The organism is Actinophytocola sp. KF-1, assembly GCF_054661535.1.
This window is the reverse complement of the sequence record NZ_BAAFVK010000001.1, coordinates 1,126,937-1,182,446: the sequence shown is the minus strand read 5'-3', so window position 1 is coordinate 1,182,446 and position 55,510 is coordinate 1,126,937. Positions and strand designations below refer to the sequence as shown.

Sequence of the window (55,510 nt, the reverse complement as noted above, 5' to 3'; positions counted from 1 at the left end):
ACCCTGCTGTCGGTCGACGCCGACCGGCAGTTCAGGTCCGCGTCGCTGGTCAAGCTGATGATCGCGATCGACATGCTGGACCGCGGCGCGACCGAGTCGGAGCGCCGGCAGATCAGCCGGATGCTGTCGGTGAGCGACGACGACATCGCGAGCGAGCTGTGGGTGCGGGGCGGACCGGACCTCGTCCCGAGGGTGGTGACGCTGGCAGGGCTGCGGAACACGGAGGCACCGGAGCTCGCCGGCAAGTGGGGCGAGGTCAAGGTGACCCCGGCCGACGTGGTGCGCGTGTACCGGTACGTCATGGACCGCATGCCGCCGGAGGACCGGGCGCTCGTCGTGGACGCGCTCGCCGAGGCACCGGAGTACGCGGCCGACGACTTCGACCAGTACTTCGGCATCCCCGACGGGCTGGCGGCGCAGTGGGCCGTCAAGCAGGGCTGGGGCAACAACGACCACGCGATGGTGCTGCACAGCACCGGCCTCGTCGGCGAGGGCTGGCGGTACGTCGTGGTCTTGCTGACCGAGCACCCGCTGGGGTCCGGCTGGCGGACGAGCGCGGACTCGGTCACGGCCGCGGCACGCGAACTCGACGGCAGGCTGCCCGCCGCGTGAGGGGCTACCGGTCGCCGAGGCTGCGCAGGTGGGGCAGCAGCAGCGACAGCGCGCGGCCGCGGTGGGAGATGGCGTCCTTCTCCTCGGTCAGCAGCTCCGCCGACGTCCGCGTCTCGCCCTCCGGGACGAAGATCGGGTCGTAGCCGAAGCCGTTGGTGCCGCGCGGTTTGCGCACGAGCGTGCCCGGCCAGACGCCACGGACGACGATCTCCGTGCCGTCGGTGAGCACCAGCGCCGCCGCGCACACGAACTGCGCGCCGAGGCGCTCGTCCGGCACGTCCGCGATCTGCTCCAGCACCAGCTCGAGGTTGGCCTGGTCGGAGCGGGCGCTGCCGGCCCACCGCGCGGACAGGACGCCCGGCATGCCGTTGAGCGCGTCGACGGCGATGCCCGAGTCGTCGGCCACCGAGGGCAGGCCGGTCGCGGCCACCGCGTCGCGGGCCTTGACGACGGCGTTGTCCTCGAAGGTCGCGCCGGTCTCCGGTGTCTCCTCGAACGGGGGCACCTCGTCGAGGCCGACGACGGTCACGCCCTCGATGCCTGCGCGTTCGATGATGCGCCGCATCTCCTGGAGCTTCTTCGCGTTGCGGGAGGCGACCAGCAGTTGGGTGCTCATGCCGCCCCCTCGCAGGCTCCGGCGAGCCGCTCGCGGTCGCCCTGTGTTCGATTCGCTCCGCTCATGACTTGACCGCCTTCGGCGTCGGCAGCTCACCGGGGTAGGGCTCGGCGAGCGCGGCGGTCTGCAGCGCGTTGATGCGCTCGCAGCCGGCGAGCGCCATGTCGAGCATCCGGTCGAGCGTGGATCGGGTGAACGTGGCGCCCTCGCCGGTGCCCTGCACCTCGATGATCGTGCCGGCGTCGGTGGCGACGACGTTCATGTCGACCTCCGCGCGGGCGTCCTCCTCGTAGGGCAGATCGAGTCGCACGCGGCCGTCGACCACGCCGACGCTCACCGCCTGCACCGCGCACGACAACGGTTGCGGGTCGGCGAGGCGGCCCGCGGCGCCGAGCCAGGTGACGGCGTCGGCCAGCGCGACGTAGCCGCCGGTGATGGCCGCGGTGCGGGTGCCGCCGTCGGCCTGGATGACGTCGCAGTCGATCACGATCGTGTTCTCACCGAGCGCGGCGAGGTCGATGCACGCCCGCAGCGAGCGCCCGATGAGACGGCTGATCTCGTGGGTGCGACCGCCGACACGGCCCTTGACCGACTCGCGGTCACCGCGCGTGTTGGTCGCGGACGGCAGCATCGCGTACTCCGCGGTGACCCACCCGAGGCCGGAGCCCTTGCGCCAGCGCGGCACGCCCTCCGTCACGCTCGCCGCGCACAGCACCCTGGTCTTGCCGAACTCGACCAGCACCGAGCCGGCCGGCCAGATCTGAAAACCGCGGGTGAGCTTGATGTCCCTGAGCTGGTCGTCGTTCCTGCCATCGCTTCGTGCCACGGTGGAAACAATATGCACTGTGGCCGACGTTACCCCGTTCGGCCTCCTCTTTCGGATTGACCACGGAGCCCGCCGGGAGGACCATTCAACATGAGTTGAAATTGGAGGCGGCCATGTCCGAGGGGGATCAACGGGCCACGCGGAGGCATCCGGTGCTGGTCGGCGCGCTGAAGGCGGCCGCGGCGGTGCTGCTGCTGGTCGTGGCCACGTTCTCCCTGCAGGGCAAGCTGCCGAGCCTCACGGCGGTCGGGGACGCGATCGCGGGCGCCGACACCGGCTGGCTCGCTGTCGCGGTGGTCGCCGAGTTCGTCTCCATGGTCATGTTCGCCCGCCAGCAGCGGCGCCTGCTCGCCGCGTTCGGCGTGCGGATGCCGCGTCACCGCGCACTCGCCCTGTCCTACAGCCGGTCGGCCATCGCGATCAGCCTGCCCGCCGGGTCGGCCATCTCGGCGGCGTACGCGTTCCGCCAGTTCCGCACGGACGGCGCCAGCAAGCGCACGGCCGCCACGGTCATGGTGCTGTCCGGCCTGCTGTCGTTCGCCGCGCTGGCGCTGCTGTACACGACGGGCGCGCTCGCCGCCGGCGCCGTGCACCTCGGCGTGGTGTGGCGGCGGGAACCGGGCCTCGCGTCGGTCAGCGTGGCCATCTCGATCGTGATGATCGCGTTCGTCGGGCTGTTCGCGTGGCAGTCGAGCTGGCACATCCACCCCGCCCACCCGCGCGCTCATCGGCCGGTCGCGACGCGCTGGCCGCGGCTCGCGGTGCTGCTGCGGCCGGTGACCGACGCGATCACCAGCTCCCGCGACGTCGACGGGCGGCACTGGACGCTCGCGCTCGGCGCCGCGCTGACGAACTGGCTGACCGACCTGCTGTGCCTGTACGCGGCGGCCCGCGCGTTCGGCCTGCCGGTGAGCATGTGGGAGATCGGCGCGGTGTACCTGACCGTGCAGATCGTCCGGCAGGTGCCGTTGACGCCGGGTGGGATCGGCGTGATCGAGGTGAGCCTGCTCGCCGGGCTGGTGTCCGCGGGCGCGGACAACGCGGCAGCGGCGGCGACCGTGCTGGTCTACCGGCTGCTGTCGTGCTGGCTGATCATCCCGGTGGGGTTGCTGTGCTGGCTGGTGCTGCGCAGGCCGTCACACCAGCACCCGGTCGAGGACGTGCCCGAGGTGGCCGGGCAGGTCGGCGACGGCGTCGTCGTGGCCGGCGATGTGCCGCAGCAGCGCGTGCTGGAACACGCCGTCCACCAGCGCGTACGCCAGCCGGGCCGACATCGCGAGGCGTAGGCCCGACAGCTGCGCGTAGTGCTCGACGATCCGGCCGATCATCCGCTCGAGGCTCAGCTCGATGGCGCGGACGTCGTCGCGGAACGAGTCGACGAACATGCTCTGGTTGCGCAGGTCGTACCAGAGCCGGTGCATGGGCGCGTCCTGGCGCAGGGTGGCGACCATCGCGTCGATCCACTGGCCGCGCAGCTCGTCCGCCGTGGTGGAGGTGGCGACGACCTGGTCGTACCGCGCGACGGCGGCCGCCTTGTACTGGCGCACGCAGTAGGTGATCAGGTCGACCTTGTCGCGGAAGTAGTAGTGCAGGACGCCGTGGGAGAACTCGGAGTTCTGCGCGATGTCGCGGAGGCTGGTGCCCGCGTAGCCGAGTTTCGAGAGCGTGTGGAGTGCCGAGTCGGCGAGCTGAGCCCTCCGGACGGCGAACTTGTCGACATGACGGCGGACCGATTTCCGCTCGGCGACCTGGGACACGGCGTTCCTTCGCGTCGTCCCTCCCCCGGCCCGCGCCCTGCGGACCGAGGGGAAGTCTACCCGGCAATTGCCGGGGCCAAGATCATGATGGTGGTGGTCCAGCCAGATGGCGGAGAGGCGACGACAGTGAGTGACGGGCGGCGCCGGGGTTCAGCCGGGGTGCTGTGAAAGGCGCTTTCGGAGCGTTGAGCGTCCTGAAGGCGCTTTCAGGACATTGGCGTGGTGATCGCTGACCAGGCACACACGTGTGCCGGTCAACCAATTCCTTGCGCGAACCCGAACGAACGGTCCATTCGCCCGCCCCGGGGCCCCCCGATTTCCACGTTACCGGCGAGCACCGACAGAAACGCGCCTCGAGCGAAGGCTGTGGACAACTCGGCCCGACAAGCCCGAACGAACGGTCCGTTCGTACGGCCCTGGGGGTCCCCCGATATCCACGCTACCAGCGGGCACCGACAGAAATACCCCTCCCGGCATGCCTGTGGACAACACGATGCGGCGAATGCCGGACGAACGGTCCATCCACACGCCCCGGGGGTCCCCGATATCTACGCTACCGACGGGGACCGACAGAAACATCGCGCCCGGCGCGCCTGTGGACAACACAATCCGGCGAATGCCGGACGAGCGGTCCATTCGCATGCCCCGGGGACCCCCGATTTCCACGTTACCCGTGGGCACCGACAGCAACTTCCCTTTCTGCACGCCTGTGGACGGATTCGGCGTGCGAGTCCGGGCGAACGGTCCATTCGTGCGCCCGGGGCCCCCGGTTTTCACGTTATGAGCGGGCACCGACAGGGGACGGGGCTCGGCGTCGGGGGTTGTGGACAACCTCAGATTTCGTACCGCGCGCCTTTGGTCACCAGTTCCACCGGGCCCGCGTACGTCGTGCGCGCCTCCGCCAGCACCGCCTGCGGGTCCGTCCACGGCGCGACGTGGGTGATCAGCAGCCGTTGGACGCCCGCCCGTGTCGCCAGCTCCCCGAGTTCCACGCCGGACATGTGCACGCCCGGCGGATGGTGGTCGCCGTGGGTCCAGGATGCCTCGCCCAGTAGCACGTCCACGCCCGCGACTAGGCCATCCAGGGTGTCGCACACACCGGTGTCACCCGTGTAGGCGAGTGAGACGCCACTGTGCGTGAACCTGAAGCCGTACGCGTCGCAGGGGTGGGCCACCTCCGCCACCGTCACCGTGAACGGGCCGATCTCGCGGACGCCCGGGGCCAGCGGGTGGAAGTCGTAGACATCCGTGAGGAGCTCGTCCTCCATCTCCGCGCGGTCCGGGGCGTACGCGGCGGCGAACCGGGTCGGTGCCTCCTTCGGCGCGTACACCGGCAGCCGGTTCGTGCTCGGGTCGGCCGGCGGTGCCGGGTGCCAGCGCCGCATGACGGTCAGCGCCGAGAAGTCGGCACAGTGGTCGGGGTGCAGGTGTGAGAACACGAGCCCGTCCAGCGTGAACGGGTCCCGCACCGCCTGCAGCTCGGCGAGCGTGCCGTTGCCCAGCTCGACACCTAGCGCGAACCCGTCAACCTCCAGCAGATAACCGGACGACGGCGAGCGGGGACCTGGAGTACTGCCGGAGCAGCCGAGCACGGTCAACAGCACAACTCACACCCTTACACACGGGTGGCCGCGAAGGCACCGAGATCCGGACCGAGAAACCGCCGCGCCAGCCGGGCGAACGAATCGGGGTCACCGGTCGCCACCAGCTCGTGCCGGGGCTCGGTGCCGGGTTCGGCGAGCAGGTCGAGTTCCGTCAGCACGCGGACGACGTCCTTCGCGGTTTCCTCCGCGCTGGACACGAGTGTCACGTCCGGGCCCATGACGATCTGCAGGACGCCCGTGAGCAGCGGATAGTGCGTGCAGCCGAGAACCACCGTGTCGACGTCCGCCTGTTGCAGCGGCTCCAGGTACGCCTGCGCGAGCCCCAGCACTTGCCTGCCGGACGTGATGCCGCGCTCCACGAAGTCCACGAACCGCGGGCACGCCGCGCTGGTGACCGTCAGGTCCGGCACCGCGCCGAACGCGTCCTCGTACGCACGCGACCGCACCGTCCCCGCCGTGCCGATCACGCCGACGCGGCGGTTGCGCGTGGTCGCCACCGCACGCCGCACGGCGGGCACGACGACCTCCACGACCGGGATGCCGTACCGCTCCCGCGCGTCGTGCAGGCACGCCGCCGACGCCGTGTTGCACGCGATGACCAGCAGCTTCACGCCGCTCTCGACCAGGTCGTCGGCCACCGCCAGCGCGTGGCGCCGGACGTCGGCTACCGACAGCGGGCCGTACGGGCTGTGCGCGGTGTCGCCGACGTACCGCAGCCGCTCGGCGGGCAGCTGGTCCGCGATGGCGCGGGCGACGGTCAGGCCGCCGACGCCGGAGTCGAAGATCCCGATCGGGTCGTCTTGTTTGCGATCGATACCAGCCACGCCGCGAGTATGCCGCCGATCGCGCCGAACAGGTGGCCCTGCCACGACACCCCCGGGTTGCCCGGCAGCACCCCGAGCAGCGTGCTGCCCCAGTACAGGAACAGGACCACCGCCACCACGACCTGCCCGAACGCACGGTTGAACAGGCCCCTGACCAGCAGGAACGCGAGCCAGCCGAACGCGAGACCGGACGCGCCGACGGTCGTTCCGTCGCCGCCGGTCAGCCACACGCCGACGCCGCTGAACAGCCAGATGGTGAGCGTCACAGCGACCCACTGACCGACCCCGTTGGACATCGCGAGGAAGCCGAACAGCAGCACCGGCAGCGTGTTGGAGAACAGGTGCTCCCAGCCGTGGTGCAGCAGCGGCGCCCACAGGATGCCGTCGAGGCCGCCCACGGTGCGCGGCTGGATGCCGAACTGGTCGAGCCTGCCGGACATGGCGGCGTCGACGATCTCGATCAGGTACAGCAGCACGGTGAACGAGCCGATGACGATCAACGCCTGCAGCGGCCTGGGCGGCAGGATGCGGTTGACCGGGTTCTTCGGCTTCGCCGCCGGGGCGGGCAGAGTGCTCACGTGATCGAGGTTACGTGGCGGACGCGGTTCCCGCGTCCGGTTCAACCCTGAGAAGACCCTGGTATCGGCGCCAGGCCCAGTGCGTGGTCGGCGGCCAGCTCGGCGTGCAGGCGGGTGGTCGGGAAGACCGGGACCGGGCTGTCGTCCTGACCGACGAGCAGTTCGATCTCGGTGCAGCCCAGGATCACGCCCTCGGCGCCGCGGTCGACGAGGCGCTGGATCACCTTGCGGTAGGCGTCGCGGGAGTCGTCCTTCACCACGCCGACGACCAGTTCCTCGTAGATGATCCGGTGCACCTCGGCGCGGTCGTCCTCGTCCGGGACCAGCACGTCCAGGCCGTGGGCGGCGAGGCGGTCGCGGTAGAAGTCCTGCTCCATGGTGAAGGCCGTGCCGAGGAGGCCGACGCGGGTGACGCCGGCCTTCGTGACGGCGTCGGCGGTCGCGTCGCCGAGGTGCAGGAGCGGCAGGACGGTGATCTCGCCGGCCACCTTGTGCATGGTGTTGGTGCACAACACGATGAAGTCGGCGCCCGCCATGGCGAGCGCGGCGGCGGCCTCGGCCAGGCGGTTGCCCGCCTCCTCCCAGTCGCCGCTGACCTGCAGCCGTTCGATCTCGGCGAAGTCGACGGAGTACAGGACGCAGTGCGCGGAGTGCAGGCCGCCCGCGCGTTCGCGGACGCGTTCGTTGACGATCCGGTAGTACTCGATCGACGATTCCCAGCTCATGCCGCCGAGCAGGCCGATGACCTTCATGACAGCAGTCCGGTGAGCCGCTCGAGGGATCGGTCCATGTTGCGTTCGATGTCCTTCGTGCCGATGCGGCGCATCAGCCAGCCCTTGAGCGGGCCGGCGGGCACCTGGATGGAGCGCAGCCGGACCGTGGTGGCGTCGCCGGCGCCGCTCAGTTCGATGCGGAACTCGGTCCGGACGGCGAACTTCGGCGCGGGTTTGCCGTCGATGCGTTCGGCGACGTGCCGCCAGGCGAGGACCTTGCCGGGCTCGAACTCGGTGATCTCCTGGTCGACCTCGGAGCGGCGGTGACCCCAGTGCCCGTACTGCGTGCGGCGCTGGCCCTTGCCCTCACCCTCGACGACCTCGGTGCGGTCGGCGAAGTCGAACCAGTCCCCTGCTCGGGCCGGGTCCGAGACGATGGCCCACACCTGCTGCGCGCCGGCCGGGACCTCGGCCTCGCGCGTGACCTCGATGGCGCTCACGCCGCGGGATGCTAGTCCTCGGGCGGCCTCCGGCCCCCTCGAACCACGTTACGGCACGGCACCGACATTCACGGTCGGCGCGGGGCGAGTTGTCCACAGCCCGGGTGGTTGTCCACAGATTCGCGCTCGGCCCCGGAATTGTCGGTGGGTACCGGTAGACTGGCATGGCGGGTGGCCCCCGGGATCGGGTGGGGGTTCAGGTACGTACTGGGGGCGGCGTTTTCGCAGGTCAGCGGCTTGCTGCGGCTCGGATAGGCGGTGCGGCGGTGTCCGGGAAGACGCCTTTCGGACCTGGGGTTCTGGACGGGACGTGTGCGGGGCTTACGCGCAGACGTTTCCGGCCGCCGCTGGGGGTTCGGGTACGTACCAGGGCACCGTTTCGAAGATCAGCGGCCGGTCAGGGGCTCGACTCGGCGGCGCGGCAGTGACAGACGCTTTCGGGACGTTGAGTGTCCTGAACGGCGCGTTCGGGACGTCGCGGTCCTGAACGAGGACGTGTGCGGGGCTTACGCCCAGACGTTCCCCGCCGCCGCTGGGGTTCCTTGTACCTACCCGGGACGCGTTTCACAGGTCAGCGGCCGGTCAGGGTTCGGCTCAGCGGTGCTCTCAAAGGCGCTATCGGGACGTTGCGGTTACGGGCGGGGACGTGTGCGTCACGCCCAGAGGTGGCCGTCCAAGCGGGCCGCTGCCTCGTCGACCGAGCCGCTGTACGCGCCCGTCGACAGGTACTTCCAGCCGCCGTCCGCGACGACGAACACCACGTCCGCCTGCTTGCCCGCCCGCACCGCCTTGTCGGCGGCGGCCAGGGCGGCGTGCAGGATGGCGCCCGTCGAGATGCCCGCGAAGATGCCTTCCGTCTCCAGGAGTTCCCTGGTGCGCCGCAGCGCGTCGTACGAGCCGACCGAGTACCGGCCCGTCAGGACCTCCGGGTCGTACAGCTCCGGCACGAAACCCTCGTCGAGGTTGCGCAGACCGTAAACGAGCTCGCCGTACCTGGGCTCGGCGGCGATGATCTGCACGTCCGGCTTGTGTTCGCGCAGGTACCGGCCCGCGCCGACGAGGGTGCCCGTCGTGCCGAGGCCGGCCACGAAGTGTGTCACCGACGGCAGGTCGCGCAGGATCTCCGGGCCGGTGCCGTGGTAGTGCGCGCCCGCGTTGTTCGGGTTCCCGTACTGGTACAGCATGATCCAGTCCGGGTTCTGCTTCGCCAGTTCCTTCGCCCGCCGGACGGCCTCGTTCGAGCCGCCCGCGGCGGGCGAGTTCACGATCCGCGCCCCGTACGCCTGCAGCAGCTGCCTGCGCTCCTCGGACGTGTTCTCCGGCATCACGCACACCAGGCCGTAGCCCTTGAGCTTCGCGGCCATGGCCAGCGAGATACCGGTGTTGCCCGACGTCGGCTCGAGGATCGTGCAGCCGGGCCGCAGGAGCCCCTCCTCCTCCGCCTTCTCGATCATCCGCAGCGCGACGCGGTCCTTCACCGAACCGGTCGGGTTGCGGTCCTCGAGCTTCGCCCACAGCCGCACGTCCGCGGACGGGGACAGCCTCGGCAAACCCACCAGCGGCGTGTCGCCGAGCGCGTCGAGCAGGGAGTCGTAGCGGGCCAACGTCAGCCGCCGGCGACCGCGGGCAGGATGGTCACGTTGTCGCCGTCGGACACGGCCGCCTCGAGGCCACCCGAGAACCGCACGTCCTCGTCGTTGACGTAGATGTTCACGAAACGGTGCAGCGTGCCCTCCTTGACCAGGCGGCCCTTGATGCCGCCGTGGTTCGACTCGAGGTTGTCGATCACCTCGGCCAGGGTGCTGCCGCTCGCCTCGACCGTCTTCTCGCCACCCGTGTGGGTGCGCAGGATGGTCGGGATGGAGACGGTGACCGCCATGTGGAACCTCCGCTTGAGGAAAGGGACTTACTCCGAAAACGCCTGTGCGGACGAGCTGTATTCCGTGACGACCTCGACCTGCTCCTCGCTGATCTCGCCCTCGACGATCCGGAAGGACCGGAACTCGTCGGTCTCGTCACGGGTGGAGACCAGCACGTAGTGGGCGTCCGGCTCGGACGCGTAGGACACGTCGGTCCGCGACGGGTACGCCTCGGTCGCGGTGTGCGAGTGGTAGATCACCACCGGCACCTCGTCGTTCGCGTCCATCTCCCGGTACAGCTTGAGCAGGTCGGCCGAGTCGAACTCGTAGAACGTCGGCGAGCGCGCCGCGTTCAGCATCGGGATGAACCGCTCCGGCCGGTCCGACCCCTCGGGTCCGGCGATGACGCCGCACGCCTCGTCCGGGTGGTCCCGACGAGCGTGCGCGATGATCGCGTCGACCAGGTCACGGCGTATCCGAAGCACACCCCGATCTTACTGGCCGGACGCCGTGCTCCCATCTGATGAGACAGAATCCTCTGGGGAGCGATCCCCCAGACCCCCGACAGGCCACACGTCCCGGTACGCGGGCAGGCCGGGCACCGCGGTGGCGGCCAGCACGCCGTGCACCATGGCGCGCGCGAACACCTCCGCCGCTGCCGTGCACAGGCGGTCGAGCGCGGCCGCGCGTGCGACCGGGCCGAACGGCCCGTCCGCGATGCCCAGCGACCGGGCCCTGGTGGCGACCGCGAACACGGTGTCCCCGTCGAACAGGGTGTGCGCCGGCCGGACGGCACGCGCCAGGCCGTCCTGCGCGGCGACCGCGAGGCGGCGGCACTCGGTCTTGGTGAGGTCGGCGTCCACGGCGACCACGCCGATCGTGGTGTTCAGGTCGGTCGGGGCCACGTCCGGCAGCACGCCCGGCGCGTTCGGCCACACCACGCCGAACTCGCCCCCGACCTCGTGGTCCGCCGCGTACGGCACGCCGGTCGCCACGTCCACCGCGCTGCCCGCCGCGTTCACCGCCGCGAGCGCGCCGACCGTGAACCCGTCGACCGCCACGGAAGCGGTGCCGATCCCGCCCTTGAGCTGCCCGACCTTCGCGCCGGTGCCCGCGCCGACGGTGCCCACCGCGAACTCGGCGGCCGCGTTCTCGCAGGCCGCGTAGCCGAACGACGCGTCGGGCCGGTTGCCCCACGCGCTGCGCGGCAGGTCGTAGAGCACGGCGCCGGGCACGATCGGCACGACCTCGTGCTCGGCCTGCCCCACCCGCAGGCCGCGGTTGCGCTCGGACAGCCAGAGCATCACGCCGTCCGCCGCGGCGAGCCCGTACGCCGACCCGCCGGACAGGCAGACGGCGTCGACCTGCTGCACCAGGTTCTCCGGCACCAGCAGGTCCGTCTCGCGGGTGCCGGGTGCGCCGCCGCGGCCGTCGACCGCGCCGGTCGTCCCCGGCGGCAGCAGCACGACCGTCGTGCCGGTCGCCCAGCCGTCACCGAGCCGCTGGTGGTGCCCGACGAGCACACCGTCGACGTCGGTGATCGCGTTAGGCATCGTCGCCGCCGGTGAGCGCCGTGACCAGGCTCTCCTGCATCCAGGTCAGCCAGTGGTAGACGCCGAGGTGCGGGGCGCGCGGGTCGTCGTCGGGCAGCTGGTCGGGCATGTCCTCGGTCACACCGAGGGTGGTGCCGAGGGCGAGCCGCACGTCGTTGAGCGCCGACAGCCACGCGTCGGCCTGCTCGAGCGACAGCTTCACCACGCCACCGCCGGGCGGGCACGTGTCGAGCAGCACACCGGCGACACCGGTCTTCATGTCCAGCAGCTCCGGCTCGTGCAGCGAGCGCAGCGCGGCGGCCGAGTCACGGTCCTGCTGCTTCGCGTCCTCGGTGTCGAGCCGGTGGAAGTCCGGCAGCAACCGGGACAGGATCGGGTCGTCCGGCGCGCTGGTCGGGCCCGTGCGGATGCCGGTGAGCTCGGCCAGCTCGTCCTGCGGCGCCTCCGACTGCCGCGACCTGAGCATCTCGTCCAGCTGGCCGACGAGGCCGCGCAACACGGCCGCTTCCTGCCGGTCGACCTTGGTGGTGACGGTGTCGCCCGCCCGCTCCCAGGGGATCACGACTCGTGCTGCATGGTCGCCCAGAGCCCGGCCGCGTGCAGTTTCGCGACGTCGCCCTCCACCTTCTCCTTGGAGCCGGACGACACGATCGCCCGCCCCTTGTGGTGCACGTCAAGCATGAGCTTCGTCGCCTGCTCACGGGAGTAGCCGAACAGCTTCTGGAACACGTACGTCACGTACGACATGAGGTTCACGGGGTCGTTCCACACGATGGTCTGCCACGGCTTGTCCTCGGCCGTGAACTCCGCCGTTACCGGTTCGACCCGCTCGACGGGTGTCGACATGGAAACCGACATAAATCCATGGTGGCATGTCTACGCTGACTGCTCATGACCGGTACCAGCACCGCGTTGCTCACGGACCACTACGAGCTGACCATGCTCGCCGCGGCCCTCGCCGACGGCACCGCCGAGCGGGAGTGCGTGTTCGAGACGTTCGCCCGCAGGCTGCCCAACGGACGGCGCTACGGCGTGGTCGGCGGCACCGCACGCGTGGTGGACGCCATCAGCAGGTTCACGTTCGGCGAGGCCGAACTGGCGCAGCTCGACGGCGTCCTCGACCAGACCACACTGGACTGGCTCGCGAACTACCGCTTCGCAGGCGACGTCGACGGCTACCCCGAGGGCGAGCTGTACTTCCCCGGGTCGCCCCTGTTCACCGTGCGTGGCACGTTCGCCGAGGCGGTCGTGCTGGAGACGCTGGTGCTGTCGATCCTCAACCACGACAGCGCGATCGTGTCCGCGGGCGCACGCATGGTGAGCGCCGCGAACGGGCGGCCCATCATCGAGATGGGCGGGCGGCGCACGCACGAGGAAGCGGCCGTCGCGTCGGCGCGGGCCGCCTACCTGGCCGGCTTCGCGACCACGTCCAACCTGGAGGCGAAGCGCCGCTACGGCATCCCCACCGCGGGCACGTGCGCGCACGCGTTCACGCTGCTGCACGACAGCGAGCACGCCGCGTTCACCGCGCAGGTCCAGGCACTGGGCACGGACACGACGCTGCTGGTCGACACCTACGACATCACGCAGGGCATCGAGACGGCCATCGAGGTGGCGGGCCCCGAGCTGGGCGCGATCCGCATCGACTCCGGTGACGTCGGGGTGCTGGCGCGGCAGGCCCGCCAGCAGCTGGACGCGCTGGGCGCCAAGAACACCCGGATCGTCGTGTCCGGCGACCTCGACGAGTACGCCATCGCCGCGCTGCGCGCCGAGCCCGTGGACGCGTACGGCGTCGGCACGTCGCTCGTCACCGGCTCCGGCTCGCCGACCGCCGGGATGGTGTACAAGCTGGTCGAGGTGGAGGGCCGGCCGGTCGCGAAACGCAGCTCCCACAAGGAGTCCAAGGCCGGGCGGAAGGCGGCGCTGCGGCGGCACAAGCCGACCGGGACGGCCCTGGAGGAGGTCGTGTACGTCGTCGGCGCGGCCGTCGAGGAGGGCCCGCACGACCGGCAGCTGCAGGTGCCGATGCTGCGGGGTGGACAACCGGTGGGTGATCCGCCCAGTCTTGAGTCGAGCAGGCAACGCGTGCGGGACGGGTTGGTGAGCCTCCCATGGGAGGGTCTCAAGCTGTCCCATGGCGAGCCCGCGATCCCGACCGTGTACGTGGAGAAGTGATGACAGCGCTCATCGTCGTGGACGTGCAGAACGACTTCTGCGAGGGCGGCTCGCTGGCCGTGGCGGGCGGCGCGGCCGTCGCGGCGGCCATCCCGGCGCTGTACGGGTCCTACTCGCACGTGGTCGCGACCAGGGACTACCACATCGACCCCGGTGCGCACTTCTCCGACCAGCCGGACTTCGTCGACACGTGGCCGGTGCACTGCCGTGCGGGCACGCCGGGCGCGTCGTTCCACCCGGCGCTGGACGTGGCCGGGATCCAGGCGGTGTTCTCCAAGGGCGCGCACGCGGCGGCGTACTCCGGGTTCGAGGGCAGCGCGCCGGACGGCACGTCGCTCGCCGACTGGCTGCGCGCTCATGACGTGTCCGAAGTGGACGTGGTCGGGATCGCGACGGACCACTGCGTGCGGGCGACCGCCCTCGACGCCGCGGCGAACGGGTTCCGGACGCGGGTGCTGCTCGACCTGACGGCCGGGGTGGCCGCCGCGACCGTGGAGAGCGCGCTCGCCCAGCTCGGTGCGGCGGGTGTGGCGTTGACGGGCACGCCCCGCGTCGGCTGACGCGGGGCGGTGGCCGGGTGGCCGCTTCGCTGCCCGGGCCGGGTCACACCGCCGGGACGAGGACCTCGGTCGCCGGGGTCGCCGCCAGCAGGTCCGCGATCGCCGTGCACACCCGGGTAGCCGCGTTGCCGTCGCCGAACGGGTTGTTGTGCAAGGGGACGCGCAGCCGCGTCTGCAGCATCTCGTCCGCCTCCAGCAGGATTCGCGCGCGGTCCGTGCCCACCAGCCACGCGCAACCGGCGTGCACGGCCTCCATGCGTTCCGTCACCTCGCGCAGCACCAGCACCGGCACGCCGAAGCTCGGCGCCTCCTCCTGGATGCCGCCCGAATCCGTCAGCACCAGCGCGGCCCTGCGCAGGACGCGGACCAGGTCGGGGTAGGCCAACGGTTCGGTGAGCGTCACCCGGGGGTGCGTGCCCAGTGCCGCCACCACCTGGGCGCGGACCGCCGGGTTCGGGTGCATCGGCAGCAGCACCCGCACGTCCGGGTGCCGTTCCGCGAGCGCGGCCACCGCGGCCAGCACCTCGTCCAGCGGCTCGCCCCACGACTCGCGGCGGTGGGCGGTCACCAGGACCAGCCTGCCGCCGTGGGCCTCCAGCTCCTGTTCCACCGCGACCAGGTCCGGGTTCTCGGCGGGCGCGGCCAGCGCGGCGATCCGCAGCGCCGCGTCCACGACCGTGTTGCCGGTGACCACGACCGGACCGCCGGACAGGGACTCGGCCGCCAGTGCCGCCGCCGCGGCGGGGGTCGGGGCCAGGTGCAGTGCGGCGATCCGCGCCACCAGCTGGCGGTTCGCCTCCTCCGGGAACGGCGCGGTCAGGTCGCCGGTGCGCAGGCCCGCTTCCAGGTGCACGACCGGGATCCGGCACCAGAACGCGGCCAGCGCGCCGGTCAGCGCGGTCGTCGTGTCGCCCTGCACCAGCACCGCGGCGGGGCGGCGTCTGGTCAGCACGGCGTCGAGCGCGGGCAGCAGCCGCGCGAACAGCTCGGCCTGGCCGCCGTTCTCGCGCGGGTAGCGCAGGGACTCGTCCGGACGCAGGCCGAACGGCGCGAGCGCCTGCTCGACCATGTCCGCGTGCTGTCCGCTGTGGACGATCGCGGGCCGCAGGTGTTGGTGCTCGGCGAGGCACAGCGCCACCGGGGCGGCCTTGACCGCCTCCGGGCGGGTGCCGACGAGCAGCAGGACTTCTTCCATCACTCCCCTGGGACGGGTGGGTCGGGCGGCGGCCCCGGCAACGGGGCCGCCGCCACGGTTGTGCGAATCAGTCGGCGCTTCGCCTGCGCCGCGCGGAGTGCGTCGCCAGCAGGCCGGAGATCACCAGGACGATGCCCAGTGCGATCCACCAGCCGACGTCACTGCCGGTCATCGCGAGCCCACCGGCGCCGCCGATGGCACCTCCGGTCGGTGCTCGGTACACGGTGCGACTCCCCGCCTCAGACGGCCGCGGCGCGACGCTTGCGGACCACCATGCCGCCGACCGGGATCGCGGCGAGGCCGAGCAGCCCGAGGCCGAGCCACAGGCCCGCGCCGGACGCGAGCGGCACCGGCGGCGCGGCCGGGCCGCACGTGGCCGAGGCCAGGACGATGTCGCCCGTGCCGACCAGCGCGTTCAGCTTGATGTGCACCGCGTTGACGGTCAGGCTGCCGTCGGGGTTCTCGATCTGCTCGTTGAAGACGATCGACACCAGCGGCAGGTTGACCGTGGTGTTCGGCGCCGGGTTCACCGGCACGGACACCCCGGGCAGCTGCACGTTGACCAGGTTCGCCGAGCCGCTCGTGCCGGCCTGGGTGGCGTCGCAGGTCGCGTTGACGGCGCCGATCGAGCCCGTCAACGCCGAGAGGCCGATGTTGACGTTCGCGATGTCGGCCTGGGCGTGTACCTCGCCGGTCTCCTCGTTCAGGGTGGCCTCGCTGGTCACCAAACCGGTCGTGACGATCCCCGGCACGTTGACGCTCGCGAGGCTCGCCGACGTCGGGCCGTTGGTGTTGGACGGCGCGAGCGGGCCGACGTTCACCGCGGGCTGGCCGAGCAGCGTCACGGCCACCTTCACCGCGTACGCCGAGCCGTCGCCCGGCGCTGCCGACGCGGGCATCGCGCCGAGCACCAGCGACGCCGCGACGGCCACCCCGATGGCACCGCCACGGCCTGCAAATCGCATGCGCATGTGTGTTTCCTCCGATTTTCTCGCCGGCACGGCAGCGCCGTGCGATTAGTTATCGCGGCAACGGGTTCGGAGGGATACAAAGTTTTCCGACTATGACCGGAAAGAGGTCGATCTTCACGATCGAGCGTGACGCCCGCCGAAATTGATCACCTCTGAGCAACCTGACCAGCGCCGATATCACCCGATCAAGCGATGTACCGAACCCGGTGCTTGGCCGGAAGATCGTGAGCTGTCCCCTGTCGGATTCACGATTCGAGGCACCCGTGACCGTGGCCAACGCGTTCCCCAGGCCCATTCCCTGGCACCGGGCACTCGCCGTGGTGCTCCTGCTCGTCGCCGTTTCGCTGGTCGTGTGGCAGCGCGCGTACCGGACCGTCGAGATGACGCTCGCGGGCGGGCTGATCCGGCTGTTCACCTCCGACGGCGTGTACGTCGCGGAGCAGCGCCAGTCGGTCTACTTCGGACTCGGCGGGGACACGCCGTTCGGGCTGCGGATGTCGCCGGAGTGCACGTCGGCGTTCCTGCTGCTGCCGCTGTTCCTGGTGGGCGCGGTGATGATCGTGCTGCGGCCGCGGATCACCCGCCAGGTGATCGGGGCGCTCGGCATCGCCGTGGTCGCGCTGATCCTGGTCAACCAGCTGCGGCTGCTGATGCTGGTCGGGCTGGTCAACTGGATGGGCACCGACCGCGGCTACTACCTGGGGCACACCATGTTCGGGTCGCTCATCAGCGTCATCGGCGGCGCCGCCGCGCTCGTGCTCTTCGTGTGGCTGGCCACGCGCGCCCCGGAGAAGGAGACCGGGAAGAAGGCCGCCGCGTGAGCCTGCCCGTCATCCTCGGCGTGACGCAGGCGCTTGCGCTCACCATGAGCGTCGCCTTCCTGACCTACGTCTGCCTCATCGTGATCCCGTACCTGCGGCACAAGCCGGCCACGCCCGGCGACCCGGACGCCTTCGACTGGCACTTCTTCGTGCCCTGCCGGGACGAGGAGGCGGTCATCGGCGACACCGTCTCCTACCTGCTGACGACGTTCCCGCGGGCGCGGGTGTGGGTGATCGACGACGCGTCCGACGACGACACCGCCGCGGTGGTGGCCGGGTTCGACGACCCGCGCGTGCACCTCGTGTGCCGGGTGCGCCCGCACGCCCGCACCGGAAAGGGGGACGCGCTCAACGCCGCCTACCGGGAGTTGCTGGCGTTCCTGCCGGAGGCCGACCGGGAGTCCACTGTGGTCGTCGTGGTGGACGCCGACGGGCGGCCCGCGCCCGACTGCCTCGCGGTGTGCGCCGCGGACCACCTGTTCGGCGACCCCGAGGTCGGCGCCGTGCAGGTCGACGTGTGGATGAGCAACCGGGGCGTGCTGCCGTCGCGGGGTTCGTGGCTGGGCAAGCGGTTCGGCGCCGGGCTCGTGCGCATGCAGGACCTCGAGTTCCGCACGGCCATCGCCGCCATCCAGACCTCGCGCGGCGTGACCGGCACGATCTCGATGGGCGGCAACGGGCAGTTCACCCGCCTGACCGCGCTCGCGTCGATCGCCGACGAGTCGGGGCCGTGGCGGGGCGCGCTGCTGGAGGACTTCGAGCTGGGCGTGCACCTGCTGACCGTCGGCTGGCGCACCGGCTTCACCCGCGACACGCACGTGGCGCAGGAGGGGCTGTACAGCCTGCGCCGGTTCCTGTGGCAGCGGACGAGGTGGGGCCAGGGCACGATGCAGTGCGCCCGTTACGTGCGGCGGATCTGGGACTCCCGGCACCTGTCCACATTGGGCGCCGCGGAGATGCTCTACTACCTCGCCCAGCCGTGGCTGCAGTTGCTCGGCACGCTCGTGTACCCGATCCCGTTCCTGCTGCTGGGCATCCGCGCGTCGGCGGACCCCACGGCGGTGTGGGAGTGGTTCGCGGGCGGGGCGTGGCTGCTGTTCGCCGTGTACGGCTCGTTCGGGCTGCTGCCGTTCCTCGTGTGGGGGCCGGTCTACCGGTCGCGGTGCGAACCGTCGGTGGGCGTGGCGCGGGGCGTGTTCTACGGGTTCGCCTACGCGGTCTACATCTACACGTTCTACATCACCTCGTGGCGGGCGCTGTACCGGTTGGTGCGCGGCCGCAACGGCTGGGTGAAGACGCGGCGCAACACCGAGGAGCACACGGGCGTGGTGGCGCTCGATCACTGAGCGCGCTCGCGGACAATGCCCGCATGTCCCACTTCGCCGACGGCACGCCCTTCGCGCGCGCCGGTGACGGCAGGCGGTTCGCCGCCTGGCTGATCGACTTCGTGGTGTTCGTGCTGCTGTACGCCGTCGCGTTCGTGGCGCTGGCGCTGGTCGACCGGGCCCGGCCGCTCGACGACGACGTCGTCACGGTCATCGCGCTCGCGCTGCTGTTCGTGGTGCCGCTGCTGTACGGGCTGTTCTTCGCCGGCGGCCGCGCGCTCGGTGGCGTGCTCACCGGCACGCGGCTGGTCAGGGCGCGCGACGGGCGGCGGCCCGGCTGGCAGGGCCCGTGGGTCATGCTGGTGCGGACGATCCTGCTCCCCCTGCTGATCGTCGCGGTCGTGGTGAGCAACGCCTCGCCCGCGGGCGAGCTGAAGCGGATCTGCGTGGTGGCCTGATGGCCATGGTGGGTGTGGGCGTATCGAGTCCGCGGAGTGGATCGCGGCGATTGCGGACGACGGGCCCTGCCCACGTGGTTCCAGTTCGGTAACTCCGCGACCTGGCACTCCGGGCCTCCGGCAGGCTGCACCGGCGATCCGGGGGCTGGTGGTGTTCGCCGCGGCGACGTGGTGGGCCCCGTCGTGGCCGGTCGAGCAGGCGATGCACAGCTCCCTCACGGCGGTCGCGGTCGGCGTCCTGTTGTGGGTGCACAGGCGGGTCGGGCTGCCGGTCCGCGTGTGGGTGTGGGCGCTGGTCTTCCTGACCCTGCACACGATCGCCGCGCGCTGGCTGTACTCGTACGTCCCGTACGACGACTGGACCTCCGCGTTGTTCGGGTTCCGGATGTCGGCCGTGTTCGGCGGCAGCGCAACCACTTCGATCGGCTCGTGCTCGCGACCAGTGCGCTGTACGAGCTGTTCGAGTGGAGCATCGCGGTGACGCTCGCGCCCGACATGGCCGAGGCCTACAACTGGTTCGCCACACGCCACTGCACGCCGCGATACTCACGCGGTGGCGCGAGCGGACTGGCTGAACGAACGCGTGCGGGAGTTCACCGCACTGCGTGGCCGGACGGTGCGCACGTGGACCGGTGTGGAGATGGCGTTCTTCGAGGACCCGCCGCGGTTCACGGACCCGCGCGCGCCGTTCCTCCAGTTGCTCAGCCTCGACGCGACACTGGACGGCGAGGTGCTCTCCATCGTCACCTACCAGGACGACGACGCGTGGGGCCTGTGGACCCAGCCGCCCGGCCCCTCGTTCAACGGCGGGATCTACCGGGAGCGGCACCTGGCCGAGCTGCCGACCGGCCGGATCGACGACGTGACCGTGCGCATCGAGGACGGCGTGCCGGCGGCGGTGCACCTCGTCATCGGGACGCGGCCGCTGCTGCTCCTCGCGGGCGAGGCGTACGAGGACCGCGGCGACGACCTGTACTTCTGCCGCCTCGACGAGTCCGTGCTCGCGTTCACCGATCCCGCCGCGGCGGCGACCGTCCCGTGGCGCAATTGAGTGGCCCGCACCCGCCACCGGGTGGGAGCCTGCCCGGGTGAGCTGGGACGAGGCGCTCGCGGACCGGTACGCGGACTGGTCGGCACACATGACCGAGGACATCCCCGCGCATGCCCAGGACCCCGACAGCCGCGAGTACGTCTTCGTCGCGCGCAAGGAGAACGCATGACCGAGGAACACACCTACCGCGTGCTGGTGCGCGGCCGGTTCGCCGACCTGGACGACGCGGGCCGGACACGGCTGAAGGCCGTCGCCGCGCAGCACGACATGCTCACAGCGGGGTTCACCGAGGCCGGGTCCCTCGCCTACGACCACGCGCTCGACTTCTTCTCCTTCCGCGTGCAGCTCAAGGAGAAGGACGAGCGGGCCGTGTGCGACCGGGGCAAGGCGCTCGCCGCCCGCGCGGTGGAGGACCTCGGCGTTGACTTCCGCGACCTCAAGGCGGCCGCGACCGACATGGACACCATCAAGGTGAAGCGGCGCCGGTAGCACCGGCGCCGCCGGACCTCACGACACGGGCGAGCAGTGCACCGTGCCCACGTACGCGTCCCCGGACGTCGGTCCGCCCTGCGGGAACATCCGGATGTGCATCAGGTGCACGGTCATGCTGCCGTCCGGCGGGCTGGGGAGCACCAGCTCGTTGAACGTCACCGTGGCCTTCGGCTTGCCGTTCGGCCCGCCCGGGATGGTGACGACGTGGTTCGTCGGCAGCTGCGACGGCACGCTCACCCCGGACAGCCCGGAGAACTGGATCGACGAGCTGCTGCCCGTCAACGTGGTCGCGCACTTCGCGGTGTAGCTGGACAGGCGGATCCGGGGGCCGCCGTACTGCCGCAGCCCGTCGAAGCGGAACCGGCCGCCGGTCACGGTGGTCTTGGCGATCTCGCCCGCGTCGTCGACGGTGCACGTGCTGGTGCCGGACGAGTAGGTCACCACGTTCGGCACGGACACCTCACCCGACTGGCCCGTGAGCGCCCCCTCCGTGCTGCACGGGGCGATCGGCTCGACGGTCACGTCACCGATGGTGACCGCGCCCGCCCAGCCCTCCGCGACCGCGTCGCCGGGGGACGCCTGCGCCGGGACCACCGCGAGCGCCAGGCCCGCCGCGGTCAGGACCGCCACGCTGAGTGTTCTTCGCAGTGTCATGGCACGAGGAAATCTCGCACCCGCGCCGCAGGCCAGGGCTGCCACTCGGTCGTGCACACAGACAACCCGGTCGAGCTACCCGGGTGGCTGCGCGGGACTGTCGGGGGTCGGAGGTACGGTCTGCTCGTGCCGTCTTCTGCCGACCTCCCCGGGGTGAACGAGCTGCTCTCGATCGCGGTCGAGGCGGTCGGCGGCAAGGAACGCCCTGGCCAGGTCGCCATGGCCGAGGCGGTGGGCCGCGCGATCCGCACCGGCGACCACCTGGCCGTCCAGGCGGGCACCGGCACCGGCAAGTCGCTCGCGTACCTGGTCCCGGCCCTGCGGCACGCGGTGGCCACCGAGTCGACGGTCGTCGTCTCGACCTCGACGATCGCGCTGCAGCGCCAGCTCGTCGACCGCGACCTGCCGCGGCTGGAGAAGGCGCTGTCCAAGCCGCTGGGCCGCAAGCCGACGTTCGCGATCCTCAAGGGCCGCCGCAACTACCTGTGCCTGAACAAGCTGGACAGCGGCGTGGAGGACGACGCGGACGACGCCGCGCTGTTCGACCCGTTCGAGGTGTCGCGGATCGGCCGCGAGGTGAAGCGGCTGCACGAGTGGGTGTCCGACACCGAGACCGGCGACCGCGACGAGCTGGTGCCCGGCGTGTCCGAGCAGGCGTGGCGGTCGGTGTCGGTGTCGGCGCGGGAGTGCCTCGGCAAGGCCCGCTGCCCGATGGGCGCCGACTGCTTCGCCGAGAAGGCCCGCGAGGAGGCCGGCCGCTCGGACCTGATCGTCACCAACCACGCCCTGCTGGCCATCGACGCGCTGCAGGGCTACCAGGTGCTGCCCGAGCACGACCTGGTGATCGTCGACGAGGCCCACGACCTGGTCGACCGCGTCACCTCGGTCGCGACCGCGGAGCTGACCTCCGGTGTCGTGCACGCGGCCGCCCGCCGCGCGAGCCGGGTCGTCGACCAGGAGATCGCCGACCGGTTGATGGAGGCGGGCGACGGACTCGCGCTGATCATGGAGGACCTGCCGGTCGGGCGGCTGGACGAGATGCCCAAGCCGCTGTCCGGCACGCTGGTCGCGCTGCGGGACGCCGCGCACGCGTGCATCACCGGGCTGGGCAACGAGAAGTCCGGCGACGTGGACGTGCAGACCATGCGCAAGCTCGCCCTGTCGCAGCTGGAAGAGGTGCACGACACCGCGGTCCGGCTGCTCGACGCGTGGGACGGCGACGTGTCGCAGCGGCGGGACGTCGTGTGGCGGACCGGTGACAGCGGCAACGGCCCGCCCCGGCCGCCGACCATCAGGGTGGCGCCGCTGGCGGTGTCCGGGCTGCTGCGGGAGCGGCTGTTCGGTGTGAACACGACCGTGCTGACCTCGGCGACCCTCACCCTGGGCGGCAATTTCGACTCCATGGCGCGGTCGTGGGGCCTGCCGCCGGAGAGCGGTCCGAGCGAGCAGCTGCCGGGCGCCGCGACGGAGAAGTCCATCGAGGGTCCGAAGTGGACGTCGCTGGACGTGGGGTCGCCGTTCGACCACGCCCGCAAGGGCATCCTCTACCTGGCGAAACACCTGCCGCCGCCGGGCCGGGACGGGCTGCCGCCCGCGTACCTGGACGAGATCCGGGAGCTGATGGAGGCGGCGGGCGGCCGCACCCTCGGCCTGTTCTCGTCCATGCGCGCGGCGAAGCAGGCCACCGAGGAGCTGCGCAAGCGCAGCGGCCTGGAGATCCTGTGCCAGGGCGAGGACTCGACGGCGCTGCTGGTGCGCAAGTTCGCCGAGGACGAGGCCACCTGCCTGTTCGGCACGCTGTCGCTGTGGCAGGGCGTGGACGTGCCCGGTCCGTCGCTGCAGCTGGTGATCGTCGACCGCATCCCGTTCCCCCGCCCCGACGATCCGCTGGCGTCGGCACGGCAGCGGGCCGTGGAAGCACGCGGTGGCAACGGTTTCCTGTCGGTCGCGGCCACCCACGCCGCGCTGCTGCTGGCGCAGGGCACGGGCCGCCTGCTGCGCAGCACGGACGATCGCGGTGTCATCGCGATCCTCGACCCCCGCCTGGCCACCGCGCGCTACGGCGGCTTCCTGCGCTCGTCACTGCCGAGCTACTGGACGACGAGCGACCCCGGGGTGGTCAGGGCGGCGCTCGGCCGTCTGAACACCGCGGCGAACTGAGAAGGAGAATGCGTGTCCACTGCTGACACCGGCATCACGGTCGACGACGACGGCGTCCGGCGGCAACTGGCCGACGGCTCCGAGGAGTCGGTGACCTGGGCGAAGCTGTCGGAGGTCGCGATCAGGACCACCCCGGAAGGCCCCTGGAAGGAAGACGTGTTCTTCCTGCTGGTCGCGGAAGGCGGCGGCGGTTGCGCGGTCCCGGCGGGCCACCCGTCGGCCGACGACCTGATGAGCCGTCTGCAATCGCTGCCAGATTTCGACAACGACGCCTTCATCGAGGCCATGACGACCGTCGAAGACGGCCTTTTCGTGGTGTGGCAACGGAAGAAGTAGCCCGATCGGGTGGTGAGATCCCGCATGCGCACGTGCGCGGGGAGCCTTGTCATGTGGCAACACACATCAGCCCGGTCGTGCTGCGCCAGGAGGTCGGCCGCCGCATCCGCATGGCCAGGCAGCACGCGGGCCTGACCGTGGTCGAGGCGGCGGCGCGCCTGGAGATCACCCGGAGCGCGCTGAGCCGTTTCGAGAACGGGGCGGGCGGCGTGAACGTCCACCTCCTGCGATCCATGATGGACGTCTACGACGAACGCATGGACGACGTGCTCGACATGATCCGCGAGGCCCGCGCGCCCGGCTGGTGGAAGCAGTACGGCATCTCCGACAAGGACTTCGTCGCACTGGAAACCGCCGCCAGCCGGATCAGCAGCTACGAGATCGCGGTGGTTCCCGGCCTCCTGCAGACAGCCGACTACGCACGATCGATGTTCCAGTCCGGCCGCGAACCACGCCGCGAGGACTGGATCGCGAACCAGCTCGCGGTGCGGCTGACCCGCCAGGAACGGCTCACCGACGAGGACCACCCGCTCGCGATGGACGCCGTGGTCCACGAGTTCGCGCTGCGGAACCCCGTCGGCCCACCGGCCGTGATGCGAGCGCAGCTACGCCACCTCGCCCTGATCAACGAGTTGCCGACGGTCGTCCTGCGGGTGCTGCCCGCCTCGAGGTTCACGTGGGAAGCCGCCTACGGCGGGTTCAACATCCTGGACTTCCCGCCCGGTGTCCACCCCAGCATCGCGCAGGTCTTCCACACCCTCGGCGACGAGCGCCAAGACAAATCCGAGCACGTCGAACCGGCTAGACTGAGGTTCACCCATCTTCGATCGCTCGCACTGGCTCCCGACGAGTCCGTCGCGCTGATCGAGCAGGTGGCCGACGAGATGTGGTCTAGCTGAGATGAGGCGGACACTGTGAACCTGAACGGCGCGCGGTGGCGGAAGAGCAGCCTCAGTGGCGGAAGCGGTGACGGCAACGACAGCTGCGTCGAGGTCGCCCTCCTCGGGAACGCGACCGCTCTCCGGGACTCGAAGAACGCGGAGGGCCCGGTCCTGCGCCTCCCCAACTCCGCGTGGCAAGCACTGCTCGACACCACGAGGTGAGAGACATGAAGTGGCGCAAGAGCAGCTTCAGCGGCGGCACAGGCGGCGGGAACGACAACTGCGTCGAGGTGGCGCTGCTCGACGGCGCGACCGCCATGCGGGACTCCAAGAACACCGAGGGCCCCGTCCTCAACGTCCCGGCCGCCGCGTGGAAGGCCCTCCTGACCGCGGTGAAATGACCAGGACGGCCGTGCTCGTCGCCGTGCTCGCGATCTGCGCGGCGACGGTCCTGGCCGCCAGGGAGCACCCGGTCACCGGTCATCCGACGCCCGTCGCGCGGTCCACGCAGGTCTCCTTCGACCCCGTCGCCAGGGTCCCCCGCTGCGCGGACTACGTCGGCACCGGGCTGCTGCCCGCCGAGGGGCACGCCGCCCTGTTCATCCAGCCGCCCGACGCGACCACCATGTACTTCGCCGCCGAGCTGCGCTTCGACGACACGGGCTGGGTCGCCGAGGACGTCGTCGTCGGCGAGGAGAACGACGTCCGGCACTTCACGCTGCACATCTACGCCGTCACGGCGCCGTTCCTGCGGTGGCTGCGGCTGCTGCCGCCGCACTACCTGATCAACCGGCTCCCCACCCGCTACCTCGACTCCCTGATCGCGATCCGCACGAACGGACCCGACACCTGCTGACGAACCGGTCAGGAATCGAGAAGCGCTGGTCAGCGGCCTGCCATAGCGTTGTCCACATGAGCGAGACATACGACGGGTTCACCGCCGAAGAGCGGGCCGCCATGAAGGAACACGCCGCCGACATGAAGAAGGCGGCCCGCCGCGGGTCGAAGGTGGACAAGGCCGAGGCGGCCAAGCAGGACCTCCTCGACAAGATCGCCGAGATGAACGACGAGGACCGGGCGCTGGCCGAACGCGTCCACGAGATCGTCACCGCCACCGCGCCGATGCTCGCGCCGAAGCTCTGGTACGGCATGCCCGCCTACGCACTGGACGGCAAGAACGTCGTCTTCTTCCAGCCCGCCGCCAAGTTCAAGGCCCGCTACGCCACGCTCGGCTTCGAGGAGGCCGCCAAGCTGGACGACGGTCAGATGTGGCCGACGGCCTTCGCGCTCCTCGAGATCACGCCCGAGGTGGAGGCGCGGATCGTGGCCCTCGTGCAGCAGGCCGTGAAGTGACCCGTCAGTCCTGCCAGTAGAACAGCAGGTCGTGGACGGTCAGGGGCTCCCGCGACCCGAAGAAGTACACCGGCAGACCGGTGACCACGATCCCGCCGAGGGTGTCGTCGATGCGGCGGAACCCCGGCAGGTCGGGTCCCCCCTCGGACCAGTAGAACGGCCCGAGCGTGCTCACCGTGACGCGGCCGGCGTCGGTCTCGATGACGTGGTAGGTGCCCTCGCCCTGCCGGTGGTGGTCGCCGGCGGGCACCGGCCGTTCCGGGTTGACCGGTGCGAGCGCGGCCATCGCCCGGGGCAGCACGTCCTCGGGTACCGCGGCCGGCAGGCAGGCCGCTTCGAGCAGCCACAGGGGATCGGTCTCGCGGGTACCGGGGACGTACTCGCGGACAATCGCTTCCCGCACGTCCTCCGGCAGACCGGGAACCTCCACCCGCGGCCGTCCCAGTGCCTCCCACCGGTCGGCGATCGGCTCGCCCCGGGCCGCCAGCACGGCCAGCGCCCACAGGTGTCCCGGCGCCCGGTCCGTGACCATCCGCCGCAGTTCCCCGTGGTGGTCCGGGACGTTCGCGAGCCGGTCGTAGGCCTCGCGGGCCACGGCCCGCGACTCGTCGGCGAGCGCCTGCGTGATGTCCGGGTCCGACCACCGCACGCCCAGCGCCCGCGCGGCCGGTGTCGGGCCGAACAGCATCAGCGACAGGGCGGAGTCGAAGCCCAGCTCGTCCAGCACCGCCCGCTCGCCGAGCAGGTCGATGCCGAGTTCGGCGGTCGTGCGGCGGCGGTGCCACTCGCTTTCCCGCAACCGGACCAGGTCCCGCGCGACCGACCGGTCGCCGAGGCGGGCGCGGGTGCGGAGGATGGCGAGGTCGAGGTTGTAGGCGTCGTCGGTGGTGGTGCGCAGCCACGTCAGCAGGTCGTCCGACGGGGGCAGCACGTCCAGCAGCGCGGCCCTGACCTCGGTGGTGACCCGGCTGTCCCGCACCACGTCGAGCAGCGCGGGCACGTGCGCGGCGGCGATCCGGCCGGACAGCGCGAGCGCACACGTCCGCCGGCGCCACCAGTCCTGGCGCGCGTCGAGCACTGTCGAGACGAGGACGTCGTCGGGGTGGTGGGCGAGCGCGGTCGCGGGGGTGGAAGGGGTCATGTCGGGGATGTCGACGCGCACACCGTGGATTATCGGGGCGGGCATCCGAGGTGATCACTCCTGCCCATCATATCGGGAAAGCGCTTGCCTAGGCTAGATGGGTTAGCTTTCGTCCGAAACGTCGTCCAAACGGCCTCACTTTCACATCTAGCAAGCCTTCTTTTGTTGACTTGCGACGAAAGTTGTCTTCTTCTGTGAGGCGACAGAGTCGTCAGCACCGAGGAGGTAAGCCTCCATGCGGCCGTTGGTCCCCTTGCTCGCCGCGCTCACCACGATCCCGTTCCTCACCGTCCAGGCCTCCGCCGCGCGGTCCGACATCCCGCCCCAGGAACCGGGCGTCACCATGCGGGTGTTCGACGTGCAGGTGATCCTGGACGACTACTGCACGCTCAAGACCGGCCAGACCCCCAACGTCGACAAGCTGATGCCGACGATCAACTGGTCCACCCCCGCGGACTTCGGCATCGCGGACAAGTTCGTCACCGAGGTCACCGGATACCTCACCGTCGACGACCCCGGCGAGTACCACTTCCGGGTCACCAGCGACGACGGTGCGCGACTGCTGCTCGACGGCGACACCGTGGTCGACCACCCGGGCAGGCACGGCGCGACCCCGAAGGACGGGTCGGTCACCCTCACCGCCGGGCCCCACGCCCTGCGCATCGACCACTTCGACGGTGAGTTCGGGCAGGCGCTCAAGCTGGAGTGGCAGCCGCCGGGTGCGGACGGGTTCACGCTCGTGCCGAACAGCGTGCTGAGCACCGACGCCGAGGTCACCCGCGTCACCTCACCGGGCCGCAAGGAGTGCGAGGGCGTCACCGACTCCCCCGGCGACGGCCTGCCGCTGAACGGCGTGCACCCCGACTACACGCTCACGAACCTGCGCCCCGACGGCTTCCAGCCGCAGGTCACCGGCATGGACTGGCTGCCGGACGGTCGTCTGGCGATCAGCACGTGGGGCGGCGACCGGGAGTCCGTGCTCGGCGAGGTGTACCTGGTCGACGGCGTCACCGGCAACACCGACCCGTCGCGGGTGACGTACAAGAAGATCGCCACGGAACTCCAGGAGCCGATGGGGCTCGCGTACGTGGACGGCACGATCTACGTGTCCGAAAAGGACGGTCTGACGGCGCTCGTCGACACGAACGGCGACGAGGTCGCCGACGACCACCGCACGATCGCGACCTGGCCGTTCGGCGGGAACTACCACGAGTTCGCGTTCGGCCTGCTGTACGAGAAGGGCTACTTCTACGTCACCACGGGCATCGCGATGGTGCCGGGCGGCGCGACCGCCGACCCGCAGCCGGTGCCCAACCGCGGCTCGACACTGAAGATCAACCGGTGGACGGGCGAGGTGTCCTATGTGGCCGGCGGGCTGCGCACGCCGAACGGCCTCGGCTGGGGTCCGGGCGGCGACCTGTACGTCACCGACAACCAGGGCATGTACGTGCCGACGTCGAAGCTGGTGCGGATCAAGCAGGGCGCGTTCTACAACCACCACACCAACCCGGACGGCCCGTACGACGACCAGCCGGTGACCGAGCCGGTGCTGTGGCTGCCGCACGGGGAGATCTCCAACTCGCCGAGCAACCCGCTCATGCTGCCGAACGGCGTGTTCAAGGGCCAGATGGTGTTCGGTGACGTGACCTACGGCGGTCTGCAGCGCGCGTACCTGGAGCAGGTCGGCGGCGAGTACCAGGGCGCGGTGTTCCGGATGACGCAGGGCCTCGAGTCGGGCGTCAGCCGGATCAGCCTCGGTCCCGACGGCGCCATCTACACCGGCGGCATCGGCTGGGAGGGGAACTGGGGGCAGGCGGGCAAGCTCAAGCACGGCCTGCAGAAGCTGTCCTTCGACCAGGCCCGCACGTTCGACATCCACTCCATGCACGCGATCGACGGCGGCTTCGAGATCACGTACACCCAGCCGCTGTCGGAGGAGACCGCGCAGGACCTGGCCGCGAAGTACGAGGCGGAGCAGTGGCGGTACGTGGCGACCCCGCAGTACGGCGGCCCGAAGATCGACCAGGAGACGCTGGCGGTCACGTCGGCGACGCTGTCGGAGGACCGCAGGAAGGTGACGTTGACGCTGGCCGGTCTCAAGCCGGGTCACGTGGTGTACGTGCACTCGCCGCGCCCGTTCGCGTCGGCGTCCGGGAACGAGCTGTGGAGCACGGAGGCGTGGTACACGCTCAACCGGCTGCCCGACGGCACGACCGCGCCGAACGAGTACGAGGCGGAGTCCGCGCAACTCGCCGGTGGCACCGGCTGGAACACCAACCACACGGGCTACTCGGGCGCCGGTTTCGTCGACCGCAACTGGGCGCCGGGCGCCGGCACGACGTTCGCCGTCCGCACGGACCGCGCGGGCAGGCACGACCTCACGCTGCGGTACGCGAACGGGCAGAACGCCGACCCGAGCCCCACGCCGAGGTCGATGAGCCTGTACGTCAACGGCACGAAGGTGAAACAGGTCTGGCTCGCGAGCACGGTCGCGTGGAACAGGTGGGCGAACCACGTGGAGTCCGTGCCGCTGCGCAAGGGCGCGAACACGATCTCCTACCGCTACGAGGAAACCGACATCGGGCACGTGAACCTCGACAAGCTCACGGTCGCGCCGACGAAGCGGATCACGCTGTTCGACGGGACGAACCTCGACGCGTGGGAGAAGACGTCGGGCGGCGCGGCGACGTGGCCGATCGCGGACGGGGCGGTCGAGTCGCTGGGCGGTGACATCCGCACGAAGGAGAGGTTCGGCGACTTCCGGCTGCACGTCGAGTGGTACCAGCCGCACTACCCGCCGGAGGTCACCGGGCAGGCACGCGGCAACAGCGGCGTCTACATCCAGGAACGGTACGAGATCCAGGTCCTGGAGTCGTACGGCCTGGCGCCGCAGAACAACACGGCGGGCGCGATCTACCTGAAGAAACCGCCGGACGTGAACGCGGCGCGGCCGTCGGGCCAGTGGCAGACGTACGACATCGTCTTCCGCGCGGCCCGCTACGACGCCGCGGGCACGAAGGTCGCGGACGCACGGGTCACCCTGGTGTGGAACGGCGTGGTGGTGCACGACGACGTGGCCATCGACGGCAAGACCGGCAACGGCCAGGCCGAGGGCCCGGCACCGGGCCACCTGCGCTTGCAGGACCACGGCGATCCCGGTGCGAACCCGAAGTTCCGCAAGATCTGGATCGAACGGCTGTAACCGGTGACCCCGGTCCCGGAGCGCGCGCTCCGGGGCCGGGGTCACTCGTCGGGTGACGCGAAGGGGTCGGGCGGGAGGAAGCAGCCGTAGTCCTGGAGCGGCTGGGGTTCGGTGTCCACCTTCAGGAGCCAGCCCGCCGGGTGCAGACCGTCGGGCTGCCCGGTTTCCCGATCCCCGGGCAACGGGGCGTTCCTGCCGACCTCGGGCCGGTTCCAGTCCGGCCACAGGGACGAGCCGCCCGCAGGCCAGGTGTGCTCGATCAGCGCGAAGACGGCGTCGGTCACGTCGGCGACCGCTTCAGCCGCCTCGGCGTCGCCGCAGCCGGGGTGGAGGTCCCGGTAGGCCGCCCGAGCCGCGGCGAGGAACCGCCCGGGGTCGGTGATCACGACATCGCGCCGCAGACGCACGCTGACGGTCATGCCTTCGCGGGGAGTCACGGGTTCGGACACAGGCACAGCGTAGAAGCGGCACCGGCCACGAGAGCACCCGATCAGACGAGCCTGTCGGAGTCGATGCACAGGTGTTTCCGTGGGGGTCGCCTGCACCTCGACGCGTTCGAACCTGGACCAGAACCGCTCGGAGCTGTCCCGGCCACGGAGAGCGTTTTCAGAAGTGGGGTCACCAGCCGAGGCGGTAGTACTCGAGGGTGGTGATGATGCGGTTCCAGACCTGGGCGGTCGGGTCATGGTGGGCGGGCGTTTGCGCCGCGGCCGGATCACCGTGATAGCCGAGGGTGGGTGTGTGGGCGAGGAGCTGATCGAACCCCAACACCGGCCGCCCCCGCTTCGCCGGAGCCATGACCTGGTGGATGCGGGCGATCAGCTCCTGGCCCACGGAGATTCGGCCCGATGAACTCCCAACCCGCGCTGCTGTCGGGCATCAGGTCGTAGTAATCCACCACGAAGTCGGTCAAGCGTTCAGGTTCTCTTGGCGGCGTTCTTCGTGACTCGCGGCGTGCTTGCCCGCTGGATTCCCGGCCACGCGTTCTGTTGGTTCGTTTCCTGCCGGGCGTCGACCTTCGACGGCGTCAGGGCAGTTGGGCCAGCACGGTCACCGTGCCCGGGTCGACCTCCGTGAAGCCCGCGTCGCGGACCGCCACCACGCGGCGGCGGCGCCACGCGTTCAGCGGGTCGTCGCCGGGGTGCAGTGACGCCCACGTCCGCTGGTCGGGTGTGCGGACCGCGCAGCGGAAGTCCTTCCAGCCGTCGAAGTACGACTCCTGGCCGTCCGCGCGCAGGGCCGCCGCCAGCAGCATCGACGCGTGCCCGACCTGCGCGGCCGCCTTGCCCGCGGTCATGCTCACGGTCGGGTTCAGCCACAGGACCGGGACGCCGTCGGGCACCGGGCCCGGCTCGTCGGCAGGTAGTTCGCTGCCCGAGATCTGCAGGCGCGTGACCTCTTTCGGCATGTCCACGACCTTGCTCGGGACCAGCGCTCGCGCCTGTGCGCCGTCGACCTCGATCGTCACGCCCGGCAGCGACTGGACCGCGTCCCAGTGGGCGCCCCGCGCGCGGCGGGCCACCTTGCGGATGGCGACGTCGACCCACGACACCAGCGGCTCGTACCACTCGTCGTCGGCCCTCGGGTCCAGGCACACGGCCACAGCGGCGGCCGCGGCGGCCTCCAGCAGCGGGGTACGGGACGGCGGCTCCGCACGTTCGATGCGCAGCACCACCGGCATCGCCCGGACCTCGGCCGGGTCGTCGTCGATCTCGGCCCTGGTGGCCGCCGCGGGCAGGCGCAGCCAGTCCGCGTACCGCGCGGCCAGCGGGTCGAGTACGGCGCCGCGCTGTGTCATTGGTTCGCTCCGCAAGCTCCGCTCACGGCCGGGGCAGTTCCAGGCCGTCGGCCGCGTCGGCGGCCTCGACCTCGGCGCGGGTCACGCCCAGCACGAACAGCACCACGTCCAGGTACGGGTGCGACAGCGCGGTGTCGGCGACCTCCCGCAGCGCGGGCTTCGCGTTGAACGCCACGCCCAGCCCGGCGGCCGACAGCATGTCGATGTCGTTGGCGCCGTCGCCGATCGCCACGCACTGGGCCAGCGGCACGTCGAACTCGGCGGCGAACCGGCGCAGCGCGGCCGCCTTGCCCTCGCGGTCGACGATGTCGCCGACCACCTGGCCGGTGATCTTGCCGTCGACGATCTCGAGCTCGTTGGCGACGTAGAAGTCCAGGCCCAGGTCGTCGGCGAGGCGTTCGATGATCCGGGTGAAGCCGCCGGACACGACACCGCAGCGGAAACCGAGCCGCTTGAGAGTGCGGACCGTCGTGCGGGCGCCCGGCATGAGCTGCAGCGACGCCGCCACCTCGTCCAGCACCGACTCGGGCAGCCCGGCCAGGCACGCGACCCGCCGTTCGAGGGACTGCCCGAAGTCCAGCTCGCCGCGCATCGCGGCCTCGGTGATCTCGCGGACCTCGTCCTCGCAACCGGCGTGCGCCGCGAGCATCTCGATGACCTCGCCCTGGATGAGCGTCGAGTCCACGTCGAACACCACGAGCCGCTTCGCGCGCCGGGTCAGGCCCTCGCGCTCGACCGCGATGTCCAGGCCGACCCGGGACGCCACGTCGGCCAGCGCGGACCGCAGCTCGGCGTCGGACTCACGCGTGTCGTGCGCGACCGACACCCGCAGCTCAAGGCCGGTGACCGGGTAGTCGGCGACGCGGCGGATGGCGTCGATGTTCGCGTCCAGCGCCGCCAGCCTGCGGGCGACCTCGGCGAACGCCCGCGCGGGCATCGGCCTGCCGAGCACCACCAGCACGTGGCTCGACCCGAGCCGGGCCGGGGACTGCGCCTCGGCGCCGACCTCGACCGTGACGTGCATGGTCACGGTCGCCATGGCCTGCTCGATGGCCTCCTGCAGGCCCTCCGGGTCGTGGTCGGTGCCGACCAGGACCCCGAGGACCAGCTGACCGCGGATCGTGACCTGCTCGACGTCCAGGATCTCGACGCCGTGGCGGGTGAGCACCGCGAACAGGACCGAGGAAACCCCCGGCTTGTCCGGTCCCGTCACGGTGATCAGGACCGGCGTGCTCGTGGGTGGCTGGGTCACCGTCGGTCAGGCCCGGTCAGTCGCCGTCGACGGGCTTGTCCGGCTTGTCGGACGGCTCGTCCTCCATCGCGTGGGACAGCCGCTCCGACGGCGCGTCCGGCACCGCCACCTTGTGCTTGCCGCTGAACGCGCCCACGTACTTGTCGCGGTGGGCGTCCTCGATGGCGTGCGGGTAGTGCAGGTCGAACGCGGGCCGCTCGGACCGGATGCGCGGCAGTTCCAGGAAGTTGTGCCGCGGCGGCGGGGTCGTCGTCGCCCACTCGAGCGAGTTGCCGTAGCCCCACGGGTCGTCGGCCGTGGTGATCTCGCCGTACCGGTAGCTCTTGAACACGTTCCAGATGAACGGCAGGGTCGACGCACCCAGGATGTAGGCGCCGATCGTCGAGATCGTGTTCAGCGTGGTGAAGCCGTCGCTGGCCAGGTAGTCGGCGTAGCGGCGCGGCATGCCCTCGTTGCCCAGCCAGTGCTGGACGAGGAAGGTGCCGTGGAAGCCGATGAACGTGGTCCAGAAGTGCAGCTTGCCGAGCCGCTCGTCGAGGAACCGGCCGGTGATCTTCGGGAACCAGAAGTAGATGCCGGCGAAGGTCGCGAACGCGATCGTGCCGTAGAGCACGTAGTGGAAGTGCGCGACCACGAAGTAGGTGTCCGACACGTGGAAGTCGATGGCGGGCGCGGCCAGCAGGATGCCGGTCAGACCGCCGAAGAGGAACGTGACCAGGAAGCCGACGCTGAACAGCATCGGGGTCTCGAAGGTCAGCTGCCCCTTCCACATGGTGCCGATCCAGTTGAAGAACTTCACCCCGGTCGGGACCGCGATGAGGAACGTCATGAAGGAGAAGAACGGCAACAGGACGGCGCCGGTGGCGTACATGTGGTGCGCCCACACCGCCACGGACAGGGCCGCGATGCCCAGCGTCGCGTAGACCAGGCCGCGGTAGCCGAACAGCGGCTTGCGGCTGAACACCGGGAAGATCTCGGAGACGATGCCGAAGAACGGCAGCGCCACGATGTACACCTCTGGGTGGCCGAAGAACCAGAAGAGGTGCTGCCAGAGGATCACGCCGCCGTTGGCCGGGTCGAACACGTGCGCGCCGAGCAGGCGGTCCGCCAGCAGGCCGAACAGGGCCGCGGTCAGGATCGGGAACGCGATCAGGATCAGGATCGACGTGATCAGGATGTTCCAGGTGAAGATCGGCATCCGGAACATCGTCATGCCGGGCGCACGCAGGCAGACCACGGTGGTCAGCATGTTCACGCCACCGAGGATCGTGCCGAGACCACTGAGGGCGAGGCCGACGATCCACAGGTCACCGCCGACACCGGGCGAGTGGATCTTGTCCGACAGCGGGGTGTAGGCGAACCAGCCGAAGTCGGCGGCGCCACCCGGCGTCAGGAAGCCGGAGATCACGATCAGGCCGCCGAACAGGAACAGCCAGTACGAGAAGGCGTTCAGGCGCGGGAACGCCACGTCCGGCGCGCCGATCTGGATCGGCAGCACGAAGTTCGCGAAGCCGAACAGGATCGGCGTCGCGTACAGCAGCAGCATGATCGTGCCGTGCATGGTGAACAGCTGGTTGTACTGCTCCTGCGACAGGAACTGCTGCCCGGGGAACGCCAGCTCGGAGCGGATGAGCATCGCCATCGCGCCGCCGATCATGAAGAACGCGAACGCCGTGACGAGGTACATCACGCCGATCTTCTTCGGATCGGTCTCCCGGAACAGCTGCAGCAGGTAAGAACCCTTGGCTGCCGGACGCGCCGGGTACGGCCGCGTTGCGATCGGCTTCGGGGCTACTGCCGTCACTCCATGCCTCCTGCGTGTCTGCAACCACGCCTCACCGTGATTCGGAGCGATCGTAGCCCGCGCGCTCCGGGCCAGCTCGGTTGGGCTGGCGAGGGTAAAAGCCGAGCGCAGGCGGCGTTCGCAGGCACACCATCCCGTCATGTCGATCAGTACGCAAGCCGCGGTGACGGTCGCCACCTCTTTCGCACCGGCCACCTGCGCGGATGACGGGCCTGGAGGGAGTTGTCCACAGGTGCTCCGGTTATCCACAGCCCACTGTTCGCGACCCGGTTCTGTCGGGTCCCACTGGTAGACTGGCAAGGCGGGTGGCCCCCGGGATCGGGTGGGGGTTGGGCACCGGGCGGTTTCGCGTTCGGGTCGTGGTCTGGACGGCGCTGGGGAGCGGCGTTTGGGGTGGGCTGGTCTGTGGGGTGGGCTGGTCTGTGGGGGTTGGCCGGTCTGCGGGGTTGCCGATCGGTGGAGTTGCTGGTCCGCGGGGTGGGCCGGGCCGTGGGGTCGCAGATTCGTGGGGTTGCCGATTCGTGGGGTTGCCGGGCCGTGGGGTTGCCGGGTCGTGGGGTTGCCGGGTCGTGGGGTTGCCGGGCCGTGGGGTTGCCGGTCTGCAGGGCGGGCCCATCCACGGGGCCGCCGACCCGAGGAGCCGCCGGGCCGCAAGGCGGGCCCATCCACGGGATCGCCGACCCGAGGAGCCGCCGGGCCGCAAGACGGGCCCATCCACGGGATCGCCGACCCGAGGAGCCGCCGCGCCACAGGGACGGGCCCATCCACGAGGTTGGCCGATCCGCGGGGTTGGCCGATCCGTGAGGTTGCCGGGCAGTGGGTTGCCGTTCCGTGGAGCTGCCGGTCCGCAGGGCAGGCCCACCCGCGGGGCCGCCGATCTGAGGAGCCGCCGGGCCGCAAGGCGGGCCGATCCGCGGGGTTGGCCGATCCGCGAGGTTGCCGGGCAGTGGGTTGCCGTTCCGTGGAGTTGCCGGTTCGCGGGGCTGGCCGGTTCGTGGGCGGGGCTTGGCTGGGGAGCAGCGGCGACTACGCCACCTGCGGTTCAGCGCAGCAGTGCCACCGTGACCGCCGCCGCGGCGGTCAGTAGCGCGCCCCACCACGGCGCGCCCGCCATGAAGGCCAGCGCCAGTACGCCCAGGTCAGGGCCCCGAACCGTCTGCATGACCAACCGCAAGGGCAGCGCCCCGAACGGGGTGTCCACCGGCATCAGGTTGTCGTACGTCGGGGCTCGGCGGGTCATCGTGCGGACGGCGCACGCGGCCAGCACGGGCACGGTGACCAGCACCTCCGCCGGCCAGCCGCCGACCAGCCACACCGGCACCGCCCACACGCCCGCCACCACGACAGCCACCACGAGGTGGTGCCACCGCAACGCCACGTCGCCCAGGCCCACCCACCTGCGCCTCCCCGGCGAGCGCCACAGCTCCCCCAGCCCCGCGACCAGCGGCACCAGCGACGCGTACCCGAACACTGTGAACACCACCACGCCCGGCAGCGCCGGGAACGTCCGGTGCACCGCCACCGCCGTCACCGCGAGCAACACGGCCGTCGGGACGTGTCTTGCCCGGCCCAGCACGCCCAGCCAGGCCAGCCGGAGACCGCCGCTCACACGGAGGCGGCGGGCAGGGCGGGCGGCGGGCAGCAGCAGCGCCACGTCCATGAACTGCACACCGCTCACCCGCAGCACCCGGTCGCGCCACCCGTCGACCAGCTCGTGCCTGCCCGCGGCCGCGATCGGCGGCACGCCCGGGCGGAACCGGGTCGCGCCCGCCAGCGCCAGGGCCGCGGCCAGCACGAACAGCGGAATCGGGCCCGGTTCTGCGGTCACCGCCGTCGCCGCCAGGGCCAGTGGTACCACCCACTCCAGCCGTCGACGGGGCGTCCTCACCACCGCCAGTGCCAGGAAGGCCGCGCCCGCCAGGGCCGCCGTCCCGGCCAGGACCCACACGGCGGGCGCCGCGACCAGCGCGGCCAGTACCGCCAGCAGGTAGGCCAGCACGAGCACGCGACCGAGCCAGTGGCCCGTCAACCGTTGCGACACGATCGTCGCCCGGTCGGTGTCGGTGAAGTCACGCCACGTCAGGTCCGCCGGGTCGCGCCACACGAACGAGCGGGGCAGCAGTGTCCACCACGTGACCGCCGTGATCACCAGCAGCAACGCCAGCGGGTCGGCGCCGGAGCCGAGTTCAGCGCGCAGCTTGTCCAGGCGGAAGAACGCCATCGTCAGCACGCCGATCACCAGGAACGCGCCCAGCGTGCGTTCGTCGCCGGACAGCCAGCGGCGGGCGAACGCGGTCACGGGCGGCCGAGGCGCACCACGTGGTCCGCCACCTCCAGCAGCGGCGGGTGGTGCGTCGCCATCACCACCGTCCTGCCCGCGGCGCGTTCCCGCGCGACCAGCGTCGCCAGCCACTCCTTGCCCCGCACGTCCAGCGCCCGCTCCGGCTCGTCCAGCAGCAGCACGTCGTGCGGGCGGGCCACGGCACCGAGCAGGAGCAGGCGGCGGCGCTGCCCGGCGGACAGGTAGTAGGCGTGCACGTCGGCGCGTTCGGCCAGGCCCGCCGCGGCCAGCCAGTCGTCCGGGTCGTCGGGCGCGCCGAACGAACTCGTCAGCAGTTCCAGGTGCTGGCGGGGCGACAGCTCGACGAACAGCTCCGAGTCGTCGAGCAGGACCGACACCTTCCTGCGGAACGCGGCCGCCCGCTCGTCCGGCTCCCCGCCCGCGATCTCGACCGTGCCCTCGGTCGGGGCGCGCAGGCCGTACAGCAGGTGCAGGACGGTCGACTTGCCGCTGCCGTTGTCGCCCGCGAGCACGAGGCACTCGCCTGCCGCGACGTCCAGGTCCAGCCCTCGGAACAGCCACTGCTCGCCGACGTGCATGCCGAGCCCGGCGGCCTTGACCGTCACCGCTGCGGGCCGAGCAGGTCCGGGCGGTACATCCGCACCCACTGCCCCATGGCACCCCGCTCCCAGTCCGGGTCGATGCCGCTCAGCGGGATGGCCACCTCCGGACGGCCGTCGTGCGGGTGCACCGGCGCCATGGCGAGGTCCTGCCGCATCCAGCCGGGCGCGGTCGGCGGGATCACCCGCTGGCCCCAGCCGATGATGCCGTACGTCGTCACGGTGCCCGCGTTGCCGCGCATCGAGCCCCGGAAGCCGACCACGCTCGGGCTCGCCATCCGGCTCCTGACCTCACCGATGCGCGTGACGTCCGGCCAGCCGAGGCGGATCTGGAAGCCCAGCGTGTCGGCCAGCTCCACGCCGTGCTCGGAGAAGCGCACGACCGTGCCCTGCCTCATTCGGTCGAACTTGCCGTACAGGACCGCGACCAGCGCGCCGGTGCCTACCACCGCGGCGACGATGCCGCCGGCCAGTCCGGCCACGATCGAACCCAGCAGCAGCATCACGGCCGCGAAGAACACCAGCAGGAACACGAACGGCAGCACCATCCTGCCGAAGCCGCCGCCCGCCATGCGGAACTCCCGCGGCAGCGCCTGGTGTGGGTAGGTCACCCTCCCGAGGATGCCACGGCCATCACCGACTCGTAGGCGACGATCGTCTCGCGGAGCACCTCGTCGCCGGGGCGTGCCCACAGGCCCGCGTTGAAGACCTCGACCTCGATCGGGCGGTCGTAGCCGGTCGCGAGCACGGCCTCGACGAGCGGGGCGAAGTCGACGTGGCCGGTCCCCGGCAGCCCGCGGCCCACGAGCACGTCCGCCGGCAGCGGCACCACCCAGTCGGCCAGCTGGAAGCACGCGATCCGGTCGCCGTTCGCGCCGATCAGCGGCAGGACCTGCTCCTCCCACCACACGTGGTACGTGTCGAGCGTGATGCCCACCGCCTCGGGCGGGAACGGGGCGCACAGGTCCAGTGCGCCCGCCAGTGTCGCCACCACGCTGCGGTCCGCGCAGAACATCGGGTGCATCGGTTCCACGGCCAGCGTCACGCCGACGTCCAGCGCGTGCGGCGCCAGCGCCGCCAACCCGGCCGCGACCCTGGCACGGGCGTCGGCGAGCGTCCTCCCGAACAGCCCGCCGCACACCAGGACCAGCGCCGGGGCGCCGAGCTCCGCCGCCTCGTCGAGGGCACGGCGGTTGTCGTCCAGCCAGTCGTCGGCGCCGAAGAAGCCGCCCCGGCACAGCGACGTCACGCTCAGGCCCGCGTCCCGGACCAGGGAGACCGCGTTCCCGAGCCCGTACTCGGCGACCGGTTCGCGCCACAGGCCCACGTGCCGCACGCCCGTGGCCGCGCAGCCCTTGACGACCTCCTCGAGCGGCCAGTACTTCGCGGTGGCCTGGTTGAAGGACAGCGCTCTCACCGCGTCACCCCCGCCGTCGCGAAGAACGCCCGGGCCCGTGCCGCGGCCAGGTCGGCGTCGGGCAGCAGGCCCACCTCGTCCGCCAGCACCAGCAGCTTCGCCAGGTGCGCCACCGACCGGCCCGACTGCAGGCCGCCGACCATCACGAAGTGGTCCTGGTGGCCGGCCAGCCACGACAGGAACACGATGCCCGTCTTGTAGTACTGCGTCGGCGCGCCGAACAGGTGGCGTGCCAGCGGGACGGTCGGGTCGAGCACGGCGCGGAAACCGGACCGGTCACCGCGGTCGAGCTTGTGCAGCGCAGGGCCGACCAGCGGCGCGAGTGCGGCGAACACGCCGAGCAGCGCGTCGGAGTGGCCGTGCTCGTCGCCCGCGATGAGGCTCGGGTAGTTGAAGTCGTCGCCGGTGTACATGCGCACGCCGGACGGCAGCCTGCGGCGGAGCGCGATCTCGAACCGGTCGTCCAGCAGCGACATCTTGATGCCGTCCACCGTGGCCGCGTGGTCCTTGAGCAGCGACAGCACGGTGTCCGCGGCGGTCTCCGGGTCGGCCGAGCCCCAGTAACCCGCGAGCGCGGGGTCGAACATCGGGCCCAGCCAGTGCAGCAGCACCGGGTCGTCCACGTCGGACAGCAGCGCCGAGTACACCGACAGGTAGTCGTCGGGGCCCTTCGCGGCGGCCGCCAGGTGCCTGCTGCACATCAGCACCGGCACCGCACCCGCGTCGAGGACGTCCGCGAGCTGCTCCCGGTAGGCGTCCAGGACCTGCGGGACGGTGGGTGTCCCGGTCAGCTGGTCGGTCGCGACCCCCGCGACGATCCGGCCACCGACCGAGCGGGCCTCGGCCGCGCTGCGCCGCACCAGCTCACGCACGGCCGGGTAGTCCAGGCCCATGCCGCGCTGGGCGGTGTCCATGGCCTCCGCGACCCCGAGGCCGTTGCGCCACAGGTGGTGCCGGAACGCGAGCGTCGCGTCCCAGTCGAGGACCGCGGGCGCACCGGGCACGTTCTCGGCCAGGGGGTCGGCGACGACGTGCGCGGCCGCGTACGCGATCCGGCTGGTCGACGGGGCCACGGGGGCGCCGGAGACCGCCCTCCCCCGCAGCTCGTGACGGCCGCCGCCAGGCAGCACGAGCGAGGTCATGTCAGCTCCGGGATCTCGACGCGCCTGCCCTCGCTCGCCGCCCGCAGGCCCAGCTCGGCGAGCTGCACCCCCCGGGCAGCCGCCGCGAAGTCCCACGGGAAGGGCTCGCCGAGCACGACGTGGCGCAGGAACCGCTCCCACTGGACGCGGAACCCGTTGTCGAAGTGCTCGTTGTCCGGCACCTCGGCCCAGTCGCCACGCGCGTCGACGTTCGGCGGCGCGTCCGGGTCCCACACCGGCATCGGCGTCGCGGCCCGCGACTGGGCGCGGCAGCGGCGCAACCCGGCGACCGCGCTGCCGTGCGTGCCGTCCACCTGGAACTCGACCAGCTCGTCGCGGAACACCCGCACGCACCAGGACGAGTTGAACTGCGCCACCACCCCGTCGTCCAGCTCGAAGATCGCGTACGCCGCGTCGTCGGCGGTGGCCGCGTACTCCTCGCCGTTCTCGTCCCAGCGGCGCGGGATGTGCGTGCGGATGGTCGCCTGCACCGCGCGGACCGGCCCGAACAGGTTCTCCAGCACGTAGTGCCAGTGCGGGAACATGTCCAGCACGACCCCGCCGCCGTCCTCGGCCCGGTAGTTCCACGACGGCCGCTGCGCGCGCTGCCAGTCGCCCTCGAACACCCAGTACCCGAACTCGGCGCGGACCGACAGCACGCGGCCGAAGAACCCGCCGTCCACGAGCCGCTTCAGCTTCCGCAGCCCGGGCAGGAAGATCTTGTCGGCGACCACGCCGTTGCGGACCCCCGCCGCCTCGGCGGCACGCGCGAGGTCGAGCGCGCCCGCCAGGTCGGTGGCGAGCGGTTTCTCGGTGTAGACGTGCTTGCCGGCGTCGATGGCCTGCTTGACCGCCTTCTCGCGGCGCTGCGTGGTGATCGAGTCGAAGTAGATCTCGACGTCGTCGCGCGCGAGCGCCGCGTGCAGGTCCGTCGTCCAGTCGGACAACCCGTGCCGTGCCGCGATCTCGGCGAGCTTGCGCTCGTTGCGGCCGACCAGCACCGGCTCCGGCCACAGCACCGTGCCGTCCGGCAGCGGGAGGCCGCCGTCGTCGCGGATGGCCAGGATCGAGCGGACCAGGTGCTGGCGGTAGCCCATGCGCCCGGTCACGCCGTTGAGCACGATGCCGATCGACCTACGAGACATGTGATTACTCCTGATTGAACTAGTGTGACTCGTGCGCGCCGAGCAGGTTGCGGATCTCGCGGGTGAGCGACCCGAACCTCGGATCGGTCATCACCTGCGCGTAGTCCCGTTCCCTCGGCAGGCCGACCTCGAGGGTCCGCATCAGCCTGCCCGGGCGCGGGCTCATCACCTCCACCCGCGTGCCGAGGAACACGGCCTCGGCGATGGAGTGCGTGACCAGCAGGATCGTCGTGCCGGTCTCGCGCCAGATCTTGTTCAGCTCGGCGTTGAGCTGCTCCCGCGTGAGCGCGTCCAGCGCGCCGAACGGCTCGTCCATGAGCAGCACCGGCGGTTCGTGCAGCAGCGCGCGGCACAGCGCCACCCGCTGCTGCATGCCACCGGAGAGCTCGTGCGGCAGCGCCTTCTCGAACCCCTTCAGGCCGGTCAGCTCGATCAGCTCGTCGGCCCGCCGGGCCGCCTTCGCCTTGTCGAGACCGCGGATCTCAGCCTGCAGCAGGATGTTCTTCCGCACGCCACGCCACTCGAGCAGTGCGGAGCGCTGGAACGCGAACCCAATGTTCCGCTGTGGACCGTGCACGTCGGACCCGAACAGCGACACACCGCCGTCGCTGGGCTTCACCAGCCCGGCGATCACCTTGAGCAGCGTCGACTTCCCGCAGCCGGACGGGCCGACGATCGAGATGAACTCGCCCGCCTCGACCCGCATGGTCACGTCGTCGAGCGCGGTGGTGGTCGACCGCTTGGAGCGGAACCGCACCGAGAGGTTCCTGACGTCGACCGCGGTACCCGTGAGCACGCCCGTCATGAGCCGTCGCCCTTGGCCAGGCTGCCGTCCCAGTACTTCGCGGGGTCGCCCGCGTCCTTCAGGCCCGCGTTGTCGGCCATGATGCCGATCGTGTCGGCCCACTGCTCCTCGGTGTTGACGCCCGGCGAACCCGCCGTGTCCAGCTGCAGCAGCGGTTCCGCGAGCTTGAGCTGCTTGACGAGGACCTCCTCCGGCGGCTCGTTCTCCGCCAGGTCCACCATGGCCTTCGCGGCCTCCTCCGGGTTCTTCACGGCCTCGGCCCACGACTTCTGCGTGGCGCGGACGAACTTGCCGACCAGCTCCTTCTGCGAGGACAGCGTTTCGTCGCTCACCACGATGCCCAGCCCCATCAGGTTGAGCCCGGAGTCGGCGAACAGCAGGTGGTCCACCTTCTTGCCGGTGCGGGCCTCGATGGTCGGGCCCTGGTCGTGGAAGAAGCCCATGATCGCGTCGACCTGGCCCTCCGCGAGCTGCGCGATCTTGTTGGCGGCGTCCATGTTCACGACCGTCACGTCCGACGGCTGCATCCCGTTCGCCGCCAGCAGCGCCGGGAACGTCGCGTACATGGCGTCACCAGGGGTGCCGCCGACGCGCTTGCCCTTGAGGTCCTTGATGGACGTGAAACCCTTGTCCGCCAGGAACTCCACGGACGCCGGGCCCTTCTGCAGGAACACGCCCACGCTCTTCACCGGCATGCCGGTGCTGATCGCGTTGAGCAGCGGCGGTGTGTCGGCCCAGCCGAACGTGGTCTGCCCCTGCGCGACCGCCTTGATCGTGTTGCCGGACCCGCTGCCCGGCTCGATCTTCAGGTCGATGCCCTCGTCGGCGTAGTAGCCCTTCTGGATGCCGTAGTAGAACGGCGCGTGCTCGCCGTAGGGCACCCAGTTGAGGGTGAACGTGACCTCGGTGGCGTCCGCGGGCGCGTTCGTGCCGCCGCCGGAGTCGCCGCTGTCCTGCCCGCCCGGGGCGCACCCCGCGATCAGCAGGGCCGCTGCGGCTGTTCCTGTCAGTAAACGCTTCATTGGGTTGCCTCTCAGGAAGTGGTGAGCGGGGTCGCGGACCGGCGGCTGGCGTGCCACGGGATGAGCAGCGCCTCCAGCACCTCGACGATCACGAACAGGAGGATGCCGATGAGCGACATGAGGATCAGCGCGGCGAACAGCAGGGGCGCGTCCAGGTTGCCGTTCGCGATCATCAGCTGGTAACCGAGGCCCTCGCTGGCGCCGACGAACTCGCCGACCACCGCACCGACCACGGCGAGCGTCACCGCCACCTTCTCGCCCGCCATCAGGTGCGGCAGCGCGTTCGGGAAGCGGATCTTGCGGAACGTCTGCCACCGGCTCGCACCCATCGTGGCGGACAGCTCCAGCAACTCGGGATCGGTCGACCGGAGGCCCGCGACCCCCGAGACGACCACCGGGAAGAACGCGATCAGCACCGCCAGGATGATCTTCGGGGCGAGGTCGTTGCCGAACCACACCACGATCAGCGGCGCGATCGCGATCTTCGGGATCACCTGTGCGAACAGGACGATCGGGTAGAGCGTCTTCTCCAGCGTCCTCGAGTACGCGATCGCCACGGCGGTCGCGAGGCCGAGCACGCTCGCCAGCAGGAAGCCGACGACCGTCTCGTACAGCGTGACGTAGGAGTGGTACATCAGCGAGGACCAGTCGTCGACCGTCCGCTCCCACACCTGCCCCGGTGTCGGCACGAGGTAGTTCGCGACCCAGCCCTGCGCGGTCACCACCCACCACGCCACGAAGATCAGCGCGAGCAGCACGACCGGCCGCCACATCGCGTCGAGGAAGCGCAGCAGCCGCGCGCCGATGTCGATCCGCCTGACGGGCTCGGGCGCCTGCGCCGGCGGCGCCGGATCGGCCCTGGTCTCGTTGGTCACAGTCATTCTTCCTCCGAGCCGAACTCGAACCAGTCCACGTTGAACAGGTCGCCGGTCACGCCGGGATTCCTTGCCACCAGGAACAACTCGTGCGTGCTCCCGGGGTCGACGACCGGGGTGCGCACCTCGGTCCACGTCTGCCCGCCGCCGGTCACCGGTACCGCGACCGAACCCAGCAACGGACCGTCCGGCGCGCCGAACCGGACCTCGATCGTCCCCCCGCCTGTGCTGCCGGCGACCCGGAACGTCAGGCTGCCCACGTGCCGCAGGTGCACGGGTGTCACGCTGAGCCAGTCCCCGTCGGACACCCCGGAGACCAGGCCGCCGCCCTCGCTGTTGCGCACCACGCGGACACCGCTCGCCCGGTCGTAGTGCTCGGCCTCCTTGCGCCGCGGCTGCAGGGTGACGCGGTCGCGGTCGGTCAGCCGCGGGCGGCCCGTGTCGGTGTAGGTCGCCTCGAGGACGTACGTCAGGTCGTCGGCCGCGGTGTGCCCGTCGACGATCGACGGCACCAGCGCACCGGCGCAACCGCGGGTGCCGCTCACCGGGTGCACCTGACGTGCGTGCCCCACACCGCCGGTGACCAGCGGCTCCTCGCAGTCGACGCCGCCGTCCGGGTCGGTGACGCGCGCCTGGTACGGGATCGGCACGCCCCAGTCGAAGACCTCGCCGTCCAGCGGCGACCGGAGGCTGACCTTCGGCGCCGTGTTGCCGACGGTCACCCTGACGTTGACCGGCTCCCGGCGGCCCGTCGGGTCGGTGACGATCAGGCGGGCCAGGTGGGTGCCGTTCGCCGTGAACGTGTGCACCGGGTTCGCCGCGGTCGAGTCGATCCGGCCGTCGCCGTCGAAGTCCCACTCGTGCGTGAGGGGCCGGCCGTCGGGGTCGGTCGACTTGTCGGTGAACCGGACCGTCAGCGGCGCCTTCCCCGAGGACGGGCTGGCCGTGGCCTTCGCGAAGCGGGCCAGGCCCGCATCGGTGAACAGGGCCGCGTCGTCGGACACGACGACCTCGAAGCCGTGCTCGGCGCCCAGCTCGGTGATCGCCTGCCGGCCAGCGGGGATGGCGTCGTGGTGGTAGCCGTTGACCTTGTCGAACACGAGCACGGTGAAGCGGGGCGCGGCGGTCGCGGCCGGGGCCAGGACGGTGCCGAGCACCAGGGCTGTCACCAACGCGAGTACGCGTCTGCGGTGTCGCACGAAAGTCCTCCCGCCGGGGGCCGCGTTGCCAGGCAAGCGCTTTCCTAGGATGCTATTTGTCCGAACCGGCCGGAGGCAAGGGCTTTCCTGTGATCAGTCGTAACGGTAGGTGTTCAAGAGCCCGCACATCCCGAGACGACCTTCCTCGTCCGGCCCCGGCTTGCCGCTCACGCGGGATTCACGCAGGTGGGCCGGGTTGCCGTCGATCAAGGCGGCGATCTGGCGGCCGGTCCGCTCCGCCGCCTCGCGGGCACCGCTCTCCCACCGCTCGCGCCAGTCGTCGAGGAGCGGTTGCTTGAGCTTCATCGCCGCCGCGTAGAACTCGTCGAGGAGACCGCCCTCCCGCAGCTCGTGGAAGCCCTGAACGGCGAGGTCGCGGCGGCGGTAGGCGGTCGTGACGTCCGTGCCGGGCGCGCCGCCGTCCGGGAGGGCGCACGCCGCGGCGTACCGCTCGGGGTCGCGGACGACGTCGAGCGGGAAGGTGAGCACCGCGTCGCCCGCCTCGGGGAGGCCGCTGTTGCTCATCAGGACGATGATCTCCAGATCGCCGTCGTTGACGAGGCGGTGGATCGTGCCGGGCGTGAACCAGAGGACGGTGCCGGGGCGCAGGTCGTGCTCGGCGAAGCCGTCCTGGCCGGAGAGCGTCTGCACGCGGCCCGCGCCGCCGACGACCACGTACGCCTCGGTGCAGCAGAGGTGCAGGTGTGGCGTGCCGCCGTGGAGGCCGTCGGGAGTGACGGTGTCGTATACGCAGAGTTTCGAGACGCCTACCGCACCCGGCAGTGGATCACGCATCGGTACCCCTCGGCGTGGCGGCCTTGCTGTCGCGGGGCCGCACAATGGACACTGGCGGTAATCACGCCTGCCGGCGCGGGGAAAGGGCTTTCCCTTGTAGTCTGACGCTAGGCGGGCAAGGAACGGGTGTCAACGGCGGAGGTCTGGCATGGCGACGCTTGCCGATGTCGCGCGCAAAGCCGGGGTTTCTGCCGCGACCGTGTCACGGATCGTGAACGGCAGCCCCAAGATCGTGTCCGAGGAGCTGCGCGAGCGGGTGCTGCGCGCGGTGCAGGAGCTGCAGTACGTGCCGAACGCGCACGCGCAGCTGCTGGCGCGCTCCCACCGGACGACCGTGGGGGTGATCGTCCACGACGTGTCGGACCCCTACTTCGCGGAGATCACCCGCGGCCTGCAGCGGGTCGCGTCGGAGCAGGGCAGGCTGGTGATCATCTGCAACTCGTACCGCGACCCGGACCGTGAGCTGGAGTACGTGGAGCTGCTGCGTGCCCACCAGGTCGAGGCGATCATCCTGGCCGGGTCCGGCTACCACGACCCGGCGTTCACGAAGTCGCTGAACGCGAAGCTGTCGGCGTACATGGCGACCGGCGGCCGCGTGTCCGTGGTCGGCCGCCACAAACTGGCGGGCGACGCGGTCATGCCGGCGAACGAGGAGGGCGGCTACCTCATCGGGGCGGCGGTCTTCGCGGCCGGGCACCGGCACGTGGGTGTCGTGGCGGCCCCGAAACAGCTCACGACGACGACCGACCGCCTGGCCGGCCTGCGCCGGGCGGCCCGCGAGCACCACCGCACGCTGCCCGCGAAGCGGATCGAGTACGCGGAGTTCGACCGCGACGGCGGCGCCGTCGCCACCGCGGCCCTGCTGGACGCGGACCCGCGCCTGACCGCGATCATCGCCTTGAACGACTCGATGGCCATCGGCGCCCTGTCGGTCCTGCGCGAACGAGGCCTGTCGGTCCCGGGCGACGTGTCCGTGGTGGGCTTCGACGACATGCCCATCGCCCGCGACGTCACCCCACCCCTGACCACGGTCCGCCTCCCCCTGGTGGAAATCGGCGCCCGGGCAATCACCCTGGCCCTGGACACCCCACAGGAGTCCCCCCGCGTGGAAGAGGTCTCAGCAGAGGTGATCCACCGCGAGTCCCTGGCCCCACCCAAGCCCTAACCCCGCGAGTCCCGCTCTCAAACACCGCGAGTCACGCTCTCGTGCACACCGAGTTGCCGGTTTCGTGCACATCAAGATCGGCACGAAACTGACAACTCGGTATGCGTGAGCGCGAGACTCGCGAGGTCAGGCCGGGAGGATGGCGTACTGGCGCAGGCAGAGGTCCGGGTAGGTGACCGGGCCGCGGGGGCCGGGGACCTTGTCGATGTTGATGCCCGTTTCCGGGACGGCCAGCAGTTTGAAGCCGTCCAGCAGGCGGGTCGTCGCGTTCCAGAAGACGCCCGTGCCGGTGTAGGCGTCCATGAACGCGGTCGCCGTGGTCTCCGACGTGGTGACGATCGACGCGGCCAGCCCCGACGTCTCGGCGTTCGCGACCTCGGCCGCCTCCTGCGCCGACGACACCGGCAGCACCGTCACGGTCGCCTCGCGGTCCGAGTCCAGCGCCCACTCGTACCCGATCGGGTGGTTATGGGGCGGCAAGGACACCGCGATGCGCAGGTCCGCAAGCGTTTGCGTGACCCGGGGCAGGAGCGACTCGTACAGCGACGAGTGGATCAGCAGCAGGTTCAGCCGGTTGCACACGCCCAGCCGGTCCACACTGTCCTCGACCAGCGACAACGCGCGCTCGACGTCCGCGTCGACGTCGACGTACAGCACGCCGCCGCCGTCCGCGTGCGCCAGCGTGCGCACGCCGTGCCGGGCGGCCTCCTCGCCGAGCGTGCGGGTGGTGTCGCCGCTCCCCCGCAGGATCACGAGCGGGATGTGCGCCGGCTGCGACACGAGCGCGGTCGCGGCAGCACGGTCCGGGGTCGGCACCAGCTGGATGGCGGCGGGGTCGAGCCCGGCGTCCGTCAGCGCGGGCGCGACGACGTGCTCGAGCAGCGCGGTGGCCGAGCCCAGCGCGGCGCCCCCGGTGCGCAGCACCCCCGCGTTCCGCGACTTGACCAGCTGCGACGCGACGTCGACGGTCACGTTCGGCCGGGCCTCGTAGTTCGCGCCGATGACCCCGACGGGACGGCGGCGCTCGTACAGCTTCAGCCCACCCGGCAGGTCACGCACGAACTCCGATCGCGGCGGGTGCGGCGTGGACGCGAGCAGGTCCAGCGCGGCGGCCATCGACTCGAGCCGCTCCGGCGACAGGCGCAGCCGGTCGAGCAGCCCGGCGCTCATCCCCGACTCCTGGGCCGCCGACACGTCGGCCTCGTTGGCGGCCATGAGCACGTCGACCGAGGCGCGCAGGTGGGAGGCCATCGCGGACAGGGCGCCGTCGATCGTCGCGTCCGGCGCGGTGGCCAACGACGGCGCGGCGCGGTACGCGGCCTGTGCACACGACGCGACAGCGGACGAAACGGACTCGGACACCACAGTCATGTGCCAAGTCTGCCTCACCCGAGAAGCCAGGCCGCCGCGAGTGCCAGTGCGCCGACGTTGACGAAGAAGAACATGCCGACCCACAGCAGCCCTGGCGCGCCGGTGAGCCGCGCGAGCTGGTCGGCGTCGGAGTCCCGCGCCCAGCCGCGGCGCCGCTTGCTCTGCAGTTCCCCGACCGGACGGACCCCGCCGAGCAGCAGGAACCACGTGATCAGGTGCGCGAACGCGGCCTGCACCGGCGGCGGCGTCCACCACGCGATGCCGAACAGCACACCGCCGGTGAGCAGCACGGAGAAGAAGCCGTAGACGTTGCGGACCATGACCAGCACGCCGAGCAGCAGCACGCCGCACACCACGAGGACCGTGCCGGTCAGCCCGCCGCCGACGAGCGCGGCGAACCCGAGGCCGAGCAGCGAGGGCGCGAGGTACCCGGCGAGCGCGGTCGACACCATGCCCGGCCCGTACGGCTTGCCGCGGGTGAGGGTGAGCCCGGACGTGTCCGAGTGCAGGCGGATCCCCGACAGCCGGCGGCCCACGAGCACGGCGACGAGCGCGTGCCCGGCCTCGTGCACGATCGTGATCACGTTGCGGGCGGGCCGCCACAACTCGCTGAAGGTCACCACCACGAGCGCGAGCACCCCGGTCACGACCACGGCCGCCTGATCGTCGAGCACGTCCACGCGGCACAGCGGACCACACCCGCGGTGCGATCGCTGTGAGCGGTGCCCGCACACGCGCCGCACATTCGTGATCACCGCACCGTTCCGCCACGATAGAGTGAGCCGCTTCTTTTGCGGGCTCCTAGGGGGATTCAGCGGTGGTGGGGCCTGTGGCCGGGATCGTCCGGCGCGCGCAGGGGATCGAGCCGGGCACGGCCGTGCTGGTCGCCGGGCTGGGTCTCGCGCTGTACCTCCAGGGGGCCTTCACCCCGGTCGCGCAGGCGCTGGTCGCGGTGACCGTCGCGGTGGCGGCGGTGCTCGCGTCCGGTCAGGCGACGATCACACGGCGGGACGTGCCGGTGGTCGCGGCCGCGGGTGCGCTCGCGTTGTGGGCGCTGCTGGCCGGCGTGCTGACCGGGCACGTGCTGTCCGGCGCCCGGTACGCCCTCCTGATCGCCGGGGTGCTCGCCGTCGCCCACACGTGCCGCAGGCTCGCGCACCCGTCGCTGACCGCCTGCCTGCTCGCGATCTGCTGCGCGGTCGCCGCGGTGGGCTGGTTCGGGGTCGTGGTGCACCACCCCACCTGGAGTTTCCTCAGTCCCGGCATGTGGCGTGCCTCGTCGACGCTGACCTACCCGAACGCGACGGCCGCGGTGCTGGCGATGGCGGCGCTCGTCTGCTTCTCCGTCCGTGCCCGCGACGCCGGGCCGAGGTGGCCGGGGTACGTGGGCACGGCGCTGGTCACCGGCATGGCGGCGACGCTCTCCCGCGCGGGCATCGGCGCGTTCGTGCTCGGCCTGGCGGTGCTCGCGTTCAGCCTCGGCCCCCGGCCGCTGTGGCGGGCCGCGGCGGCGCCGGTGTGCGGCGCGCTGGTCGCGACGGCCGGGCTCGTGCCGTCGATCGTGCCTGCCACGCCGTCGTTCGGCACGGTCGCGGTCGCCTGCGTGGCCGCGGCGGCGGGACTGGCTGTCGGTGGCCGGGCCGCCGGGCGCTGGACGTCGATCGCGCTCGGCGCCGCGGTGGTGGTGGCGGCCGGTGCCGGGGTGTGGCGGCTGGGTTCGCGGTTCAGCCTCGACTCGCCGGACCGGTGGGGCGCGGTCGAGGCCGCGTGGCAGGTGTTCACCAGCCACCCCGTGACGGGCGCGGGCCCTGGCCTGGCGCGGCTCGTGCTGGCACGCGAACAGGGCGGCACGGCCGTGTACCTGTTCGCGCACAACGAGTACGTGCAGCTCCTGGCCGAGCTGGGGCTCGTCGGGGGACTCCTGCTGGCCGCGTTCCTGGTGCTGGTGCTGCGGCGGTTGTGGGGTGACCCGCGGGCGGCCGGCGCGCTCGCGGCGGTGGCGGCACTCGCCCTGCACGCCGGTTTCGACTTCGTGTGGCACGTCCCGGCCGTCCCGCTCCTCGCGGCGGCGTTCGCGGGCGTGGCCACCGGTTCCGGTGAACAACGAGGAAGGGAAACAGAGTGATCAGCAAGAGAATCAAGGCGGCTGCCTCCGCCGTCACCGTTGCCGGCGCGGTAGTCGCCGCGATCGTGGTCCCGGCGACCAACGCCGTGGCCTACAACTCGGGCGGCCTGGTGCTCGACGTGATGGTCCAGTCGCCGGGCCAGCTGCTCGCGCGGGGGGCCGCGGTGTCGGTGCCGGTCTCCTACACGTGTTCCGGCGCGTCGCAGTACGCGGCGCTGTACGTGTCGGTGGCGCAGCGGGTGGGCGGGAAGGCGAGCGCCACCGGCGACGGCGCCGTGCGCACCCTGACCTGCACCGGCGAGATCCAGAACGTCTCCGTGGAGGTGCTGGCGTCGGGGGGCCAGGCGTTCACGCGGGGTGAGGCGTTCGTGCAGGCCCGCATCAGCGACTGCTACAGCGTCTGCGGCGACGAGTACGACAGCCGCACGGTGACGTTCGAGCGCTGAACCGCTGTCCGGGTGGCCGCCGAGTCCCGCGGCCACCCGGACCGGGCGGTCACCGCCGGACCAGGCCGTCCTCGGGGCGCCAGCTGAACGGCTGCGCCAGCGACCTGACGAACAGCGACTTCGGCAGTGCCCGCAACGCGGCGTTCCGCAGCACGCGTGCGGGCGCCCACGTCAGGTGCGAGATGTCCCGGCTCAGCAACGCCTTGCGCCACAACGCCTGCGTGCGCGGCCGCCGCAGCTCGTCGTACCGCCGCAGTGCCGTCGCGAGGTCGGGCTGCGTCTCCACCGCCACCGACAGCGTGGCCGCGTCCTCGAGGGCCTGGCAGCCGCCCTGCCCGATGTTCGGCGTCATCGCGTGCGCCGCGTCCCCGACGAGTGCGACCGGGCCGCGCACGTACGCCGGCAGCTTCGGCAGGTAGTGGATGTCGTTGCGCAGCACCTGGTCCTCGGTCGCGGCGGCCAGGATCTCCGGGATCGGCGCGCACCAGTCGCCGAAGCGGCGGCGCAACTCGGCCAGCTCGCCGTCCGGGCTGCGGCCCCCCGCGGGCACCGTGGCCGTGCCGAAGCAGTACACGCGGTCACCGGACATCGGGAACACGCCGAACACCGCGCCGGGGCCCCACGTCTCCGCCCACGCCGTCACGCCGGCGGGCGCGGGCATGATCAGCCGCCACACCGTGTTCCCGGAGTACCTCGGCGGCGCCGCGTCCGGCCACAGTGCCCGCCGGACCGCGCTGTTCAGGCCGTCCGCGCCGACCAGCAGGTCCGCCGACAGCTCGCCGCCGTCGTGTGCCACGATCGCGCGGTCGCCCTCGATCCGGGCGCCGGTCACCCGCACGCCGGGCAGCTGGCAGTTGTCCGAGACCTGCGCGAGCAACGCGTTGCGCAGGTCGTGCCGGTGCGCGACGGTCGCCTGTGCCGTGTACTCGGAGACGTCCTCCATCCGCACGATCCACCGGCCGCGCCAGTCGCGCAGCCCGCCCGCGGCGCCGAGCCGGCCGGCCGGGACTGCCGCCCCCACCGCCTCGAGAGCGCGGAACGCGTTGGGCCACAACGAGATCGCCGAGCCCACGACGCCGAACTCGGCGGTCTGCTCGAGCACCGTGACGTCCCAGCCCTGCCAGGACAAGCCGGCGGCGACGGCCAGTCCACCGATCCCCCCGCCCGCGACGATCGCTTCCATGACGACCCCCTCCTCTACAGATGTAGTGGACTCTACACCCGTAGAGTGTCGGCATGGCAGACCGGCGAACCGTGATCGCGGACGCGGCCATCGCGACCCTCGCGCGCGAGGGCATGCGCGGGTTCACCCACCGCGCCGTCGACCGCGCGGCCGGCCTGCCGGAGGGCTCGACCTCGTACTACTTCCGCACCCGCGAGGCGCTGATGTTCGCCGCGCTCGCGCGGATGGCCGAGCTGGACGCGGCCGACGTCGGCGACATCCCGGCACGCGGCGCCACGGCGGACCTCGACACGCTCACCGACCTGGTGACCGGCTTCGTGCGGACCTGGCTGACCACCGGCCGCGAACGCACGCTCGCCCGTTACGAGCTGACGCTCGAGTCGACGCGCCGCCCCGAGCTGCGCGCGAAGATGGTCGAGCACGGGTCGCGGTTCCGGGTCATGGCGGAGACGACCATCGCCGCCGCGGGGGCGAGCGACCCGGAACGGCGCGGCCGCACGCTGGTCGCCTACCTCGACGGGCTGGCCATGCACCACCTGACCCGCGGCGGCGCCGGCGATGACGACCTGCGGGCGGCGTGCCGGGATCTGCTCACGATGGCGCTAGCGTGACCGGCATGGAGCACGTGAGCTACGCGGTGTCCGACGGCATCGCGACGGTGACGCTGGACCGGCCCGAGGCGCGCAACGGCTACACGGTGACGATGGCGGACGAGCTGGCGGCCGCGTTCGACGAGGCCGACCGCGACCGGGCCGTCCGCGTGGTGGTCCTGACCGGTGCGGGCAAGGACTTCTGCGTCGGCGCCGACCTCTCCGCGGGCGGCCTCGACCTGTCCGCGGACGGGTCGCAGGAATGGCACGAGCCCGCGGGCCGCTGCTCGATGCGGATCTTCGCGATGAACAAGCCGGTCATCGCGGCCATCCGGGGCGCGGCCGTCGGCGCCGGGTCGACGATCATCCTGCCCGCGGACTTCCGGCTCGCCGCGACCGACGCGCGCTTCGGCTTCGTGTTCTCGCGGCGCGGCCTGTACCCGGAAGGCGCGTCGACGTGGTTCCTGCCGCGGCTCGTCGGGCTGGGCCGGGCCATGGACTGGATGGTGAGCGGCCGGGTGTTCGACGCCGCCGAGGCCCACGCGGCGGGCATGGTGACCGCGCTCCACGAGCCGGACGAGGTGCTCGACAAGGCCTACGAGCTGGCCCGCGAGCTGATCAGGACCACGGCGCCGGTGTCCGTGGCGGTGATCCGGCAGCTGCTCCACCGGGCGGCGCCGCTCGACTCGCCGTTCCCCGTGCGCAGCCTCGACTCCCGGCTGATCGCGGGCAGCGCGAGCAACCCCGACACCGTCGAGGGCATCATGTCGTTCCTGCAACGGCGCGATCCACAGTGGACTCAACAGGTGCCGGACGACCTGCCGGACTACCTGCCCTGGCTGGGCGGACAGGGGTGACCCCGCCGCCCACGCGGAGCGTTGTTGACCGGTCGCCAATAGTGACACCGGCCGCCGAATGTCGTCAATGCCCGGTTTGGCGTGGACGCGGCACTGCCCTGGTGCTTACGATCACGCCCTATTCGGGGGACCGACCCGGCGCATCGGAGCGTGGCACATGACTGAGACATCCCCCTTGCCGCACACGTTGTGCGCGTCCTTCCAGGAGTTCGTCCGGAAGACGCCAGGCGAGGTCATCATCCGCACACCCGGCGGCGGCACCGTGATCACCTGGCGCGAGTGGGACCGGCGGGTGCGCAGGCTCGCGGCCGGGCTCGCAGCCGTCGGCGTCAAGCGCGGTGACACGGTCGGGCTGATGCTCAGCAACCGGCCGGAGTTCCACCTCGTGGACGCGGCGGCCCTGCACCTCGGCGCGACGCCGTTCTCGATCTACAACACCTCGACGCCCGAGCAGATCGCGTACCTGTTCGGCAACGCGGGCAACACGGTCGTCTTCTGCGACGAGCGGTTCCTCCCCCGCGTCCAGGAGGCGGGCGGGGGCGTCACGCACATCGTGTGCGTCGACGACGTGTCCGATGTGGACGGTGTGCTGTCGCTCGCCGACCTGGAGGACCGGGGCGACCCGGACTTCGACTTCGACGCCGCGTGGCAGGCCGTCGAGCCGTCCGACCTCGCGACGATCATCTACACCTCGGGCACCACGGGCCCGCCGAAGGGCGTCGAGCTGACGCACGCGAACGTGATCGCCGAGGCCGACGCGGTGCGGGTGCTGTTCGACGCGCGCGCAGGCGACAAGGTCATGTCCTACCTGCCCGCCGCGCACATCGCCGACCGCGTGACCTCGCAGTACTTCGCGATCCTGTTCGGCATCCAGGTCACGTGCGTCGCGGACCTGACCAAGCTCGCCGAGGCGCTGAACGACGTGCGGCCGCAGACGTTCTTCGCCGTGCCGCGCGTGTGGCAGAAGCTGAAGGCCGCGATCGACATGGGGCTGGCCGCGGAGCCGAGCGGCGCCAAGCGGCGGATCGCGACGTGGGCCATCGAGACCGGCATCAAGGCGGCGCGGCACAAGCTGGCGGGCAAGCCGCTCCCGCCGGTGCTCGCGGCGCAGCACCGGGTGGCGGACAAGCTCGTGCTGTCGAAGCTGCGCCACAAGCTCGGGCTCGACCAGGTCAAGGGCCCGGCGTCGGGTGCGTCGGCGATCTCCGCGGAGATCCTGGAGTTCTTCTGGGGCCTCGGCATCCCGGTGTACGAGGTGTGGGGCATGTCGGAGACCGGCGGTGCCACCACCGCGAACGCGCCGGGCCAGACGAAGCTCGGCACGGTCGGGCGCGCGGTGCTCAACATGGAGATCAAGATCGCCGACGACGGCGAGCTGCTCACCAGGGGCCCGACGATCAT

The 55,510-nt window shown here is 71.4% G+C and carries 62 protein-coding genes and 1 pseudogene (2 of these 63 cut by a window edge); 25 read left to right on the top strand and 38 right to left on the bottom strand.

The genetic code is table 11. From position 1 onward, the window contains the following. Positions 1-612, top strand: partial view of a serine hydrolase gene (locus ACYQ77_RS05710; protein ID WP_459708043.1) — the 3' portion only. It extends 312 nt beyond the left edge of the window; 612 of the gene's 924 nt are visible here — the last part of the coding sequence; its start codon lies off the left edge, out of view; its stop codon occupies positions 610-612. Between the two features lie 4 nt (positions 613-616). Here ACYQ77_RS05710 and rdgB read toward each other — a convergent pair whose 3' ends face one another. After that, on the bottom strand, positions 617-1,228 hold the full coding sequence (gene rdgB / locus ACYQ77_RS05705) for an RdgB/HAM1 family non-canonical purine NTP pyrophosphatase (protein WP_459708041.1): 612 nt from the start codon (positions 1,226-1,228) through the stop codon (positions 617-619). 61 nt (positions 1,229-1,289) lie between these two features. Beyond that, a complete protein-coding gene (rph, locus tag ACYQ77_RS05700; protein ID WP_459708039.1) occupies positions 1,290-2,054 on the bottom strand; it encodes a ribonuclease PH in 765 nt (254 codons plus the stop codon). Positions 2,055-2,167: 113 nt separating this feature from the next. On the opposite strand from rph, the pseudogene ACYQ77_RS05695 reads away from it, so the two are divergent. After that, positions 2,168-3,127, top strand: a pseudogene (locus ACYQ77_RS05695) (lysylphosphatidylglycerol synthase transmembrane domain-containing protein); the annotation flags it as partial. Between the two features lie 63 nt (positions 3,128-3,190). On the opposite strand, the gene ACYQ77_RS05690 reads toward ACYQ77_RS05695, so the two are convergent. From ACYQ77_RS05690 to clpS, 12 genes are all read right to left on the bottom strand, one after another. Beyond that, positions 3,191-3,811: a TetR/AcrR family transcriptional regulator gene (locus ACYQ77_RS05690; protein ID WP_459708037.1), complete on the bottom strand. Its 621-nt coding sequence runs from the start codon at positions 3,809-3,811 to the stop codon at positions 3,191-3,193. 833 nt (positions 3,812-4,644) lie between these two features. Continuing rightward, entirely contained in the window at positions 4,645-5,415 is a 771-nt protein-coding gene (locus ACYQ77_RS05685) for an MBL fold metallo-hydrolase (RefSeq protein ID WP_459708035.1), read from the bottom strand. A gap of 11 nt (positions 5,416-5,426) precedes the next feature. Beyond that, positions 5,427-6,230, bottom strand: a complete 804-nt coding sequence (murI, locus tag ACYQ77_RS05680) for a glutamate racemase (protein WP_459708165.1) — start codon at positions 6,228-6,230, stop codon at positions 5,427-5,429. Then, complete coding sequence (locus ACYQ77_RS05675) at positions 6,173-6,817, bottom strand: rhomboid family intramembrane serine protease (protein WP_459708033.1); 645 nt, start codon at positions 6,815-6,817, stop codon at positions 6,173-6,175. The genes murI and ACYQ77_RS05675 overlap by 58 nt, the downstream gene beginning before the upstream one ends. 41 nt (positions 6,818-6,858) lie before the next feature. Next, entirely contained in the window at positions 6,859-7,569 is a 711-nt protein-coding gene (locus ACYQ77_RS05670; protein WP_459708030.1) for an aspartate/glutamate racemase family protein, read from the bottom strand. Beyond that, complete coding sequence (locus ACYQ77_RS05665; protein ID WP_459708028.1) at positions 7,566-8,030, bottom strand: SRPBCC family protein; 465 nt, start codon at positions 8,028-8,030, stop codon at positions 7,566-7,568. Before ACYQ77_RS05665 ends, ACYQ77_RS05670 begins: the two co-directional genes overlap by 4 nt. Before the next feature lie 653 nt (positions 8,031-8,683). Then, positions 8,684-9,634: a PLP-dependent cysteine synthase family protein gene (locus ACYQ77_RS05660; protein ID WP_459708025.1), complete on the bottom strand. Its 951-nt coding sequence runs from the start codon at positions 9,632-9,634 to the stop codon at positions 8,684-8,686. Positions 9,635-9,636: 2 nt separating this feature from the next. Further along, the gene (locus ACYQ77_RS05655) at positions 9,637-9,909 is read right to left on the bottom strand and encodes a MoaD/ThiS family protein (protein WP_459708022.1); all 273 of its coding nucleotides are present in this window, start codon (positions 9,907-9,909) and stop codon (positions 9,637-9,639) included. Positions 9,910-9,936: 27 nt separating this feature from the next. Then, positions 9,937-10,374, bottom strand: coding sequence for a M67 family metallopeptidase (locus ACYQ77_RS05650; protein WP_459708020.1), 438 nt, complete (start codon positions 10,372-10,374; stop codon positions 9,937-9,939). 9 nt (positions 10,375-10,383) lie between these two features. Further along, entirely contained in the window at positions 10,384-11,442 is a 1,059-nt protein-coding gene (locus tag ACYQ77_RS05645; RefSeq protein WP_459708019.1) for a P1 family peptidase, read from the bottom strand. Continuing rightward, positions 11,435-12,004: a DUF2017 domain-containing protein gene (locus tag ACYQ77_RS05640; protein WP_459708017.1), complete on the bottom strand. Its 570-nt coding sequence runs from the start codon at positions 12,002-12,004 to the stop codon at positions 11,435-11,437. Before ACYQ77_RS05640 ends, ACYQ77_RS05645 begins: the two co-directional genes overlap by 8 nt. Beyond that, the gene (gene clpS, locus ACYQ77_RS05635) at positions 12,001-12,288 is read right to left on the bottom strand and encodes an ATP-dependent Clp protease adapter ClpS (RefSeq protein WP_459708015.1); all 288 of its coding nucleotides are present in this window, start codon (positions 12,286-12,288) and stop codon (positions 12,001-12,003) included. Before clpS ends, ACYQ77_RS05640 begins: the two co-directional genes overlap by 4 nt. Before the next feature lie 45 nt (positions 12,289-12,333). On the opposite strand from clpS, the gene ACYQ77_RS05630 reads away from it, so the two are divergent. Both ACYQ77_RS05630 and ACYQ77_RS05625 read left to right on the top strand, forming a co-directional pair. After that, positions 12,334-13,617 carry a nicotinate phosphoribosyltransferase gene (locus ACYQ77_RS05630; RefSeq protein WP_459708014.1) on the top strand — a complete coding sequence of 428 codons (1,284 nt, stop codon included), beginning with the start codon at positions 12,334-12,336 and terminating at the stop codon, positions 13,615-13,617. Further along, positions 13,614-14,177, top strand: a complete 564-nt coding sequence (locus ACYQ77_RS05625; RefSeq protein ID WP_459708012.1) for an isochorismatase family protein — start codon at positions 13,614-13,616, stop codon at positions 14,175-14,177. The genes ACYQ77_RS05630 and ACYQ77_RS05625 overlap by 4 nt, the downstream gene beginning before the upstream one ends. Positions 14,178-14,220: 43 nt before the next feature. Here the strand turns inward: ACYQ77_RS05625 and wecB are convergent, their stop codons facing one another. The 3 genes from wecB to ACYQ77_RS05610 all read right to left on the bottom strand — a co-directional run bounded on the left by wecB (position 14,221) and on the right by ACYQ77_RS05610 (position 16,343). Continuing rightward, positions 14,221-15,372: a non-hydrolyzing UDP-N-acetylglucosamine 2-epimerase gene (wecB, locus tag ACYQ77_RS05620; protein WP_459708010.1), complete on the bottom strand. Its 1,152-nt coding sequence runs from the start codon at positions 15,370-15,372 to the stop codon at positions 14,221-14,223. Positions 15,373-15,439: 67 nt separating this feature from the next. Then, positions 15,440-15,595 carry an LPXTG cell wall anchor domain-containing protein gene (locus ACYQ77_RS05615; RefSeq protein WP_459708008.1) on the bottom strand — a complete coding sequence of 52 codons (156 nt, stop codon included), beginning with the start codon at positions 15,593-15,595 and terminating at the stop codon, positions 15,440-15,442. Positions 15,596-15,611: 16 nt separating this feature from the next. Further along, entirely contained in the window at positions 15,612-16,343 is a 732-nt protein-coding gene (locus ACYQ77_RS05610) for a choice-of-anchor P family protein (protein WP_459708006.1), read from the bottom strand. 263 nt (positions 16,344-16,606) lie between these two features. Here ACYQ77_RS05610 and xrtP point away from each other — a divergent pair, with 263 nt between their 5' ends. From xrtP to ACYQ77_RS05575, 7 genes are all read left to right on the top strand, one after another. Beyond that, the gene (xrtP, locus tag ACYQ77_RS05605) at positions 16,607-17,164 is read left to right on the top strand and encodes an exosortase P (protein WP_459708004.1); all 558 of its coding nucleotides are present in this window, start codon (positions 16,607-16,609) and stop codon (positions 17,162-17,164) included. Between the two features lie 44 nt (positions 17,165-17,208). Further along, complete coding sequence (locus ACYQ77_RS05600; protein ID WP_459708163.1) at positions 17,209-18,510, top strand: glycosyltransferase family 2 protein; 1,302 nt, start codon at positions 17,209-17,211, stop codon at positions 18,508-18,510. A gap of 23 nt (positions 18,511-18,533) precedes the next feature. Then, on the top strand, positions 18,534-18,947 hold the full coding sequence (locus ACYQ77_RS05595) for an RDD family protein (RefSeq protein WP_459708002.1): 414 nt from the start codon (positions 18,534-18,536) through the stop codon (positions 18,945-18,947). Positions 18,948-19,095: 148 nt separating this feature from the next. Further along, complete coding sequence (locus tag ACYQ77_RS05590) at positions 19,096-19,428, top strand: DUF2238 domain-containing protein (protein WP_459708000.1); 333 nt, start codon at positions 19,096-19,098, stop codon at positions 19,426-19,428. A gap of 72 nt (positions 19,429-19,500) precedes the next feature. Next, positions 19,501-19,998 (top strand): hypothetical protein, encoded by a 498-nt coding sequence (locus ACYQ77_RS05585; RefSeq protein ID WP_459707998.1) that lies wholly within the window; start codon positions 19,501-19,503, stop codon positions 19,996-19,998. 37 nt (positions 19,999-20,035) lie between these two features. Further along, positions 20,036-20,167: a hypothetical protein gene (locus ACYQ77_RS05580; RefSeq protein ID WP_459707996.1), complete on the top strand. Its 132-nt coding sequence runs from the start codon at positions 20,036-20,038 to the stop codon at positions 20,165-20,167. Further along, on the top strand, positions 20,164-20,487 hold the full coding sequence (locus ACYQ77_RS05575) for a DUF6204 family protein (protein ID WP_459707994.1): 324 nt from the start codon (positions 20,164-20,166) through the stop codon (positions 20,485-20,487). The genes ACYQ77_RS05580 and ACYQ77_RS05575 overlap by 4 nt, the downstream gene beginning before the upstream one ends. 18 nt (positions 20,488-20,505) lie before the next feature. Here ACYQ77_RS05575 and ACYQ77_RS05570 read toward each other — a convergent pair whose 3' ends face one another. After that, entirely contained in the window at positions 20,506-21,144 is a 639-nt protein-coding gene (locus tag ACYQ77_RS05570; RefSeq protein WP_459707993.1) for a hypothetical protein, read from the bottom strand. 126 nt (positions 21,145-21,270) lie between these two features. On the opposite strand from ACYQ77_RS05570, the gene ACYQ77_RS05565 reads away from it, so the two are divergent. From ACYQ77_RS05565 to ACYQ77_RS05535, 7 genes are read left to right on the top strand one after another with little or no spacing between them, the layout of a single operon-like run. Next, complete coding sequence (locus tag ACYQ77_RS05565; RefSeq protein WP_459707991.1) at positions 21,271-23,304, top strand: ATP-dependent DNA helicase; 2,034 nt, start codon at positions 21,271-21,273, stop codon at positions 23,302-23,304. A gap of 12 nt (positions 23,305-23,316) precedes the next feature. Beyond that, positions 23,317-23,640 (top strand): hypothetical protein, encoded by a 324-nt coding sequence (locus ACYQ77_RS05560; RefSeq protein WP_459707989.1) that lies wholly within the window; start codon positions 23,317-23,319, stop codon positions 23,638-23,640. A gap of 53 nt (positions 23,641-23,693) precedes the next feature. Beyond that, the gene (locus ACYQ77_RS05555; RefSeq protein ID WP_459707987.1) at positions 23,694-24,539 is read left to right on the top strand and encodes a helix-turn-helix domain-containing protein; all 846 of its coding nucleotides are present in this window, start codon (positions 23,694-23,696) and stop codon (positions 24,537-24,539) included. Between the two features lie 15 nt (positions 24,540-24,554). Next, a complete protein-coding gene (locus ACYQ77_RS05550) occupies positions 24,555-24,743 on the top strand; it encodes a DUF397 domain-containing protein (RefSeq protein ID WP_459707985.1) in 189 nt (62 codons plus the stop codon). A gap of 5 nt (positions 24,744-24,748) precedes the next feature. Further along, entirely contained in the window at positions 24,749-24,922 is a 174-nt protein-coding gene (locus ACYQ77_RS05545; RefSeq protein ID WP_459707984.1) for a DUF397 domain-containing protein, read from the top strand. Beyond that, positions 24,919-25,377 carry a PAAR domain-containing protein gene (locus ACYQ77_RS05540; RefSeq protein WP_459707982.1) on the top strand — a complete coding sequence of 153 codons (459 nt, stop codon included), beginning with the start codon at positions 24,919-24,921 and terminating at the stop codon, positions 25,375-25,377. Before ACYQ77_RS05545 ends, ACYQ77_RS05540 begins: the two co-directional genes overlap by 4 nt. 56 nt (positions 25,378-25,433) lie before the next feature. Next, positions 25,434-25,874 carry an iron chaperone gene (locus ACYQ77_RS05535; RefSeq protein WP_459707979.1) on the top strand — a complete coding sequence of 147 codons (441 nt, stop codon included), beginning with the start codon at positions 25,434-25,436 and terminating at the stop codon, positions 25,872-25,874. 4 nt (positions 25,875-25,878) lie between these two features. On the opposite strand, the gene ACYQ77_RS05530 is transcribed toward ACYQ77_RS05535, so the two are convergent. Next, the gene (locus ACYQ77_RS05530) at positions 25,879-27,036 is read right to left on the bottom strand and encodes a hypothetical protein (protein ID WP_459707977.1); all 1,158 of its coding nucleotides are present in this window, start codon (positions 27,034-27,036) and stop codon (positions 25,879-25,881) included. A 214-nt stretch (positions 27,037-27,250) separates the two neighbouring features. Here ACYQ77_RS05530 and ACYQ77_RS05525 point away from each other — a divergent pair, with 214 nt between their 5' ends. Beyond that, entirely contained in the window at positions 27,251-30,217 is a 2,967-nt protein-coding gene (locus ACYQ77_RS05525) for a family 16 glycoside hydrolase (protein WP_459707976.1), read from the top strand. 41 nt (positions 30,218-30,258) lie between these two features. On the opposite strand, the gene ACYQ77_RS05520 is transcribed toward ACYQ77_RS05525, so the two are convergent. The 16 genes from ACYQ77_RS05520 to ACYQ77_RS05445 form a co-directional block, all read right to left on the bottom strand. Next, positions 30,259-30,666: a hypothetical protein gene (locus tag ACYQ77_RS05520; RefSeq protein ID WP_459707975.1), complete on the bottom strand. Its 408-nt coding sequence runs from the start codon at positions 30,664-30,666 to the stop codon at positions 30,259-30,261. Between the two features lie 169 nt (positions 30,667-30,835). Continuing rightward, positions 30,836-31,051 carry a hypothetical protein gene (locus ACYQ77_RS05515; protein WP_459707974.1) on the bottom strand — a complete coding sequence of 72 codons (216 nt, stop codon included), beginning with the start codon at positions 31,049-31,051 and terminating at the stop codon, positions 30,836-30,838. 193 nt (positions 31,052-31,244) lie between these two features. Then, positions 31,245-32,015, bottom strand: a complete 771-nt coding sequence (locus ACYQ77_RS05510) for a peptidyl-tRNA hydrolase (RefSeq protein WP_459707973.1) — start codon at positions 32,013-32,015, stop codon at positions 31,245-31,247. A 22-nt stretch (positions 32,016-32,037) separates the two neighbouring features. Further along, positions 32,038-33,267 carry a phosphoserine phosphatase SerB gene (serB, locus tag ACYQ77_RS05505; RefSeq protein WP_459707972.1) on the bottom strand — a complete coding sequence of 410 codons (1,230 nt, stop codon included), beginning with the start codon at positions 33,265-33,267 and terminating at the stop codon, positions 32,038-32,040. Between the two features lie 16 nt (positions 33,268-33,283). Beyond that, complete coding sequence (ctaD, locus tag ACYQ77_RS05500; RefSeq protein WP_459707970.1) at positions 33,284-35,071, bottom strand: aa3-type cytochrome oxidase subunit I; 1,788 nt, start codon at positions 35,069-35,071, stop codon at positions 33,284-33,286. Positions 35,072-36,113: 1,042 nt separating this feature from the next. Then, positions 36,114-37,370, bottom strand: a complete 1,257-nt coding sequence (locus tag ACYQ77_RS05495) for a hypothetical protein (RefSeq protein WP_459707968.1) — start codon at positions 37,368-37,370, stop codon at positions 36,114-36,116. Then, the gene (locus ACYQ77_RS05490) at positions 37,367-37,978 is read right to left on the bottom strand and encodes an ABC transporter ATP-binding protein (RefSeq protein ID WP_459707966.1); all 612 of its coding nucleotides are present in this window, start codon (positions 37,976-37,978) and stop codon (positions 37,367-37,369) included. Before ACYQ77_RS05490 ends, ACYQ77_RS05495 begins: the two co-directional genes overlap by 4 nt. After that, positions 37,975-38,583 (bottom strand): hypothetical protein, encoded by a 609-nt coding sequence (locus tag ACYQ77_RS05485; RefSeq protein WP_459707965.1) that lies wholly within the window; start codon positions 38,581-38,583, stop codon positions 37,975-37,977. The genes ACYQ77_RS05490 and ACYQ77_RS05485 overlap by 4 nt, the downstream gene beginning before the upstream one ends. Beyond that, the gene (locus tag ACYQ77_RS05480) at positions 38,580-39,389 is read right to left on the bottom strand and encodes a sugar phosphate isomerase/epimerase family protein (protein ID WP_459707963.1); all 810 of its coding nucleotides are present in this window, start codon (positions 39,387-39,389) and stop codon (positions 38,580-38,582) included. The genes ACYQ77_RS05485 and ACYQ77_RS05480 overlap by 4 nt, the downstream gene beginning before the upstream one ends. Beyond that, positions 39,386-40,531 carry a dihydrodipicolinate synthase family protein gene (locus ACYQ77_RS05475; RefSeq protein ID WP_459707961.1) on the bottom strand — a complete coding sequence of 382 codons (1,146 nt, stop codon included), beginning with the start codon at positions 40,529-40,531 and terminating at the stop codon, positions 39,386-39,388. Before ACYQ77_RS05475 ends, ACYQ77_RS05480 begins: the two co-directional genes overlap by 4 nt. After that, the gene (locus ACYQ77_RS05470; RefSeq protein WP_459707960.1) at positions 40,528-41,676 is read right to left on the bottom strand and encodes a Gfo/Idh/MocA family protein; all 1,149 of its coding nucleotides are present in this window, start codon (positions 41,674-41,676) and stop codon (positions 40,528-40,530) included. Before ACYQ77_RS05470 ends, ACYQ77_RS05475 begins: the two co-directional genes overlap by 4 nt. A gap of 19 nt (positions 41,677-41,695) precedes the next feature. Beyond that, positions 41,696-42,481 carry an ABC transporter ATP-binding protein gene (locus ACYQ77_RS05465; RefSeq protein WP_459707958.1) on the bottom strand — a complete coding sequence of 262 codons (786 nt, stop codon included), beginning with the start codon at positions 42,479-42,481 and terminating at the stop codon, positions 41,696-41,698. Beyond that, a complete protein-coding gene (locus ACYQ77_RS05460) occupies positions 42,478-43,503 on the bottom strand; it encodes an ABC transporter substrate-binding protein (protein ID WP_459707956.1) in 1,026 nt (341 codons plus the stop codon). The genes ACYQ77_RS05465 and ACYQ77_RS05460 overlap by 4 nt, the downstream gene beginning before the upstream one ends. A gap of 11 nt (positions 43,504-43,514) precedes the next feature. Then, complete coding sequence (locus tag ACYQ77_RS05455; protein ID WP_459707955.1) at positions 43,515-44,384, bottom strand: ABC transporter permease; 870 nt, start codon at positions 44,382-44,384, stop codon at positions 43,515-43,517. Further along, on the bottom strand, positions 44,381-45,547 hold the full coding sequence (locus ACYQ77_RS05450; RefSeq protein ID WP_459707953.1) for a carbohydrate-binding protein: 1,167 nt from the start codon (positions 45,545-45,547) through the stop codon (positions 44,381-44,383). The genes ACYQ77_RS05455 and ACYQ77_RS05450 overlap by 4 nt, the downstream gene beginning before the upstream one ends. 123 nt (positions 45,548-45,670) lie before the next feature. Beyond that, positions 45,671-46,372 (bottom strand): cupin domain-containing protein, encoded by a 702-nt coding sequence (locus ACYQ77_RS05445; RefSeq protein WP_459707952.1) that lies wholly within the window; start codon positions 46,370-46,372, stop codon positions 45,671-45,673. 148 nt (positions 46,373-46,520) lie between these two features. On the opposite strand from ACYQ77_RS05445, the gene ACYQ77_RS05440 reads away from it, so the two are divergent. Further along, positions 46,521-47,537, top strand: coding sequence for a LacI family DNA-binding transcriptional regulator (locus ACYQ77_RS05440; protein ID WP_459707950.1), 1,017 nt, complete (start codon positions 46,521-46,523; stop codon positions 47,535-47,537). Between the two features lie 126 nt (positions 47,538-47,663). Here the strand turns inward: ACYQ77_RS05440 and ACYQ77_RS05435 are convergent, their stop codons facing one another. Together ACYQ77_RS05435 and ACYQ77_RS05430 are read right to left on the bottom strand one after the other, a co-directional pair. Further along, complete coding sequence (locus ACYQ77_RS05435) at positions 47,664-48,908, bottom strand: aldehyde dehydrogenase family protein (protein ID WP_459707949.1); 1,245 nt, start codon at positions 48,906-48,908, stop codon at positions 47,664-47,666. Between the two features lie 14 nt (positions 48,909-48,922). Next, complete coding sequence (locus ACYQ77_RS05430) at positions 48,923-49,588, bottom strand: M50 family metallopeptidase (protein WP_459707948.1); 666 nt, start codon at positions 49,586-49,588, stop codon at positions 48,923-48,925. 149 nt (positions 49,589-49,737) lie between these two features. On the opposite strand from ACYQ77_RS05430, the gene ACYQ77_RS05425 reads away from it, so the two are divergent. Continuing rightward, complete coding sequence (locus ACYQ77_RS05425) at positions 49,738-51,033, top strand: O-antigen ligase family protein (protein ID WP_459707947.1); 1,296 nt, start codon at positions 49,738-49,740, stop codon at positions 51,031-51,033. Next, positions 51,030-51,479, top strand: coding sequence for a hypothetical protein (locus tag ACYQ77_RS05420; protein WP_459707946.1), 450 nt, complete (start codon positions 51,030-51,032; stop codon positions 51,477-51,479). Before ACYQ77_RS05425 ends, ACYQ77_RS05420 begins: the two co-directional genes overlap by 4 nt. A gap of 49 nt (positions 51,480-51,528) precedes the next feature. On the opposite strand, the gene ACYQ77_RS05415 is transcribed toward ACYQ77_RS05420, so the two are convergent. Further along, positions 51,529-52,662, bottom strand: a complete 1,134-nt coding sequence (locus tag ACYQ77_RS05415; RefSeq protein WP_459707945.1) for an FAD-dependent monooxygenase — start codon at positions 52,660-52,662, stop codon at positions 51,529-51,531. 53 nt (positions 52,663-52,715) lie between these two features. On the opposite strand from ACYQ77_RS05415, the gene ACYQ77_RS05410 reads away from it, so the two are divergent. The 3 genes from ACYQ77_RS05410 to ACYQ77_RS05400 form a co-directional block, all read left to right on the top strand. After that, positions 52,716-53,273 carry a TetR/AcrR family transcriptional regulator gene (locus ACYQ77_RS05410; RefSeq protein WP_459707944.1) on the top strand — a complete coding sequence of 186 codons (558 nt, stop codon included), beginning with the start codon at positions 52,716-52,718 and terminating at the stop codon, positions 53,271-53,273. A 5-nt stretch (positions 53,274-53,278) separates the two neighbouring features. Beyond that, entirely contained in the window at positions 53,279-54,109 is an 831-nt protein-coding gene (locus ACYQ77_RS05405) for an enoyl-CoA hydratase-related protein (protein WP_459707943.1), read from the top strand. Between the two features lie 157 nt (positions 54,110-54,266). Beyond that, positions 54,267-55,510: the 5' portion of an AMP-dependent synthetase/ligase gene (locus ACYQ77_RS05400; protein WP_459707942.1), read on the top strand. It continues 565 nt past the right edge of the window; 1,244 of the gene's 1,809 nt are visible here — the first part of the coding sequence; it begins with the start codon at positions 54,267-54,269; the stop codon falls past the right edge of the window.

Bases quoted from the DNA above. Each gene is read 5' to 3' on its own strand.
- ACYQ77_RS05410 (WP_459707944.1), top strand. From the start codon at position 52,716: ATGGCAGACCGGCGAACCGTGATCGCGGACGCGGCCATCGCGACCCTC.
- ACYQ77_RS05405 (WP_459707943.1), top strand. From the start codon at position 53,279: ATGGAGCACGTGAGCTACGCGGTGTCCGACGGCATCGCGACGGTGACG.
- ACYQ77_RS05415 (WP_459707945.1), bottom strand. From the start codon at position 52,662: ATGGAAGCGATCGTCGCGGGCGGGGGGATCGGTGGACTGGCCGTCGCC.
- ACYQ77_RS05570 (WP_459707993.1), bottom strand. From the start codon at position 21,144: ATGACACTGCGAAGAACACTCAGCGTGGCGGTCCTGACCGCGGCGGGC.
- ACYQ77_RS05460 (WP_459707956.1), bottom strand. From the start codon at position 43,503: ATGAAGCGTTTACTGACAGGAACAGCCGCAGCGGCCCTGCTGATCGCG.
- clpS (WP_459708015.1), bottom strand. From the start codon at position 12,288: ATGTCGACACCCGTCGAGCGGGTCGAACCGGTAACGGCGGAGTTCACG.
- ACYQ77_RS05475 (WP_459707961.1), bottom strand. From the start codon at position 40,531: ATGACCTCGCTCGTGCTGCCTGGCGGCGGCCGTCACGAGCTGCGGGGG.
- wecB (WP_459708010.1), bottom strand. From the start codon at position 15,372: ATGGAAGAAGTCCTGCTGCTCGTCGGCACCCGCCCGGAGGCGGTCAAG.
- ACYQ77_RS05670 (WP_459708030.1), bottom strand. From the start codon at position 7,569: ATGAAGGTCATCGGCCTGCTCGGCGGCATGAGCTGGGAATCGTCGATC.
- ACYQ77_RS05575 (WP_459707994.1), top strand. From the start codon at position 20,164: ATGACCGAGGAACACACCTACCGCGTGCTGGTGCGCGGCCGGTTCGCC.
- rdgB (WP_459708041.1), bottom strand. From the start codon at position 1,228: ATGAGCACCCAACTGCTGGTCGCCTCCCGCAACGCGAAGAAGCTCCAG.
- ACYQ77_RS05655 (WP_459708022.1), bottom strand. From the start codon at position 9,909: ATGGCGGTCACCGTCTCCATCCCGACCATCCTGCGCACCCACACGGGT.
- ACYQ77_RS05455 (WP_459707955.1), bottom strand. From the start codon at position 44,384: ATGACTGTGACCAACGAGACCAGGGCCGATCCGGCGCCGCCGGCGCAG.
- ACYQ77_RS05595 (WP_459708002.1), top strand. From the start codon at position 18,534: ATGTCCCACTTCGCCGACGGCACGCCCTTCGCGCGCGCCGGTGACGGC.
- ACYQ77_RS05510 (WP_459707973.1), bottom strand. From the start codon at position 32,015: ATGACACAGCGCGGCGCCGTACTCGACCCGCTGGCCGCGCGGTACGCG.
- ACYQ77_RS05610 (WP_459708006.1), bottom strand. From the start codon at position 16,343: ATGCGCATGCGATTTGCAGGCCGTGGCGGTGCCATCGGGGTGGCCGTC.
- ACYQ77_RS05645 (WP_459708019.1), bottom strand. From the start codon at position 11,442: ATGCCTAACGCGATCACCGACGTCGACGGTGTGCTCGTCGGGCACCAC.
- ACYQ77_RS05540 (WP_459707982.1), top strand. From the start codon at position 24,919: ATGACCAGGACGGCCGTGCTCGTCGCCGTGCTCGCGATCTGCGCGGCG.
- ACYQ77_RS05465 (WP_459707958.1), bottom strand. From the start codon at position 42,481: ATGACGGGCGTGCTCACGGGTACCGCGGTCGACGTCAGGAACCTCTCG.
- ACYQ77_RS05445 (WP_459707952.1), bottom strand. From the start codon at position 46,372: ATGCGTGATCCACTGCCGGGTGCGGTAGGCGTCTCGAAACTCTGCGTA.
- ACYQ77_RS05525 (WP_459707976.1), top strand. From the start codon at position 27,251: ATGCGGCCGTTGGTCCCCTTGCTCGCCGCGCTCACCACGATCCCGTTC.
- ACYQ77_RS05440 (WP_459707950.1), top strand. From the start codon at position 46,521: ATGGCGACGCTTGCCGATGTCGCGCGCAAAGCCGGGGTTTCTGCCGCG.
- ACYQ77_RS05470 (WP_459707960.1), bottom strand. From the start codon at position 41,676: ATGTCTCGTAGGTCGATCGGCATCGTGCTCAACGGCGTGACCGGGCGC.
- ACYQ77_RS05545 (WP_459707984.1), top strand. From the start codon at position 24,749: ATGAAGTGGCGCAAGAGCAGCTTCAGCGGCGGCACAGGCGGCGGGAAC.
- ACYQ77_RS05600 (WP_459708163.1), top strand. From the start codon at position 17,209: ATGAGCGTCGCCTTCCTGACCTACGTCTGCCTCATCGTGATCCCGTAC.
- ACYQ77_RS05535 (WP_459707979.1), top strand. From the start codon at position 25,434: ATGAGCGAGACATACGACGGGTTCACCGCCGAAGAGCGGGCCGCCATG.
- ACYQ77_RS05630 (WP_459708014.1), top strand. From the start codon at position 12,334: ATGACCGGTACCAGCACCGCGTTGCTCACGGACCACTACGAGCTGACC.
- ACYQ77_RS05435 (WP_459707949.1), bottom strand. From the start codon at position 48,908: ATGACTGTGGTGTCCGAGTCCGTTTCGTCCGCTGTCGCGTCGTGTGCA.